At 29.8% G+C, this 57,671-nt stretch carries 56 protein-coding genes (1 of these 56 running past the window's edge); 53 read left to right on the top strand and 3 right to left on the bottom strand.

Annotation, left to right across the window (positions count from 1 at the left end; all coding sequences use genetic code 11):
• From smc to Q0F58_RS01520, 11 genes are all read left to right on the top strand, one after another.
• Positions 1-2,808 carry the 3' portion of a chromosome segregation protein SMC gene (gene smc, locus Q0F58_RS01570; protein ID WP_294371578.1) on the top strand. 756 nt of this gene lie to the left of the window's left edge, so only the last 2,808 of its 3,564 coding nucleotides appear in the window; the start codon falls outside the window, past its left edge; the stop codon is at positions 2,806-2,808.
• A 48-nt stretch (positions 2,809-2,856) separates the two neighbouring features.
• The gene (gene ftsY, locus Q0F58_RS01565) at positions 2,857-3,765 is read left to right on the top strand and encodes a signal recognition particle-docking protein FtsY (RefSeq protein WP_294371575.1); all 909 of its coding nucleotides are present in this window, start codon (positions 2,857-2,859) and stop codon (positions 3,763-3,765) included.
• Between the two features lie 203 nt (positions 3,766-3,968).
• Complete coding sequence (locus tag Q0F58_RS01560) at positions 3,969-4,298, top strand: putative DNA-binding protein (RefSeq protein WP_294371572.1); 330 nt, start codon at positions 3,969-3,971, stop codon at positions 4,296-4,298.
• A 12-nt stretch (positions 4,299-4,310) separates the two neighbouring features.
• A complete protein-coding gene (gene ffh / locus Q0F58_RS01555; protein ID WP_294371569.1) occupies positions 4,311-5,672 on the top strand; it encodes a signal recognition particle protein in 1,362 nt (453 codons plus the stop codon).
• A gap of 42 nt (positions 5,673-5,714) precedes the next feature.
• Positions 5,715-5,960 carry a 30S ribosomal protein S16 gene (rpsP, locus tag Q0F58_RS01550; protein WP_294371566.1) on the top strand — a complete coding sequence of 82 codons (246 nt, stop codon included), beginning with the start codon at positions 5,715-5,717 and terminating at the stop codon, positions 5,958-5,960.
• A 48-nt stretch (positions 5,961-6,008) separates the two neighbouring features.
• Complete coding sequence (locus Q0F58_RS01545) at positions 6,009-6,236, top strand: KH domain-containing protein (protein WP_294371564.1); 228 nt, start codon at positions 6,009-6,011, stop codon at positions 6,234-6,236.
• 382 nt (positions 6,237-6,618) lie between these two features.
• Positions 6,619-7,119, top strand: a complete 501-nt coding sequence (rimM, locus tag Q0F58_RS01540; protein ID WP_294371562.1) for a ribosome maturation factor RimM — start codon at positions 6,619-6,621, stop codon at positions 7,117-7,119.
• The gene (gene trmD, locus Q0F58_RS01535) at positions 7,109-7,828 is read left to right on the top strand and encodes a tRNA (guanosine(37)-N1)-methyltransferase TrmD (protein ID WP_294371561.1); all 720 of its coding nucleotides are present in this window, start codon (positions 7,109-7,111) and stop codon (positions 7,826-7,828) included. The genes rimM and trmD overlap by 11 nt, the downstream gene beginning before the upstream one ends.
• Positions 7,829-7,962: 134 nt before the next feature.
• Entirely contained in the window at positions 7,963-8,313 is a 351-nt protein-coding gene (rplS, locus tag Q0F58_RS01530) for a 50S ribosomal protein L19 (protein WP_294371558.1), read from the top strand.
• 410 nt (positions 8,314-8,723) lie between these two features.
• Positions 8,724-9,587, top strand: a complete 864-nt coding sequence (ylqF, locus tag Q0F58_RS01525; protein WP_294371555.1) for a ribosome biogenesis GTPase YlqF — start codon at positions 8,724-8,726, stop codon at positions 9,585-9,587.
• A 1-nt stretch (position 9,588) separates the two neighbouring features.
• Positions 9,589-10,410, top strand: a complete 822-nt coding sequence (locus Q0F58_RS01520; protein ID WP_294371553.1) for a ribonuclease HII — start codon at positions 9,589-9,591, stop codon at positions 10,408-10,410.
• 83 nt (positions 10,411-10,493) lie between these two features.
• On the opposite strand, the gene Q0F58_RS01515 is transcribed toward Q0F58_RS01520, so the two are convergent.
• Entirely contained in the window at positions 10,494-10,868 is a 375-nt protein-coding gene (locus Q0F58_RS01515; protein ID WP_294371551.1) for a YraN family protein, read from the bottom strand.
• A 202-nt stretch (positions 10,869-11,070) separates the two neighbouring features.
• Between Q0F58_RS01515 and Q0F58_RS01510 the strand changes: the two genes are divergently transcribed.
• The 41 genes from Q0F58_RS01510 (at position 11,071) to Q0F58_RS01310 (ending at position 54,091) form a co-directional block, all read left to right on the top strand.
• A complete protein-coding gene (locus Q0F58_RS01510; protein WP_294371548.1) occupies positions 11,071-12,594 on the top strand; it encodes a YifB family Mg chelatase-like AAA ATPase in 1,524 nt (507 codons plus the stop codon).
• A gap of 11 nt (positions 12,595-12,605) precedes the next feature.
• A complete protein-coding gene (gene dprA, locus Q0F58_RS01505; RefSeq protein WP_294371546.1) occupies positions 12,606-13,667 on the top strand; it encodes a DNA-processing protein DprA in 1,062 nt (353 codons plus the stop codon).
• Positions 13,668-13,714: 47 nt separating this feature from the next.
• A complete protein-coding gene (gene topA, locus Q0F58_RS01500; protein WP_294371544.1) occupies positions 13,715-15,808 on the top strand; it encodes a type I DNA topoisomerase in 2,094 nt (697 codons plus the stop codon).
• 197 nt (positions 15,809-16,005) lie between these two features.
• Positions 16,006-16,782, top strand: coding sequence for a GTP-sensing pleiotropic transcriptional regulator CodY (gene codY / locus Q0F58_RS01495; protein WP_294371541.1), 777 nt, complete (start codon positions 16,006-16,008; stop codon positions 16,780-16,782).
• 573 nt (positions 16,783-17,355) lie between these two features.
• Entirely contained in the window at positions 17,356-18,057 is a 702-nt protein-coding gene (rpsB, locus tag Q0F58_RS01490) for a 30S ribosomal protein S2 (RefSeq protein WP_294371538.1), read from the top strand.
• A 100-nt stretch (positions 18,058-18,157) separates the two neighbouring features.
• On the top strand, positions 18,158-19,075 hold the full coding sequence (tsf, locus tag Q0F58_RS01485; protein ID WP_294371536.1) for a translation elongation factor Ts: 918 nt from the start codon (positions 18,158-18,160) through the stop codon (positions 19,073-19,075).
• Positions 19,076-19,315: 240 nt separating this feature from the next.
• The gene (gene pyrH / locus Q0F58_RS01480) at positions 19,316-20,029 is read left to right on the top strand and encodes a UMP kinase (RefSeq protein WP_294371533.1); all 714 of its coding nucleotides are present in this window, start codon (positions 19,316-19,318) and stop codon (positions 20,027-20,029) included.
• A gap of 10 nt (positions 20,030-20,039) precedes the next feature.
• Entirely contained in the window at positions 20,040-20,597 is a 558-nt protein-coding gene (gene frr / locus Q0F58_RS01475) for a ribosome recycling factor (protein ID WP_294371531.1), read from the top strand.
• A gap of 113 nt (positions 20,598-20,710) precedes the next feature.
• Complete coding sequence (locus Q0F58_RS01470; RefSeq protein ID WP_294371529.1) at positions 20,711-21,472, top strand: isoprenyl transferase; 762 nt, start codon at positions 20,711-20,713, stop codon at positions 21,470-21,472.
• Between the two features lie 15 nt (positions 21,473-21,487).
• Positions 21,488-22,282 (top strand): phosphatidate cytidylyltransferase, encoded by a 795-nt coding sequence (locus Q0F58_RS01465; protein ID WP_294371527.1) that lies wholly within the window; start codon positions 21,488-21,490, stop codon positions 22,280-22,282.
• A 440-nt stretch (positions 22,283-22,722) separates the two neighbouring features.
• A complete protein-coding gene (locus tag Q0F58_RS01460) occupies positions 22,723-23,694 on the top strand; it encodes an AI-2E family transporter (RefSeq protein WP_294371524.1) in 972 nt (323 codons plus the stop codon).
• A 27-nt stretch (positions 23,695-23,721) separates the two neighbouring features.
• Positions 23,722-24,882, top strand: coding sequence for a 1-deoxy-D-xylulose-5-phosphate reductoisomerase (locus Q0F58_RS01455; RefSeq protein ID WP_294371521.1), 1,161 nt, complete (start codon positions 23,722-23,724; stop codon positions 24,880-24,882).
• Between the two features lie 17 nt (positions 24,883-24,899).
• The gene (gene rseP, locus Q0F58_RS01450; protein WP_294371518.1) at positions 24,900-25,913 is read left to right on the top strand and encodes an RIP metalloprotease RseP; all 1,014 of its coding nucleotides are present in this window, start codon (positions 24,900-24,902) and stop codon (positions 25,911-25,913) included.
• 406 nt (positions 25,914-26,319) lie between these two features.
• Positions 26,320-27,369, top strand: coding sequence for a flavodoxin-dependent (E)-4-hydroxy-3-methylbut-2-enyl-diphosphate synthase (gene ispG, locus Q0F58_RS01445; protein ID WP_294371515.1), 1,050 nt, complete (start codon positions 26,320-26,322; stop codon positions 27,367-27,369).
• Positions 27,370-27,611: 242 nt separating this feature from the next.
• Positions 27,612-28,073, top strand: a complete 462-nt coding sequence (rimP, locus tag Q0F58_RS01440) for a ribosome maturation factor RimP (protein ID WP_294371511.1) — start codon at positions 27,612-27,614, stop codon at positions 28,071-28,073.
• A gap of 17 nt (positions 28,074-28,090) precedes the next feature.
• Positions 28,091-29,245: a transcription termination factor NusA gene (gene nusA / locus Q0F58_RS01435; RefSeq protein ID WP_294371508.1), complete on the top strand. Its 1,155-nt coding sequence runs from the start codon at positions 28,091-28,093 to the stop codon at positions 29,243-29,245.
• 15 nt (positions 29,246-29,260) lie between these two features.
• Entirely contained in the window at positions 29,261-29,527 is a 267-nt protein-coding gene (locus tag Q0F58_RS01430) for an RNase P modulator RnpM (protein WP_294371506.1), read from the top strand.
• Positions 29,520-29,837, top strand: a complete 318-nt coding sequence (locus Q0F58_RS01425) for a ribosomal L7Ae/L30e/S12e/Gadd45 family protein (protein WP_294371503.1) — start codon at positions 29,520-29,522, stop codon at positions 29,835-29,837. Before Q0F58_RS01430 ends, Q0F58_RS01425 begins: the two co-directional genes overlap by 8 nt.
• Before the next feature lie 17 nt (positions 29,838-29,854).
• Positions 29,855-31,942 (top strand): translation initiation factor IF-2, encoded by a 2,088-nt coding sequence (gene infB, locus Q0F58_RS01420; RefSeq protein WP_294371501.1) that lies wholly within the window; start codon positions 29,855-29,857, stop codon positions 31,940-31,942.
• A gap of 12 nt (positions 31,943-31,954) precedes the next feature.
• On the top strand, positions 31,955-32,308 hold the full coding sequence (gene rbfA, locus Q0F58_RS01415; protein WP_294371499.1) for a 30S ribosome-binding factor RbfA: 354 nt from the start codon (positions 31,955-31,957) through the stop codon (positions 32,306-32,308).
• Positions 32,308-33,285: a bifunctional oligoribonuclease/PAP phosphatase NrnA gene (locus Q0F58_RS01410; protein WP_294371497.1), complete on the top strand. Its 978-nt coding sequence runs from the start codon at positions 32,308-32,310 to the stop codon at positions 33,283-33,285. Before rbfA ends, Q0F58_RS01410 begins: the two co-directional genes overlap by 1 nt.
• A gap of 17 nt (positions 33,286-33,302) precedes the next feature.
• The gene (truB, locus tag Q0F58_RS01405; RefSeq protein WP_294371495.1) at positions 33,303-34,178 is read left to right on the top strand and encodes a tRNA pseudouridine(55) synthase TruB; all 876 of its coding nucleotides are present in this window, start codon (positions 33,303-33,305) and stop codon (positions 34,176-34,178) included.
• A gap of 15 nt (positions 34,179-34,193) precedes the next feature.
• Positions 34,194-35,129, top strand: a complete 936-nt coding sequence (locus Q0F58_RS01400) for a bifunctional riboflavin kinase/FAD synthetase (protein WP_294371493.1) — start codon at positions 34,194-34,196, stop codon at positions 35,127-35,129.
• Positions 35,130-35,248: 119 nt separating this feature from the next.
• Entirely contained in the window at positions 35,249-35,512 is a 264-nt protein-coding gene (rpsO, locus tag Q0F58_RS01395; RefSeq protein ID WP_293977550.1) for a 30S ribosomal protein S15, read from the top strand.
• A gap of 99 nt (positions 35,513-35,611) precedes the next feature.
• The gene (locus Q0F58_RS01390) at positions 35,612-37,717 is read left to right on the top strand and encodes a polyribonucleotide nucleotidyltransferase (RefSeq protein ID WP_294371490.1); all 2,106 of its coding nucleotides are present in this window, start codon (positions 35,612-35,614) and stop codon (positions 37,715-37,717) included.
• 102 nt (positions 37,718-37,819) lie between these two features.
• Positions 37,820-39,127: a pitrilysin family protein gene (locus tag Q0F58_RS01385; protein WP_294371486.1), complete on the top strand. Its 1,308-nt coding sequence runs from the start codon at positions 37,820-37,822 to the stop codon at positions 39,125-39,127.
• A gap of 85 nt (positions 39,128-39,212) precedes the next feature.
• Positions 39,213-39,494, top strand: a complete 282-nt coding sequence (locus Q0F58_RS01380; protein WP_294371482.1) for a YlmC/YmxH family sporulation protein — start codon at positions 39,213-39,215, stop codon at positions 39,492-39,494.
• A 185-nt stretch (positions 39,495-39,679) separates the two neighbouring features.
• Complete coding sequence (gene dapG / locus Q0F58_RS01375; protein WP_294371479.1) at positions 39,680-40,888, top strand: aspartate kinase; 1,209 nt, start codon at positions 39,680-39,682, stop codon at positions 40,886-40,888.
• Positions 40,889-41,148: 260 nt separating this feature from the next.
• Positions 41,149-41,598 (top strand): GNAT family N-acetyltransferase, encoded by a 450-nt coding sequence (locus tag Q0F58_RS01370; protein WP_294371477.1) that lies wholly within the window; start codon positions 41,149-41,151, stop codon positions 41,596-41,598.
• Positions 41,599-41,636: 38 nt separating this feature from the next.
• A complete protein-coding gene (locus Q0F58_RS01365; RefSeq protein WP_294371475.1) occupies positions 41,637-42,164 on the top strand; it encodes a GNAT family N-acetyltransferase in 528 nt (175 codons plus the stop codon).
• A 291-nt stretch (positions 42,165-42,455) separates the two neighbouring features.
• Positions 42,456-43,352, top strand: a complete 897-nt coding sequence (locus Q0F58_RS01360) for a DMT family transporter (protein ID WP_294371472.1) — start codon at positions 42,456-42,458, stop codon at positions 43,350-43,352.
• Positions 43,353-43,413: 61 nt separating this feature from the next.
• Positions 43,414-43,959 carry a sugar O-acetyltransferase gene (locus Q0F58_RS01355; protein ID WP_294371468.1) on the top strand — a complete coding sequence of 182 codons (546 nt, stop codon included), beginning with the start codon at positions 43,414-43,416 and terminating at the stop codon, positions 43,957-43,959.
• 145 nt (positions 43,960-44,104) lie between these two features.
• Complete coding sequence (locus tag Q0F58_RS01350) at positions 44,105-44,416, top strand: ATP-binding cassette domain-containing protein (protein ID WP_367118141.1); 312 nt, start codon at positions 44,105-44,107, stop codon at positions 44,414-44,416.
• Between the two features lie 129 nt (positions 44,417-44,545).
• Positions 44,546-45,259: a ClpP family protease gene (locus Q0F58_RS01345; protein WP_294371465.1), complete on the top strand. Its 714-nt coding sequence runs from the start codon at positions 44,546-44,548 to the stop codon at positions 45,257-45,259.
• A 247-nt stretch (positions 45,260-45,506) separates the two neighbouring features.
• Positions 45,507-47,945, top strand: a complete 2,439-nt coding sequence (locus Q0F58_RS01340; RefSeq protein WP_294371462.1) for a DNA translocase FtsK — start codon at positions 45,507-45,509, stop codon at positions 47,943-47,945.
• A gap of 177 nt (positions 47,946-48,122) precedes the next feature.
• A complete protein-coding gene (gene rimO / locus Q0F58_RS01335) occupies positions 48,123-49,517 on the top strand; it encodes a 30S ribosomal protein S12 methylthiotransferase RimO (RefSeq protein ID WP_294371459.1) in 1,395 nt (464 codons plus the stop codon).
• Positions 49,501-50,094, top strand: a complete 594-nt coding sequence (gene pgsA, locus Q0F58_RS01330) for a CDP-diacylglycerol--glycerol-3-phosphate 3-phosphatidyltransferase (protein WP_294371456.1) — start codon at positions 49,501-49,503, stop codon at positions 50,092-50,094. Before rimO ends, pgsA begins: the two co-directional genes overlap by 17 nt.
• A gap of 171 nt (positions 50,095-50,265) precedes the next feature.
• Positions 50,266-51,342, top strand: coding sequence for a recombinase RecA (gene recA, locus Q0F58_RS01325; protein WP_294371453.1), 1,077 nt, complete (start codon positions 50,266-50,268; stop codon positions 51,340-51,342).
• Between the two features lie 311 nt (positions 51,343-51,653).
• Positions 51,654-53,195, top strand: coding sequence for a ribonuclease Y (rny, locus tag Q0F58_RS01320; protein WP_294371451.1), 1,542 nt, complete (start codon positions 51,654-51,656; stop codon positions 53,193-53,195).
• A 254-nt stretch (positions 53,196-53,449) separates the two neighbouring features.
• Complete coding sequence (locus Q0F58_RS01315; RefSeq protein WP_294371448.1) at positions 53,450-53,710, top strand: stage V sporulation protein S; 261 nt, start codon at positions 53,450-53,452, stop codon at positions 53,708-53,710.
• Positions 53,711-53,830: 120 nt separating this feature from the next.
• Positions 53,831-54,091: an HPr family phosphocarrier protein gene (locus Q0F58_RS01310; protein WP_294371445.1), complete on the top strand. Its 261-nt coding sequence runs from the start codon at positions 53,831-53,833 to the stop codon at positions 54,089-54,091.
• Positions 54,092-54,262: 171 nt separating this feature from the next.
• Here Q0F58_RS01310 and Q0F58_RS01305 read toward each other — a convergent pair whose 3' ends face one another.
• The gene (locus tag Q0F58_RS01305; protein WP_294371442.1) at positions 54,263-54,484 is read right to left on the bottom strand and encodes a DUF378 domain-containing protein; all 222 of its coding nucleotides are present in this window, start codon (positions 54,482-54,484) and stop codon (positions 54,263-54,265) included.
• A gap of 200 nt (positions 54,485-54,684) precedes the next feature.
• On the opposite strand from Q0F58_RS01305, the gene purB reads away from it, so the two are divergent.
• Entirely contained in the window at positions 54,685-56,115 is a 1,431-nt protein-coding gene (purB, locus tag Q0F58_RS01300) for an adenylosuccinate lyase (RefSeq protein WP_294371440.1), read from the top strand.
• 172 nt (positions 56,116-56,287) lie between these two features.
• On the opposite strand, the gene Q0F58_RS01295 is transcribed toward purB, so the two are convergent.
• Complete coding sequence (locus Q0F58_RS01295) at positions 56,288-57,268, bottom strand: amidase domain-containing protein (protein WP_294371439.1); 981 nt, start codon at positions 57,266-57,268, stop codon at positions 56,288-56,290.
• Positions 57,269-57,671: the final 403 nt, after the last annotated feature.

The following is a 57,671-nucleotide window of genomic DNA, read 5'->3' as shown; positions in this document are numbered from 1 at the left end:
GAAGAGATAAATAAAAAGAGAGATGGAATAGCAAAGGATAGGGAGATACTTGCAAACCTTGAAAAAAGAATTGAAGATATTGAAAAGAAGACTCTTGAAGAAAAAGAAGAATACTATACATTAAAAGATGTAATAAGTGAAGATGGAAAATCTATTGAACTTTATCATGAAAGAATAAGGAATTATGAAGATAGAATAAAAAGAAACAGTTATGAGATAGAAAGTATTGCTGAAAGAATAAATGAAATTTTGGATAATAAAAAAATTCTTGAAGAAGAACTTGTCAGAAAGTTTGAGGATCAAAAAGATAAAAAACAAGTAATTGAAAAGCTGGAGAATGAAAACAAACTGAATCATGAAGAACTGGAAAAAATGAAACAGAAACTTAAAGTGCTTCAGGAAAGTGAACTGGATTTCTTAAAGAATAACTCTGATATTAAGAATGAAATTAATATTTTGAACAGGGAATTAGAACTTAGGGAAGAAAAGAAAAGAAATTTCAATTCATCAATATCATACATGGAAAATAATATAGTGATAAATATGGCTACATATAAAGGTTTAAGCAAGGATATTGAAGAGAGAAAAGAAGAAATAAATAATATCAAAAATAATATTGTGGAATCCAAGAAAAAAATATCTCTATTAAAAGGAAACATAACCAAAAAAGAAAATGAAATAAAAGAATTAAACAGAGAGCTTACTAAATTGGATGCTAATAAAACTATGCTTGAAAATCTTGAAAAGCATTATGAAGGATATAATAGAAGTGTCAAATCATTAATGGAATCCATAAATAATGATAATATTGTAGAAGCTAAAGACACAAAAGTTCTGGGTGAAGTTTTTTATGTTGAAAAGGATTATGAGACAGCTATAGAGATAGCTCTTGGAGCAGCTATATCTAATGTTATTACAGAAACTGAACAGGTAGCAAAGAACTTGATAAGGTATTTGAAGAAAAATCATCTTGGAAGAGCTACTTTTCTTCCTCTAAACATAATAAAAGGGAAAAAGCTTATTTTAGATAAGTATATAACAAATATTGATGGATATATTGGTATAGGAAGTGACATAATTTCATATGATTCAATATATGATAATATAATGAATTATGTTTTAGGAAGAACTATAATATGCAGAGATATGGACTGTGCTTTGAAAATAGCAAAGGCTGGCCAGTATAAGTACAAAATAGTTACTGTTGAAGGAGAAGTTGTTAATCCAGGAGGAGCTCTTACTGGAGGAAGCATAAAAGGCAGAAGTACTAATGTTCTGGGTAGAAAAAGAGAAATTGAAGAAATAGTTGAAAAGATAGAAGAAAAGAAAAAAATGTATACTTCGGCTGCTGAAGAAGGAAGGCAGCTTTCAGCAGAATTAAAAAAAATAGATGAAGAGATTCTTAATGATACAGATTTAATACATTCAAAGAATATTGATCTTACAAGAAAACAAAGTGAAATAGAAGGACTTCAGAGCGATACTGATAAATTGAGAAAAAATCTTGAAAATTCTAAAAATGAGCTTGAAAAGATAGTGAAAGAGAAAGAAGAGATAAATGAAAAGCTTAATGAAAAGGCAAGTAAAATAGAAAGCCTTGAAAATGAAAATGCCTCAAATAAAAATTATAGTGCTGAGCTTGAACAAATGATTGAACTTAAAACAACTCAAATAAATAAAGACGAATCAAGAATTATGGAATTTAAGATAAATAAAGCTGCACTTGATGAAGGAATTGAAGGAAAGAAAAATGAATTTTCAAGAATTGAAAAGGAATCAGCAGAATTAACATATAAAAAGGGAAAACTTTTGGCTGAAAATAATGAAAATGAATGCAGCATTGAAGAATTGAACTTGCTAATTAAAGATAAACATAAAAATATAGAGATAAATAATACAAAAATAAATGGATTAGAGTTTAAATTTAAAGATGATGAGATATTGAAGGAAAAGCTTAAGGCAGAGTTTAAAGAAAAAGACAATTTAATAAGCGGGGTTCTTGATGAAATAAGCCGTGAAGAAATAGAAGTAAATAAAATGGAAGTAATCAAGGCTAAAAAAGAAAGTGAAGAAGAACATGTGTATAAAAAGCTTAATGAAGAATTGGAACTTACTTATGCAGAAGCTCTTGATATATGTGAACCAGTAGAAAATGAGGAAGAACTTAAGAGTGTAATTACATCAATAAAAACAAAGATAACTAAACTTGGAGTTGTAAATCTTGCAGCAATTGAAGAATATGAAGAACTTAAGGAAAAATTTGAATTTATGTCAGGCCAGGCTGAAGATTTGGAAAAGGCAAAAGAAGAGCTTATAAGAGTCATTGAAGAAATGACATCTGAAATGAGACTTCTATTCAAAGAGAATTTTAAAATATTAAATTATAATTTTAATGAGACCTTTAAAGATTTATTTCAAGGGGGAAGTGCTGAACTTATACTTGGCGAAGGTGATGAACTTAGTGCAAATATTGATATAAATGTTGAGCCGCCAGGAAAGAAACTTCAAAATATAAATCTTATGTCAGGTGGAGAGAAGGTTTTATCTGCAATAGCACTTCTTTTTGCAATATTAAAGATGAAGCCTACGCCATTCTGTATACTTGATGAGATTGAAGCAGCCCTTGATGATGCAAATGTATATAGATATGCTGAATTTCTTCTAAGATTTTCCCATAGAACTCAATTTATTGTTATTACCCATAGAAAAGGTACAATGGAAGCAAGTGATATAATATATGGAGTTACAATGGAAGAAAAAGGGGTATCTAAAGTTGTCTCAGTAGATTTATCTAAAGATCATGAATAATGAAAAACATAAATAAAATAAAAATACAGTTTATTGGAGGAATAAAAATTGTTTGGAAATTTATTTAACAAATTAAAAACAGGATTAACAAAAACAAGAGATGGACTTACAGATAAAATAAATGAAGTTCTTAAGATTGCAATTACAATTGATGAAGATCTTTATGAAGAATTGGAAGAAATTCTTATTACTTCAGATGTTGGAATGGATACTACAATAGACATTATTGAAAGACTTAGAAATAAAATACGTAAAGAAAAGATTAATGATCCTAAAGAGGTTAAACCTGCATTGAAGGAAGTTATAAGAGATATATTGTTAGAAGGTTCTTATGAAGATGATGAATATGAAAAAAAAGTTATGCTTGTTATTGGAGTTAATGGAGTTGGTAAGACTACATCTATAGGAAAAATAGCCGCTAAAAATAAAGCAGATGGTAAGAAGGTTCTTCTTGCAGCAGCAGATACATTCAGAGCAGCAGCCATAGATCAGCTTGAAGTATGGAGTAAGAGAGCTGATGTTGATATAGTAAAGCATCAGGAAGGATCAGATCCTGCAGCAGTTGTGTTTGATGCAATAGAAGCTACAAAGGCAAGAAATGTAGATCTTCTTATTTGTGATACTGCAGGAAGACTTCATAATAAGAAAAATCTTATGAATGAACTTGAAAAGATAAACAGAATAATAGACAGAGAACTTGGAAGTTATAAAAAAGAAACTTTATTGGTTCTGGATGCAACAACAGGACAAAATGCAGTTATTCAAGCAAAACAGTTTATGGAGGTATGTCCTATTGATGGAATAATATTGACTAAACTTGATGGAACTGCTAAAGGAGGAGTTGTTATATCAATAAAACAGAGTCTTAATATTCCAGTAAGATATATTGGAGTTGGTGAAGGTGTTGATGACCTTCAGGAATTTGATGCAGAAGCATTTGCAGAAGCACTTATATAATTAATATTTTTGTGTGAAGAACATTATGTTTTTTTGTGAATTGTAATTAAAAAATTATTAATATAAATAGAGGTTTACAAAATAAAAGTATACTAAAAAGCGAAAAATATTAAAAAATAAAAAATATTTGTAAGTGTTAAGTAAAAATACTTGACACCTATATAAAATCCTGTTAGAATCTCTTTTGTGGGTAAGGTGATTAGATGGTAGATAGAGTTGAAGTTTCGTTATTGATGGATTATTATGGTTCATTATTAACAGATAAACAGAGAGATATAATGGAATGGTATTATAATGATGATTTATCTTTAGCTGAAATTGCTGAAGTAAACAAAACAAGTCGTCAGGCTATTCACGATTTAATCAAAAGATGTTACAAACAACTTCTATCCTATGAAAGTAAGCTGAACTTACTTCAAAAGAGTATAAACAGAGAACATGAAATTATAAATTTTTTAGAAATCTTGAAAAATAAATATTCCATTGATGATGAGGATATTATAAAATATAAAGAAAAACTAGAAAATTTATAGGAGGAGGTAAACATGGCTTTTGAAGGTTTAGGAGAAAAATTGCAGGAGACTTTCAGAAAACTTAAAGGTAAAGGAAAGCTGACTGAAAAAGATATAAAAGAAGCCATGAGAGAAGTAAAGCTTGCATTATTAGAAGCAGATGTTAACTATAAAGTTGTTAAGACTTTTGTTTCAAATGTCAGTTCCAAATGTGTTGGAAGTGAAGTACTGGAAAGTCTGACACCAGGACAACAGGTTATAAAAATAGTTAATGAAGAACTTACTAATCTTATGGGTGGAAGTGAAAGCAAACTTAGCTACAACAGCAGTGGTCCTACAGTATTAATGCTTGTTGGTCTTCAAGGTGCTGGTAAAACTACAATGTGTGGAAAACTTGCATTAAACCTTAGGAAAGAAAACAAGAAACCTTTACTTGTAGCCTGTGATGTTTATAGACCAGCGGCTATAAAACAGTTAGAGGTTGTAGGTAAACAAATTGAAATTCCAGTATTCTCAATGGGAGATAAAGTGAGTCCTGTTGAAATTGCTAAAGCTGGTATAGCTCATGCAAAGGATAATGGAAATAACATTGTTATCATAGATACTGCAGGTAGACTTCACATAGATGAAGATTTAATGCAGGAATTAAAAGATATAAAAGAAAATGTAAAACCATCAGAAATACTTTTGGTAGTAGATTCTATGACAGGTCAGGATGCAGTTAATGTTGCAGAAACTTTTAATAATGATCTTGATCTTACAGGAGTTATTTTAACAAAACTTGATGGTGATACAAGAGGTGGAGCGGCTCTTTCAATAAAGAGCATAATAAACAAGCCGATTAAATATGTTGGTCTTGGTGAAAAAATGAATGATTTTGAGGTGTTCCATCCAGACAGAATGGCATCAAGAATTCTTGGCATGGGTGATGTATTATCACTTATAGAAAAAGCTCAGGAAGCAATTGATGAAAAAGAAGCAGCAGATTTAGGTAAAAGAATGTTAAATCAGGAATTTAACTTTGAAGATTATCTAATGGCTATGGATCAGATGAAGAAGCTTGGACCTCTTAATAAAATATTAGAGATGATTCCAGGTATGAATTCTAAGGAACTTCAAGGCGTGGATTTAGAAAAAGGCGAAACTGCAATGAATATGACTAAAGCGATTATTCAGTCGATGACAGTTAAAGAAAGACAAAATCCAGCATTGATTGCAAAATCTAATTCAAGAAAAATTAGAATAGCAAAAGGTTCTGGTACATCTGTACAGGAAGTAAATAAACTTATGAAAAGTTATGAAATGATGAAAAAACAGATGAAACAGATGAAATCATTCCAAAAGCAATTTAGCAAGAAGGGCGGCGGACTTTTCGGAGGCAGGTTACCTTTCTAGATTGAAAATAAATTATTAACCTTAAAAGGAGGTGAAATTAAAATGGCAGTAAAAATCAGATTAAGAAGAATGGGTGCTCACAAAGCTCCTTTCTATAGAGTAGTTGTTGCAGATTCAAGATCTCCAAGAGATGGTAAGTTCATCGAAGAAATTGGATACTACAACCCATTAACTGAACCAGTTGAATTCAAAGTTAACGAAGAAAAAGTTAATAAATGGTTAGCTAACGGTGCACAACCAACAGACGTAGTTAAGAGACTTTTCACTGAAGCAGGTCTTACTAAGTAATTTTTGGAGGTGAATTCTATAATCAGTATATTCTGATTATAGACGTTTATGAAGGAATTAGTTGAATATATAGCTAAATCTCTTGTAGATAATCCTGAAGCAGTTGCAGTTAATGAAGTGGATGGAGAGCAGTCTCTTATACTTGAATTAAAAGTAGCTCCTGAAGATATGGGTAAGGTTATCGGCAAGCAAGGAAGAATTGCAAAAGCTATACGTACAGTAGTAAAAGCAGCAGCAGTTAAACAACATAAACGCGTTATAGTAGAAATCATCTAAAGTAAGAGTCAGGTTTATTCCTGGCTCTTTTTAAATATATGTAAAAATATAAAAAAATAAAATATAAATCTTGTCAGCTGTATTAATATATGTTTTGACAAAAACTATATAATAAATTAAAGGAATTTCGAAAAAATTCTATATTCATTAACAATTGTTTATTGTACGTTGTTAATTGGAAAATATATAGTTAAATTTTAATATTTAAAATTGCTATACATTATAAGCAAATATGATGCAGTTGATTTGTTCTTTATAAATCCTTGTCAATTGTTAAACTATATTGCTATAATATTGTAGAAACAGTGATAATCTGTTTATTATTAAGAAAAGCTGAAAGGCTATTATGTATAAGTTTAATTGAAAATTAGAGGTGAATTTATTGGAAAAACAATTATTCAAAATAGGGCAGATAATAAATACTCATGGAATTAAGGGAGAAGTAAAAGTTTATCCTTTAACAGAAGATGTAAATAAATTCAAACGCTTAAAAACAGTTTTAGTGGGCGGCGTAAATATGAATATATTGGGCGTTAAATTTCAGAAAGACAGAGTGATTCTTAAACTTGAAGGTGTAGATACAATGAATGATGCAGAAACATATAAGCAGAAGTATATTGAAATACCTAGGGATGAGGAACCTGAACTTCCAGAAGACACATATTACGTATCAGATTTAAAGCTATGTACTGTATATGATACTAATGGTAAGGAATTGGGAAAAGTGTTTGATGTAATAAGTACTCGTAATAATGATGTTTATTGGATAAAACAGCCTAAAGAACTTTTGATTCCGGTTCTTAGGGATATAGTTCTGGATGTTGACATAGATGAAAAGAAAATACTTATAAGACCAGTAGGTGAGTGGCAGGATGAAGATTAATATTTTAACGCTTTTTCCAGAAATGTTTTCAATTTTTGAACATAGCATTATAGGAAGAGCGCGTGAAAATAAAATCATTGATATGGAAGTTTTTAATATAAGGGATTTTACATTAAATAAGCACAGAAAAGTAGATGATTACCCTTATGGAGGAGGAGCTGGAATGGTTATGGCTCCACAGCCTCTTGTAGATAGTATAAGACATGTCAAAGAAAATAATAATGGTAAAGTTATTTTTTTAGGACCAAGAGGAAAGACTTTTAATCAGGAAATGGCAAATGAGTTGTCAAAAGAAGAAAATCTTATATTTGTGTGTGGCCATTATGAAGGAATAGATGAAAGAGTATATAAGCATATTGATATGGAAATATCTCTTGGAGATTTTGTTCTTACAGGTGGAGAAATGGCAGCTATTCCTGTAATAGATTCTATTTTAAGACTCATACCAGGTGTTCTTGGAAAAGAAGAAAGTTTTATGGAAGAATCATTTTATAATGGTCTTTTAGAATACCCTCAATACACAAGACCTGAAGAATTTGAAGGAGACAGGGTTCCGGATATACTTTTATCAGGTCATCACGAAAATATAAGAAAGTGGAGAAGGCTTCAATCTCTTGAAATTACAAAGGAAAGAAGACCTGATATGTATGAGAAAATAGAACTGACAAAGGAAGACTTGAAGATTTTGAAAAAAGCTAATGAAAAGTAAAAAATATATAATTTATTTGTTGAAATAAAAAAAAATCTGTGGTATTATTAATTTTGTGCTAGTACGGGCGTTCCTCTGTCTACATGAAAAACTGTGTTATGAACGTCAAATTATCGTTAAGGAGGGAATGCACAATGAACGAAATAATAAAAGCTATTGAAGCTGAACAAATCAGAACTGACTTACCTGCTTTTGCAATTGGAGATACTATAAAGGTATATGTAAAGATTCAAGAAGGTAACAAAGAAAGAATCCAAATGTTCGAAGGAACAGTAATCAAAAAACAAAATGGTGGTTTAAGAGAAACTTTCACAGTAAGAAGAGTTGCTTACGGAACTGGTGTTGAAAGAACATTCCCAATAAATGCGCCAATCATCGATAAGATTGAAGTAGTAAGAAAAGGTAAAGTAAGAAGAGCTAAACTTTACTACTTAAGAGACAGAGTTGGTAAGGCTGCTAAAGTTAAAGAATTATTAACTAGATAATATAAAAAGGGGACTGGTTCAGTCCTTTTTTTATTGTATAACAAAATACAATTTTCAATAATAGTAATCATGGTCTGCAAGGCAGATTTTTTTATTATTTAAAAGATTTTGTATCAGGTTGGAACATTAAAGTTTATGTTTTATAGATAATACACAAACAATGACAGGACATAATAGAACATTAAATCCAGATTATATAGGAAATAATTTTTAAAATATATATTATGAAATGTATATTGTTTTTATAATATAAGGAAATAAATTTATAACATATTGCAATTGATAATGAATAATTGTTAGTGAAGAATGAAATCGCTGCAATATTTTTTTAATGTATTGAATGAATTTTAAATTTAATATTGCAACATATATATTATGTTTGTATTAAAATTAATAAAGGAGGAATTAAAATGGCTATAAACTGGTTTCCTGGGCATATGAGAAAAACTCAGAGGGAGATTAAGGAAAACTTAAAATTGGTTGATGCTGTTATCGAAATAAGAGATGCCAGAATACCTAGAAGTTCAGCAAACCCTGATATTGATAGATTATTAGAAGGCAAACCAAGAATTATACTTTTAAATAAAAGTGATCTTACAGACAGCAAAATCACAAAAGAATGGATAGATTATCTTACTACTGATAATGTAAAGGTTCTTGAAGTAAATTGCCTTAAGGGGGATGGATTAAAAGCAATAAAACCGGCATTGATGAATCTCTTGAAAGAAAAACATGACAGATTAAAGGCAAAAGGCATGGCAAAAATCATAACAAGAGTAATGGTTGTAGGAATACCTAATGTAGGTAAATCTACATTTATAAATAAAATGGCAAGAAACAATATTGCTAAAACTGGTGACAGACCAGGTGTTACAAAAAGCAAACAATGGATTAAAACTTCAATTGGAATTGAACTTTTAGACACTCCAGGGGTATTATGGCCTAAATTTGAAGATGATACGACTGCTTTAAATCTAGCATTTACAGGAGCTATAAAAGATGAAATAATGGATATAGAAGAATTAGCATTAAAACTTGTTGAAAGATTACAGAGCAGCTATGAAACTCAATTAAAGGAAAGATATAAGCTTCAGGAAATTTTTGAAAATCCTTTGGACACATTAGATGCAATTGGTAAAAAGAGAGGAACTCTTATTTCTGGTGGTCAGATTGATTATAACAGAATAGCTGTTATTCTGCTGGATGAATTTAGAGGTGGAAAAATTGGAAAACTATCTTTAGAACGTCCTACAGAAAATGAAAGTGAAGCCTAAAATGACAATAATTAATGAAGATATAAAATCTTTATCATTTGCACAAATCAAAGAAGAGATTTCAAAAATTTCAATAATTAATGAATATAAAAATAATAATTCAGAAAAAATAATTAACTGGCTTGAAAAAGATAAACGTAAAAATGTATTGTCTTTAAGTGTCAAATTAAGAAAAGAAATAGAAGCATATCTGAAAGAAGTTAAAAGAGTGAGAAAAATGTATGATTTTGACAAATCTTTTGGGAATTACAAATATATTGCAGGTGTAGATGAAGTGGGCCGAGGCCCTCTTGCTGGTCCTATAGTGGCCTGCAGTATAATGCTTGATTTAGACGTATTAGATGATGAACTTATATTATATATTAATGATTCGAAAAAGTTAAGAGAAAGCAAAAGAGAAGAGTTAGCACAAATAATAAAGGAAAAGGCCTTGTGCTATCATATAGCAGAATGTTCAAACTATGAAATAGATGAGATTGGCATAGGTGTAGCTAATAACAAAGTATTTTTGGAAAGCTGCAATTCTCTTGAGATTAAACCAGATCTTGTTTTGTCAGATGGATATCTTGTAAAAGGTATAGAAATAGAAAATAAGTCAGTTGTAAAAGGTGATACTAAAAGTGCGTGTATTGCTGCTGCATCTATAGTGGCAAAAGTATATAGGGATAATCTTATGAAAGAATATGCTAAAAAATATACTCATTATGATTTTGAAAATAATGCTGGATATGGAACTGCAAAACATATGAATGCTATTAGAAAATATGGAAAATGTGATATACATAGAAATAGTTTTCTTAAAAATTTACTAAATAATAATTAAGGTTATAGAAGGATAGTGATTTTTGTGAGTCGCTATCCTATTTTTAGCTTTATTATAAGTATAGAAAAAACTTATATTTTATATTAATAATATAATCTAAAAGCATCTTTAATATGATTGATTTTGTATAAAGAATTATTAGTATTAAGTAAAATTTCAATTACATCAAATCTAATATTTATATTAAAGAATTTTTTATATGAAATATAGCAATAGGCAGTTTTTATTATAGAATTTTGTTTTTTATAGTTTACAGATTCTTGAGGATATCCATAATTTAAATTATATCGTCCTTTCACTTCAACTATGACTAAAATATTTTCTTTTAAACAGATTATATCTATTTCACCAAGACGATTTCTAAAATTGAGCTCTAATATACTGTATCCCTTTTGAATCAAAAATTCTGCAGCAAGCTTTTCTGAAAAATTTCCAACAATTTTATTAAATTTTTTCACGATTCTAATCCTTTCTTTGTCAATATGAATAAATGTATATAGACTTTAATTGGCGGTGAAAATTATGTAAAGGTTCTATGTATAAACATTATCTTGTGGGTATTACAAATAGAATTATTAACAAGAAAAAGTTTTAATAATCATTTTTAGTTATTTGAATTAATATTAAAATCTATGTCTATAATTCTTAAGGGTGATGTAAATGGCAGTAAAAATAATAAGTGCAACGTATAATAATCTTGAAGGAATTCTTATAAATGTTGAAGTTGATATATGCAAGGGCCTTCCGCAGTTTTCTATAGTTGGTCTTCCTGATGCATCAGTAAAGGAAGCAAAAGAGAGGGTGCGTGCAGCAATTGTTAACTGTGGATATGAATTTCCTCTTGGAAGAATAACAATAAATTTAGCTCCAGCAGATGTAAGGAAGATAGGTTCCTTATTGGATCTTCCTATAGCATTAGGAATTCTTATGGAATCAGAACAAATAAAAACCTGTAATATTGAGGAGTATGTGATATTTGGTGAATTGTCTCTTCTAGGTGAGCTTAAATCAGTAAAAGGAAGCATTCCTATAATAATAGAAGGGAACAGTAGAAACAAACATAAATTTATATTTCCATATAAAAATCTTGAAGAAAGTTTTTATATTAAAGGAGAAGACTACTATCCATTTAAAAATTTAAAAGAAGTTATTTCATTTCTTACATATAAAGATGTTATGCCATATGAATGGAATGAAAATGAGAGCAAAGATAATGAACAAGATATTCTTTTTGATTTTGGAGAAATAATTGGTCAATATTCATCTAAAAGGGCAATGGAAATTGCAGCAGCAGGGAAGCATAATATTGTGCTTTATGGAGAACCTGGATGTGGAAAAACAATGCTTGCAAAAGCACTGATTTCTATACTTCCTAAACTTACACAGGAAGAATTGCTTGAAGTTGCTAAAATATATAGCACTTGTGGATTGATGAAAGAAAAATCATTGCTTAAGAGACCTTTTAGAGCGCCTCATCATACAAGTACAAAGGCGTCTTTAATAGGAGGAGGAAAAGAGGTAAAACCTGGAGAAATTACTCTTGCTCATAATGGTGTTTTATTTTTAGATGAAATTTTAGAGTTTAAGAAAGAGGTTCTAGAATGTTTAAGAGAACCACTAGAACAGAAAAATGTGAACATAACAAGACTGTGTGGAAGTTATACTATGCCAGCAGATTTCTTGCTTGTAGCGGCTTTTAATCCTGTAGAAAGAAGAGATATAAATACATATGAAGATGATTTTTATGAATTAAATGCTTATACAGACAAATACATAAAGAAATTTTCTAGTGCATTGCTGGACAGAATAGATATTCTTCAGTATGTACCAAGAATAAAGTATGAAGAAATAAGTGGAAAGTATGATTCGTATAACTCTAAAATTATGAGGGAAAATGTGATAAAAGCTAGAATTATGCAAGAAAAAAGATTAAAAGGGACTGAGTATAAATATAATTCTGACATTCAAGGAAAGGATATTTTCCAATTATGTAGAGTAAATAAGCAGTGTAAGAAAATACTTGAATACTATTACAAAAAATCGAACGTATCTTTAAGAGGATATGGAAAAGTACTTAAACTGGCAAGGACTATTGCAGACCTTGAAGGTAATAAGGATATTATTGAAGAAAATTTATTAGAAGCTTTTAGTTATAGAAAAAATATTAATGGAGAAGTTATATAGGAGAGAAATTTATGAATTATGATCTATGGTTAGCTCTTTTAGATATTGAATCAAGTCTTAAAATAAATCTTATAGATAGATATGGCAGTGCAGAAAATGTATATAATGATTTTGAATATATACAGTCACATGAAAAGATTAAGAGTAAAAATTTAAAAAAAATTGAAAAAAATTTTTTGTGGGATGAAGTTTGTAAAAATGAAGAAAAATTATATAAAAATGGGATAGGGTTTATAACATATGCAGATTCCTTGTATAAAGAGACTTTCCGCAGAATTTTAGACCCACCATATTTTTTGTTTTTTAAGGGTAATATTCAAGTGATTAATAATTATTCAATAGGAGTTATAGGGGCAAGAAAATGCTCAAATTATGGTTTATCTGCAACAAAAGTCTTGACAAAGGAGCTTATTACTAATAATATTACGCTTATAAGCGGAGGTGCAAGAGGTGTTGATTCTGTTGCACATAAAACTGCATTAGAAAATGGCGGAATAAATATATCTGTATTAGGATGTGGAATCGATGTTTCTTATCCTGCAGAAAATAAAAAGCTGTTTTCACAAATAGAAGAAAAGGGAGTAGTAATTTCTGAATTCTTACTGAATACTCCACCACTAAGATATAATTTTCCAAGGAGAAATAGAATAATAAGTGGACTTAGCAGTGGAATAATAGTAACTGAAGCATCAAAAAAGAGTGGATCTTTAATAACTGCAAGAATTGCATTAAAACAAAAAAAACCAGTTATAGTGGTTCCAGGATCGATATTCTATAATGGTGCTGAAGGATCCAATGAATTTATGAAAAAAGAAGGAGTAACAGTGTGTGTAGGAATAGAAGATTTGCAGTTGATATTATCATTAGATCATAATATACAAATAAAACCTATGATAAAATCACCAGAAAAGAAGAAAATATTGAAGTATATAAGTAATGTACCTATACATATTGATGAAATCTTTAAAAAAACAGGTTTTGAAAGAGGTGCCTTATATGCATTATTATTCGAAATGCAAATTAAAGATGAAATTATTTGTTTACCCGGAAATTACTATGTAAAAACAATTTGAAAAATATAGGGGGTGAATACTTCATAAGTATTTTATGAAGTTATACTATGGGTCAAAAACTTGTAATTGTAGAGTCGCCAGCAAAAGCAAAAACAATTGGCAAATATCTTGGAAAAAATTATATTGTAGAAGCATCAATGGGGCATGTTAGAGATTTGCCAAAAAGTAAATTAGGTGTAGATGTAGAAAATAATTATGAACCTAAATATATTACAATAAGAGGAAAAGGTGAATTAATAGATAAATTGAGAAAAGCTGCTAAAAAGGCAGATAAAGTATATTTGGCAACAGACCCTGACCGTGAGGGAGAAGCTATATCATGGCATCTTGCTAATATTTTAAAAATATCAGAAGATGAAACATGCAGAATAGTCTTTAATGAAGTAACAAAAACAGCTGTAAAAGCATCTATAAAAGAAGCTAGAAAGATAAATATTAATCTTGTAGATGCGCAACAGGCTAGAAGAGTATTAGACAGATTAGTTGGTTATGAGATAAGTCCTATATTATGGAAGAACGTTAAATGGGGGCTTAGTGCAGGTAGAGTTCAATCTGCAGCATTAAAGCTGATATGCGATAGAGAAAAAGAAATAAAAGATTTTATTCCTAAAGAATATTGGTCCATTGACTGTGTATTAAAAAAGGAAAGAAAGAAATTTCCTATAAGACTTTCAACATATAAAAATAAAAAAATAGAACTTACAAGTGAAGATGAATGTAATAAAGTTATAGAAGAACTTAATAATGGAGCGTTTATAGTTAAAAGTATAAAAAAAGGAAAGAAGGTAAGGAATCCGCTTCCACCATTTACAACTAGTACTCTTCAGCAGGATGCTAATAGAAAGTTAAATTTTAACACTAAAAGAACAATGTCTATTGCTCAGGTTTTATATGAAGGTGTTGAAATTAAAGGACATGGAACTATAGGTTTAATAACATATATGAGAACCGATTCTGTAAGAATATCAGAAGAAGCTCAAGAGAAGGCTAAAGGATTTATTGAAGAAAGTTATGGAAAACAATATCTTCCTGAAAATGTAAGAGTATATAAGAGTAAAAAAAATATTCAGGATGCTCATGAAGCTATAAGACCGACATATATGGATATTACACCAGAAGTTGCAAAAGAAAATTTAACTTCAGAACAATATAAATTATATTCATTAATATGGAAAAGATTTATTGCGAGTCAGATGGCTTCATGTATTTTGAATACAAATTCAATTGAAATTTTAAATGGAGATTACAAATTTAAAGCTTCTGGTTCAATTGTTGATTTTGATGGATTTATGAAAATTTATGAATATACCAATGAAGATGACGAAAATTCAGTAAATCTTCCAGCGTTAGAAGAAAATGAAGAACTTAAAACAGCAAGTCTTGAAGGAAGTCAACATTTTACACAACCAGCACCAAGATATTCAGAAGCTTCATTTGTAAAACTTTTAGAAGAAAAGGGAATAGGAAGACCAAGTACTTATGTTCCAACTATAACTACTCTGCTTGGAAGAGCTTATATTGTGCGTGAGAAAAAAACATTGATTCCAACAGAACTTGGTGAAATCGTAAATAATATAATGTGTGAATATTTTAAACAGATAGTTGATACGGATTTTACTGCGGATATGGAAAGAAAACTAGATGATGTTGAAATGGGAAATGAAAATTGGAGAGAGATTGTATCTGGATTCTTTACACCGCTTCAAGAAGCAATTGATAAAGCAGAAAGAGAAATTTCAAAGGTTGTTATTGAAGATAAAGTAAGTGATGTAAAATGCGAAAAATGTGGACGTATGATGGTTATAAAAAGAGGACGATATGGAGAGTTTTTAGCATGTCCTGGATACCCAGAATGTAAAAATGCAAAACAGATAATTGAAAAGTTAGATGTACCATGTCCTAAATGTGGCAAACCTATTGTTGCAAGAAAAAGTAAAAAAGGAAAAAGATTTTTTGGATGTTCTGGATATCCAGAATGTGATTTTGTAAGCTGGAATGAACCTGTTAAAGAAAAATGTCCTAAGTGCAATTCATATATGGTTTTAAAATATTCAAAAACAAAAGGGAATTATATACAATGCTCTAATACTGAATGTGATTATAAAGAGCCAGTTAAGGAAGAAAAGAAGGAAGAAGAGTAATTTAACAATATGTGATGGCATTCCTTTTGTTATTATATTTTGTCGAATTGTATAAAAATACTGTTGAAAACGGCAAATGTATATGTTAAACTAAAATCAATATTAAGTTGTAAAAAAATTCAATAAATTAAGAATTTTCAAACAATTATATTAAAATGTGTAATATGTGTTTATATAAAAATCTGAGGAGGATAAATATGTCATCACTATTGAATAAAACTAGAATGCTCAACAAGATTTTGCAGAAGTCAGGCAAAGATCCTGTTGCATTTGAAGATATATGTAGACTGTTAAGCGATGTGTTGGAGTGCAATGCTTATGTTATAAGTCAAAAGGGAAAAGTTTTGGGTTACGCTTTTGGACATGATTTTGAATGTGAAGCTATGAAAAAGAAAGTAATAGAGGATAAGAGATTTCCTGAAGATTATAATAAAACTTTACTTAACACTAATGATACTATTGCTAATGTTCCTAATGAAGGACGTTGTGTATTTGAGGAAATTGGAAAGTGTAAAAAGGTAGATAAATTATCTACTATTGTTCCTATAATGGGAAGCCGTGAAAGATTAGGAACTCTTATACTGGCTAGATTTGGACATAGTTTTACAGATGATGATTTAGTCCTTGTGGAATACAGTGCTACAATTGTTGGAATGGAAATGCTTAGAGCAATGCAGGATGAAATTGCAGAGGAAACAAGAAAGAAAGCAGTTGTTCAGCTTGCAATTGGAACATTATCTTATTCAGAATTAGAAGCTGTTGAACATATTTTTGATGAACTTAATGGAAACGAAGGTCTTTTAGTTGCTTCAAAAATAGCTGATAAGGTTGGGATAACAAGAAGTGTTATAGTAAATGCTTTAAGAAAATTTGAAAGTGCAGGAGTTATTGAATCAAGATCTCTTGGCATGAAGGGAACTTATATAAGAATATTAAATGAAAAGTTGGTTGAAGAATTAAGAAAAATAAAATAATAAATGTATAATATAAAGAATGCAGGATATAATATAGTCTATCCTGCATTCTTTATATTAAGTAAGTGTAACACAATTAGAAAAGTGGTAAATGTGGTAAGTATTAATTGAATTTTTTAAATTGATATAAATATCAAATACAAATAAAGATATAGTATACTGTAAATAAATATAGATATCTGGATTATATGATAATTTATAGAATTATAAATGTATATAATAAAAACAAACATTATATGATTAATGTTTCATGGAATTTCAATCAAACATAAATATGATATTTAAAAATTTTGGATATAATTAATCTTAAAATATTATAAGAATATGAATAGTGATTTTATATTATTTAATTTTTAAGGCCTATTTATAATTAACATTTATGTCTAAAATGCTGAGGTTATAAAAAAAATAAAGAAAATAAAAAATTTTTGTTGATAGGAAATATACCTTGTGATATACTATCTAAGGTAACAAAAAAATACACACATTATTGCGTTTGTAAAGACGGTGCCTTATATTAAGGGTATCTTTATAGGAAAACAATAATGGAGGTAAAAACCAGGAGGTAAGAAAATGTCAGTAATATCAATGAAACAATTATTAGAAGCTGGTGTACATTTTGGACACCAAACAAGAAGATGGAACCCTAAAATGGCTCCTTATATATTCACAGAAAGAAATGGAATATATATAATTGACTTACAAAAAACAGTAAAGAAAGCTGAAGAAGCTTACAACTTCATAAAAGAAGTTGCTGCTGAAGGTAAGGATATATTATTTGTAGGAACTAAAAAACAAGCTCAAGAAGCTATTGAAGAAGAAGCTATCAGAAGTAACATGCACTTTGTAAACAACAGATGGTTAGGTGGTATGTTAACAAACTTCACAACTATAAAGAGCAGAATCAAAAAGTTAGAAGATATTGAAACAATGCAAGAAGATGGAACTTTTGATGTTTTACCTAAGAAAGAAGTTATAAAATTAAAAGGTGAATTAGAAAAGTTACAAAAAAATCTTGGTGGTATCAGAAACTTAGATGCCTCAAATGTTGGGGCTATGTTTGTAGTTGATCCAAGAAAAGAAAAGAATGCTATATCAGAAGCTAAGATTTTAGGAATTCCAGTAGTTGCTATCGTAGATACAAACTGTGATCCAGAAGAAGTTGATTATGTAATTCCAGGTAATGATGATGCTATAAGAGCTGTTAAATTAATAACTGCTAAAATGGCTGATGCTATTATCGAAGGAAGACAAGGTGAACAATTAGCTGAATAATTTAGATATAAAAGGGTGAGTGGAGTGTAATTCAGTTACCCTTTTCCTAAATTACCAAAATGGTAAGGATTACTTTTTATGATTTAAGGAGGATTTAATAATGGCAAATATAAGTGCACAATTAGTTAAAGAACTAAGAGAAATGACTGGAGCTAAAATGATGGATTGTAAAAAAGCTCTAGTACAAACTGAAGGAAATATAGAAAAGGCTATCGAATTCTTAAGAGAAAAAGGACTTGCAGATGCAGCTAAAAAATCAGGAAGAGTTGCAGCTGAAGGTATTGTTAAGACTTTCATCTCTGCTGATAAGAAAAAAGGTTCAGTTGTTGAATTCAACTGTGAAACTGACTTCGTTGCTGCAAATGAAGAATTTGTTGCTTTTGCTGACAGATTAGCAGAAATGGCTGTTGAAACTGGAGCTGAAAATGTTGAAGCTTTATTAAATGAAAAATTTGATGGTGAAACTACAGTTTCTGACGCTTTAAAAGCATTAATAGCTAAATTAGGTGAAAACATGACTGTAAGAAGATTCACTACATTTGCTGTTGAAAATGGAGTTGTTAAGAGCTACATCCATGGTGGCGGAAGAATTGGAGTTTTAGTTGAAGTTGCATGTGATACTGCAAGCGATGTTCTTGATGAAGTTGCTAAAGAAGTATGTATGCAAATCGCAGCTGCAAACCCATTATTCTTAAGTGAAAATGATGTAGATGCTGCTTCTATAGAAAAAGAAAAAGAAATATACAGAGTTCAAGCTTTAAATGAAGGTAAACCAGAAAATATCGTTGAAAAAATGGTTGAAGGTAGAATTAAGAAATATTATAAAGAAGTTTGCTTATTAGACCAATTATGGGTTAAAGATAGTGATAAGACAATAGCTAAGTATTTAGCTGAAAAATCTAAAGAGGTTGGTTCTCCAATAACTGTAACTAGATTCGTAAGATACGAAAGAGGAGAAGGAATCGAAGTTGAAAAGGTAGACTTTGCTGCAGAAGTTGCTGCTCAAATGGGCAAATAGTTTTAACCTTTAGGAGAGAACACTTTGTGTTCTCTTTTTTTAAAGATACAAGTAGAATAATTTAGAAAATTAATACTTGATAGGTACATATGTTTTAGTAAAAAGTAAGCTTAAAATTATAGTCTGGAAATATAGTTATTTAGATCAGAAAAGCTATACATTTTCAAAGGCTTCTGATAATATAATAATGACTAGACAAGTGATAAAATCAGCCTATTAATATTCAGGAGGTAATTTAATATGTCAGGAAGTAAATACAAGAGAGTAATATTGAAGCTTTCAGGAGAAGCTTTAGCTGGAGCAAATGGATTTGGTCTTGATTTCAATGTGGCTAAGAGAATAGCATTAGAAATTAAGGAATTAGTAGATATGGGTGTTGAAGTAGGTGCCGTTGTTGGAGGTGGAAACATCTGGAGAGGAAGAAGCGGTGAAGGTATGGATAGAACTACTGCTGATTATATGGGAATGATGGCAACAACAATAAATGCATTAGCACTTCAGGATTCATTAGAACAAGTTGGAGTAATGACAAGAGTTCAGACTGCAATAGAAATGAAAGAAGTTGCTGAACCATTCATAAGAAGAAGAGCAATGAGACATCTTGAAAAAGGAAGAGTTGTTATTTTTGCAGCAGGAACAGGAAATCCATATTTTTCAACTGATACAACAGCTGCACTTAGAGCTGCTGAAATTGAAGCTGATGTAATTCTTTTAGCTAAAAAAGTTGACGGTGTTTATGATAAAGATCCTCATAAATATTCTGATGCTAAAAAATATGAAACACTATCATATCTTGAAGTTTTAGATCAAGGATTACAAGTCATGGATTCAACAGCAACTTCATTATGTATGGATAACAATATTCCAATTCTTGTATTTGGTTTAGATGAACCTGGAAATATTAAAAGGGCTGCTTGCGGAGACAATATAGGTACATTGGTATCAAAAAAATAGGAGGTTTATTATGATTAAGGATATAATTAAAAATGCAGAAGAAAAAATGCAAAAAACAATATCTGTATTAGAGTCAGATTTATCAACAATGAAAGCTGGTAGAGCTAACCCAACAATGCTTGATAGAATTCAAGTAGAATACTATGGAAGCATGTGCCCTCTTAATCAAGTGGCAAATGTATCAGCTCCAGAACCAAGAGTTTTAATGATAACTCCATGGGAAAAACCAGTACTTAAAGATATTGAAAGAGCAATATTAAAATCAGACTTAGGTTTAAATCCTTCAAATGATGGATCTGTTATAAGATTAGTTGTACCAGAACTAACAGAAGAAACAAGAAAAGCTCTTGTTAAAAATGTAAAGAAAACTGGTGAAGAAGCAAAAGTTGCTATCAGATCTATAAGAAAATCTGCCAATGATAAGATAAAAGCCTTAAAGAAAGATGGCGACATTTCAGAAGACCAAATTAAAAAAGGTGAAGATGACGTTCAAAAGAAGACAGATGCAGTTGTTAAACAGATAGATGTTATAATTGCTGCAAAAGAAAAAGAGGTTTTATCAGTTTAGTATAAAAAAACCTGCTAAAAGCAGGTTTTTTTATTAATATCCATTAATAAAATCTTTAGACAATGGGTAATTTAACGAAGAAGAGATTTTCCTGAATATAGGGGGAGAAAATAATGTTAGATATATTTAAGACAAAAAATGAAGAAAATATTAACAAAATAGAATTAGATATGAATAATATACCTAACCATATTGCTATAATTATGGATGGAAATGGACGTTGGGCTAAAGCTAGAAAACTTCCAAGAACTATGGGGCATAAAGCTGGTGTAGAAACAATAAGAAGAATATTGAAAGAGGCAACAAGACTAGGTGTTAAAAACTTAACATTATATGCATTCTCAACTGAAAACTGGGGAAGACCTAAAGACGAAGTAAGTTCACTTATGAAACTTTTAGTAACTTATTTAAGAAAAGAATTAGATGAATGTAATAAAAATGGTGTTAGAATGAATTTGTTTGGGGATATGACACGTCTTCCACAGGAATGTCAAAATGCACTTAATGATGCATTAGAAGTAACAAAAAATAATACTAGAATAAATTTGAATTTTGCTATTAATTATGGTGGAAGAGATGAAATTGTAAGAGCAATAAAACTTATTAGTTCAGATGTGAAAAATAATATTATAAAAGAAGAAGATATAAATCAAGAATTGATAGAAAAGTACTTATACACCAAAGGAATTCCTGATCCAGATCTTATAATAAGACCATCAGGGGAGCAAAGATTGAGTAATTTTTTGTTATGGCAGTGTGCTTATTCAGAATTTTGGTATTCAGATATAAATTGGCCTGATTTTAAAGAAGAAGATTTAAGACATGCAATATTTGATTATCAGAATAGAGACCGTAGATTTGGTAAAGTAAAGTAAAGGAGGTGTTATTTTTTGAAATCTAACAATAGATATTTAGGTGCTGCAATGATTGCTCCATTTATAATATTTGTTTTTCTTGGTGGAGTATACTTGAAAAGTTTTGTGTTTATATTATCATTGATGGCCTTATGGGAATTTTATAATGCATTGAGACAAAATAAATTAAAGCCTATAGATTTAGCAGGATATATCCTTCTAGCTGTTTATTATTTAACTGGAAATAATTTTGAAACTATGATGTATATATTGGTTGCTGCTACATTTTTACTTCTTATAGTTCCAGTAGTAAATTTGGAATATACATTTATAGATGTAGCATTAACATTGCTAGGTTTTGTATATGCAGGAATATTGTTTGGTACTGTATATTTGGTCAATGCAAAAGAAAATGGAAATTATCTTGTGTGGTTAATTTTTATAAGCTCATGGCTTTCAGATACAGCAGCATACTATAGTGGCAAATTTTTTGGAAAACATAAACTTTGTCCAAAAGTTTCTCCTAAAAAAACAGTAGAAGGATCAATAGGAGGACTTTTAGGTGCAACTATATTTAGTGGGATTTTTGGAATAATAGTTAATAGATATGCAAATATAATGCCTATATATAATTACTTTATAATAGGAGCATTGTGCGGAGTATTTGGACAGTTTGGAGATTTGGTGGCTTCATCAATTAAAAGATATGTTGGAATTAAAGACTATAGTAATCTTATTCCAGGGCATGGAGGAATATTAGACAGATTTGATAGTATTATTTTTTCGGCAACTGTCATATTTTATTACTTAACATTTATAATTAAGATATAATTTAAGCTCAGATACCTGAAGAAAATTCAAGTGTCTGAGTTTTATTTATATATAATTAATCTTAATAGTGTTAATAATTTGTATTGAAAGATTTTTGATAAATATATGCTTTAAGATTAAAAACACATTTGAAATTGATCTGATACATATAAAATATCAAAAAAATATTGAAAGAATTTCATCATATATTGCAAATTGTTAATTACAATATATATATATATATATTTAAAGAGCTTAAATTGGATAATGTACATTGTGAAATTTTTAAATTAGTGTAGATATTAAAAGTAAACTTATAATATGATTGATACAAATTATCTATGTCTATATCTAACAAATGAGTTACAAGTCATAATTATTTATGTAATTTATTGTGCAAATATGAGCATATAATATATTAGATAAATATCTAAATAATATTGATAGCAATTTGCAAAGGTGTGAATATTATTTTTGGGAAATATACGAAAATTTTTTATCTTATAATATCATTATTCATAACAGTTGTATTTACTTTTTTTGTAAAATATTATTTTAAGCCTTTTATGGTTGTGTTAATTATGTCTATAATATGTATGCCTGTTTATAAATTCATGATAAAACTAAATATTTATGATAAAATAGCAGGAGCATTAACGCTTATAATAGTCAATGTTATAATTATATTGATTTTAGTATATATGGGAGGAGAAATTTATGGATTATTAAAAAAAGTATATATATCAAATATAGAAATGGTAAATAGAATTATTCAAAATATATCAAAAGCAGCAGGTTTTGATTTAAATAATTTGAAAATAGGAAAGAGTGTTTTTTCAATAATAAATGATTCTAAAATAAGGCAGGGAGCTATGAATACAGGAGAAAGCATACTGGCATATTTTATAGCAAATGTATGTACTTTTTTTGTTCTTATAGATAGACAGAATATTGCGGATGTTGTGTATAGGTTATTTCCTGATAACATTATTAAGAAAATAATAAAACAAAAAGATAATTTTGTTAATATGATCAGTATACAAGGAATGCTTATATTTATATCTATGATTGAAACAATTACTGGTTTCATGATACTTGGAATCCCAAAATTCATTATGCTTGGTTTCATATGTGGAATATTAGACTTTCTTCCTTATGTAGGAACTATAATTGTATTTATTCCTATTATAATATACAATATTATAATGAAGAATTATCTTGTATCAGTTGGACTAATATGTTTATATATACTGATTCAGATTATACGAGAAATATTAGAAGCGAAGTTTTTAGGAAATAAACTTGATGTACATCCATTGGTGATATTTATTTCTATATATATGGGGGCTAAAATTTTTGGTATGCTAGGAATACTGATAGGACCAATGTATAGTATTATAGCTAAAGAAATAATATATGACGAAATACAATGAGGTACAGTTTTTAGGAGGAAATAGAAAATGAAGAAACTTTCTATATTAGGTGCAACAGGTTCTATAGGAACACAAACACTTGATGTTATAAGAAAATCTGGGAACAATTTAAAGCTTGTAGGTATTACTGCTAATACATCAGTCAATAAAGTTATAGAGATAATAGAAGAATTTAAGCCTTCTTATGTTGGCATGATGGATACTTTAAGTGCAGATAAAATAAGAACATATTGCAATGAACATAACAAAAAAATAAAAGTTCTTGAAGGAATAGAAGGATTAAATGAAATAGCATCTTTAGACGAGATTGACATAGTAGTGACATCTGTTGTTGGTATGATAGGATTAGAACCTACATTAAAAGCTATAGAAGCGAAGAAAGATATAGCACTTGCAAATAAGGAAACACTTGTCGTTGCAGGAGAGCTTGTTATGAAGGCTGCAAAAGAAAATAATGTAAGAATTCTTCCAGTAGATTCAGAACATAGTGCAATTGATCAAAGTCTCAGAGGAAATGATAGAAAAACATTAAGAAAAATAATACTTACGGCATCAGGAGGACCATTTAGAGGAAAGGTTACAAGTGATTTGAAGGATGTAAAGGTTGAAGAAGCTTTAAAACATCCAAAATGGAATATGGGAAGAAAGATATCTATAGATTCTGCTACACTTATGAATAAAGGACTTGAAGTTATAGAAGCACACTGGCTTTTTGATTGTGATTATGATAATATACAGGTATTAGTTCATCCTCAAAGTATAATACATTCTATGGTTGAATATACTGATGGAAGTATAATAGCGCAGCTTGGTGCACAAGATATGAGGCTTCCAATACAATATGCTCTTAATTATGAAGAACGTAAAAATTTGATTGCAGATACTATTGATTTCTATGAAATAAATAAGCTTACATTTGAAAAACCTGATATGGATACATTCAAGGCATTGAGATTGGCATTTAAAGCAGGAAAAATGGGAAAATTAATGCCTGCTGTTTTAAATGGAGCGAATGAAGCAGCAGTTGAATTGTTCTTAAATAAAAAGATAGGATTTTTAGATATTGCAGATTTGATAGAAAAGGCAATGGACGCATTTGAAGAGGAGGGGAAAGAAGAAGTAAGTCTTGAAAAAGTAATAGATATAGACAAAAGAGTTAAAAGATTTATAAGAGAAAGTTCGATTTAAGGAGGACATTTGAATATATGTATATAATTTTAGCTATTTTAGCTTTTGCGGTGCTTATATTTGTTCATGAACTTGGACATTTTACACTGGCTAAAATAAATGGTGTAAAGGTTGAAGAATTTTCAATAGGCATGGGGCCTAAAATATTTTCAAAGCAAGGGAAAGAAACAAAATATTCATTAGGATTATTTCCTATTGGTGGCTATGTAAGTATGATGGGAGAAGATGAAGCTGTTGATGATGAAAGAAGTTTTTCAATGAAATCTCCTTTAAGAAGAATTACTATAATAGTTGCAGGAGTATTTATGAATTATGTTCTTGCAATATGTATTTTTACTGGATATATAAACAATTTTGGATATACAAACACTTATGCAAATGTTATAAGAGAGGGATCTCCTGCATATGAAGCTGGACTTCAACAAGGAGATACATTTTTAAAAGTAAATGGATTTAAAGTATTTACATATGAAGATATATCTGCTGGAGTTCTAATGTCTTATGGAAATCCTATTGATGTAGTTATTGAGAGGAATGGAGAAGAAAAAGAATTTACAATAACACCTGGAATTGAAGACGAAACTGGAAGATATGTTATAGGTGTAGAATTTACAAGAGTAGCCGATCCAGGTCTATTTAAGAGTTTTACGCAGAGTTTTAAACAGACTGCATCACTTGTATCCCAGACGTTTAAAGGACTTGGAATGATATTTACAGGAAAGGCAAATTTAAAAACTGATGTGGGAGGTCCAGTTACAATAGTAAAAATGTCTGCAGCAACTGCTAAAGCGGGTATATGGCCGTTGTTATATTTTACAGCCTTTTTAAGTGTAAATCTTGCTGTGTTTAATCTTCTTCCATTTCCAGCATTAGATGGAGGATGGACTGTAATATTGTTAATTGAACTTATAACAAGAAGAAAAGTTCCTAATAAAATTGTAGAAGGTTTAAATTATGTTGGATTTATGATTTTGATTGGGCTTATGGTTCTTGTAACAGCTAAGGATATAATATTTCCAACCAATTTTTAAAGTTTAAATGAATTAATTAAAAGAAACTGTTTCATAATAATTTATTTTATGGAGCAGTTTTTATTTATAATAGATGTGTGTCGTTATTTTGGATATATTTATAATTGCATAAAAGATGCGATTAAAGAGTTAGATAGAAAATTATAGCGGCTATTTTTAAGAAAATTGAAATATTGTATTAATGAATATTATTATGTATATTGTTTACAAGTTTATATTTAAAGATATATAATATCTAAAGTAATATTAAAGCGATAAACAGAATGACCAGAGTTAATATATGTGTTCTAATAATATTAAAGTACATAATAAGTAAGGAAATCTTGTAAAGATTTTATTACTTGTTATAAGTTGTACGTTGTGTTAATGAGAGCATATATATGAAATATAAAACAGGTGGTGCAATATGAAAAGAAGAATTTCAAGAAAAGTCAAAGTTGGAAATGTATATGTTGGAGGAGATGCTCCTATTTCTATTCAATCTATGACTACAGCTCATACAAAAGATACTGAAGCAGTGCTTGCACAGATAAATGAATTGTATTTAGCAGGATGCCAGATAATAAGATGTGCAGTTCTTGATATGGAAGATGCAGAAAAACTTAAGGAAATTACAGAAAAATCACCAATTCCTGTAGTTGCAGATATACATTTTGATTATAGATTAGCTCTTAGAGCAATTGAAAATGGAGTTTCGGCTTTGAGAATAAATCCAGGCAATATTGGCAGCATAGATAGAATAAAAGCTGTTGTTGAAAGCTGTAAGAAGAAGAATATTCCTATAAGAATAGGTGTAAACTCCGGATCTCTTGAGAAAGATATATTAAAGAAACATGGAAAAGTAAATGCAGAAGGTTTAGTTGAAAGTGCATTGAGGCATGTAAAGATTTTGGAGGATTTAGATTTTTATGATATGGTAATATCAATAAAATCATCAAATGTTCCAATGATGATAGAATGCTATAAGCTTGTGGCAGAAAAATGTGATTATCCTCTTCATTTAGGTGTTACAGAAGCTGGAACAGTCCAAAGAGGAACTATAAAATCAAGTATAGGTATAGGCGCTCTTTTAGCAGAAGGTATAGGAGATACAATAAGAGTGTCATTAACAAGCAATCCAGTAAAAGAAATAAAGGTTGCAAAGGAAATACTGAAATCACTTGATCTTATAAAAGGAGGAGTGGAATTTGTTTCATGCCCTACATGCGGAAGAACTCAGATTAATCTTATAAAAATTGCAGAAGAAGTTGAGAAAAAGCTTGAAAACTGCAATAAAGATATTAAAGTTGCGGTAATGGGATGTGTAGTGAATGGACCAGGAGAGGCAAGAGAATCAGATATTGGAATTGCTGGAGGAAAAGGTGAAGGCATTATCTTTAAAAAGGGAAAAGTAATTAAAAAAGTTAAAGAAGAAGAACTTATAGATGCACTTATGGAAGAAGTAAATAAATTATAATGTGAAAATACATGTGAATATAAATTTGAGAATAGTCTTGTATTCGTGAAAAAAATATGATAAGATATAAATAGAATTTAATTCTGATAGTAAAAAAGGAGTGGGAAAAATTTTACCCGCTCTTTCTGTTTGTAACGCAACTACTACACATAGTTGCGTTTTTGATTACAAATTTTAAAACTGCATAAGATATAAATATGTCTATAAGGTTTTATAAGGATGAAAGTGAGGGTAAGAAAAATATGAATAAAAATGCATTGATTGAAAAAATTGAAGCTATGGTTAAACCTATAACTGATGAACTGTCATATAAACTTTATTATATTGAATATGTAAAAGAAAATGGGGATTTTTATTTAAGAATATATATAGATAAAGAAGAAGGCAGAATTTCTTTAAATGACTGTGAAGCAGTTTCAAGAAGAGTGAGTGAAGTAATGGATGCAGAAGATCCAATAGAAGGGGCATATTATTTAGAAGTTTCTTCTCCAGGTCTTAATAGAAGTCTTCACACTAAAGAACACTTTAAAAGTGTTTTAGGAAAAGAAGTTCTGGTTAAATTTAATGGAACAATTGAAGGTGTTAAAAACATTAAAGGAATATTAAAAGAAGTAGGCGAAGATTATATTATAGTTGAAGGTGATAAAACTATTAAAATTCCAGATGACAAAATAAAAAATGCAAATCTTGAAGGGGAAATATAGTAAGGAGGGTTTTTAAGATGAATGAAGAGTTTGTAGGTGCTCTTAAAGAATTAGTTAAAGAGAAAGGTATCTGTGAAGATTTAATTTTCACAACAATACAGGATGCATTAGTTGCTGCATATAAAAAGAACTATGCAAATGTAAATACAAATGCACAAAACGTAAAAGTGAACATTGACAGAGAAACTGGAGAAATAAAAGTATATGCTCAAAAAGTTGTTGTTGATGAAGTATATGATGATGTAACAGAAATATCTGTTGAAGAAGCTAAGGCTATAAGTCCTAAGTATGAAGTTGATGATGTTGTAGATTTAGAAGTAACACCAAAGAATTTTGGAAGAGTTGCTGCTCAGTTAGCAAAACAGGTTGTTACACAAAGAATAAAAGAAGCTGAAAGAAATATCATTTATGATGAATATAAAGAAAAAGAATTTGATATAATAACAGGAACTATATTAAGAAAAGATAAAGGTATGGTGTTTGTAAACCTTGGAAAGTTGGAAGGTGTTATAGGTCCTAATGAACAGATTCCAGGTGAAGAATATAAATTTAATGAAAAGTTAAAACTATATATAGTAGAAGTTAAAAACGGAAGCAAAGGACCTCAAATTCATGTTTCAAGAACTCATCCAGGATTAGTTAAGAGATTATTTGAACTTGAAGTTCCAGAAATATTTGATGGAGTTGTTGAAGTTAAAAGTATTTCAAGAGAAGCTGGTTCAAGAAGCAAAATAGCAGTTTATTCAAATGATGAAGAAGTAGATGCAATGGGTGCATGTGTTGGACCTAAGGGTGTAAGAGTTCAGAATATAGTAAATGAACTTAAAAATGAAAAAATTGACATAATTAAATGGAGCAAAGATCCTACTGAATTTATAGCAAATTCTTTAAGCCCTGCTAAAGTTTTATCTGTAGAAGTAGATGAAAATAATAAGACTGCTAAAGTTGTAGTTGATGATAACCAACTTTCACTTGCAATTGGTAAAGAAGGACAGAATGTAAGACTTGCTGCAAAACTTACAAATTGGAAAATTGATATAAAGAGCAAGTCACAAAAAGAAGCTTTAGATGCAGAAGAAGAAAAGTTAGTTAATATTGAAGTAGAAATTGACAATGAAGAAACTACTGATTTAAATGATTTAGAGGTTTCTAATGTTGATGTAGAAGAATAGAGAGGTGCTTTTTCTATGAAAGTCAAGAAAATTCCGTTAAGAATGTGCACAGGCTGCATGGAAATGAAACCAAAGAAAGAATTAATCAGAATTGTTAAGACTCCTGAAGGAGAAGTGTGTGTTGATTTAACTGGCAAAAAATCAGGAAGAGGTGCTTATGTATGTAAAAGCATAGATTGCCTTGAAAAGTCTTTTAAGGCAAAAAGATTGAGCAGAAATCTTGATACACCTATAAGCGAAGAAATTTATGATAAACTAAAGGAAGAAATCAGCAATGAATAGGTTTTTTAATTTTCTAAGCATTGCAAAGAAATCAAAAAATTTATTAGAAGGATATAGTAAGTGTGATGATTATAGAAACACTACTGATATATATCTTTTTGTGATGTCTAGAGATTTATCAGATAAGTCAAAGAGCAAATTTAAAAAGCATTGTGAAAATAAGAATATACCATATATTGAAGATTTCTCCAAAGAAGAATTGGGAAATCCTCTAGGTCGTAAGGAAGTTATGCTTCTTGGGGTACTGGACTCTGGGATAGCAGAAAAATTAATTAAGATATATGAGGAGGAAAAATATATGGGTAGATAAATTACGGGGGTGACTGTATGTCAAAAATAAGAGTACATGAATTAGCAAAAGAACTTAATATAAGTTCAAAGGAATTGATAACTTTATTAATGGACGAATTCAACGTAGAAGTCAAGAATCATATGAGTACTATTGAAGATGAAGATGCAGCATTAATAAAAGAATTATTAGCTGGAAATTCAGATGGAGAAGCTGAAGTAAGTGCTGAAAAAACAGGTAAGAAGAGTCTGGTTGATGAATATGAAGATCAGTTAGCAGATGAACTAAACAAGGGAAAAAAGAAAAAGAAAAAGAATAACAAACACAAAGAAGAAGCTGTGAAGGATGAGGTTAATAATAATATGGAAGAAACTCAATTAATTGAAATCGGTGAAAGCATAACAGTAAAGGAATTGGCTGAAAAGCTTAATAAACCTTCAAATGATGTTATAAGAACATTAATTTTTTCAGGGGTTATGGCAGCTATAAATCAGGAAATAGATTTTGCTACAGCTGAAAAAGTATGTACAGAATATGGTGTATTAGTTGAAAAGAAAGAAGAAAGTCAGGAATTAGAGGTCCTTGAAATAGAAGAAGATGATGAAGAAAATCTTGAAAAGAGACCACCAATAGTTACAGTAATGGGGCATGTTGACCATGGTAAAACTTCACTTCTTGATTGTATAAGAAAGACTAAAGTTACAGACACAGAAGCTGGTGGTATTACTCAGCATATAGGTGCTTATACTATAACTGTAAATGGTGAAAAAATAACATTCTTAGATACACCTGGACATGAAGCTTTCACAGCTATGAGAGCAAGAGGTGCTCAAGTTACAGATGTTGTTATATTAGTTGTTGCCGCTGATGATGGAATAATGCCTCAAACAAAAGAAGCTATTGACCACTGTAAAGCAGCAGGAGTTCCTATAGTTGTTGCTATAAATAAAATTGATAAACCAGGTGCAAATCCAGACAGAGTTAAGCAAGAACTTGCTGAACAGGGATTACTTGTTGAAGCATGGGGTGGAGATGTTATTGCAGAAGAAGTATCTGCAAAACAAAATATAAACATTGATAAATTACTTGAAATGGTGCTTTTAAGTGCTGAAATGCTTGAACTTAAAGCTAATCCTAATAGAAGAGCAGTTGGTACTGTAATAGAAGCTAAACTTGATAAAGGAAGAGGATCTGTAGCAAGTTTATTGGTTCAAAACGGAACTTTACATGTTGGTGATTCAATTTTAGTAGGTTCAACATATGGTAGAATAAGAGCAATGTTTGATGATACTGGCAAGAAAATAAAATCTGCAGGTCCTTCAATTCCAGTAGAAGTTTTAGGACTTTCAGAAGTACCTGAAGCCGGAGATAGATTTAATCAAGTTAAAGATGAAAAGACAGCAAGAAATATGGCTGAAAGCAGAAAAGAAAAATTAAAAGCTGAAAGCTTAATGGCAAATCATAGAGTTTCATTAGAAGATTTATATAATCAAATACAAGAAGGTAAGGTAAAGGAACTTGCAATAATAGTTAAAGCTGATGTTCAAGGTTCAGTTGAAGCTATAAAGCAGTCTCTTGAAAAACTTTCTACTGATGATGTAAAAGTAAGAGTTATTCATGGTGGTGTTGGAGCTATAACAGAAACTGATGTAACACTTGCAACAGCATCAAATGCTATAGTTATTGGATTTAATGTAAGACCTGATAATAATGCATCTGCTCAAGCTGATAAAGAAGGAGTAGACATTAAAACTTATAGAATCATATACGATGCTATAGAAGATATTAAATCAGCAATGATAGGTATGCTTGAACCAGAATACAGAGAAGTTGTATTAGGTACTGCAGAAGTAAGAGAAACTTACAAAATATCAAATGTTGGTACAATAGCTGGATGTTATGTAAAAGATGGAAAGCTTAAGAGAAATTCAGAAGTAAGAGTTATAAGAGATGGAATAGTTATATTTGAATCAATGTTGTCATCATTAAAGAGATTTAAAGATGATGCTAAAGAAGTTGCAGCAGGATATGAATGTGGTTTAAGCATTGATAAATTTAATGATGTTAAAGAAGGCGACATTATTGAATGTTTCATGATGGAGGCTATTGAAAGAAAAGAACTTTAAGAGGTGATAGATTTGGCAAACTACAGAGGTGGAAGAATCAACGAAGAATTCAAAAGAGAAATAAGCAGCTTGATTCAAAATGAGATAAAAGACCCAAGACTTACAGCCATGATATCTGTTACAGATGTTAAGGTTACTAAGGATTTAAGATATGCAAAAGTATATGTTAGCATTTTCTGCAATGATGAAGAAGAAAAGCAAACAAATCTTGCAGCATTAAAGGGTGCTAGTGGATTTATAAGAAAGACTGTAGGACAGAAGATAAACTTAAGACATTGTCCTGAAATAATTATTGAATTGGATGATTCTATAAATTATGGTATGCATATGGATGAATTAATTCAAAAGATAAGTAGTAAGAAATAATGAGTTTGAGTTTAATAAAAGAAGCAATATTAAAAGCAAGTAGAATTGGATTATCATTTCACACATCACCTGATGGTGATGCTATAGGAAGCACATTGGCTCTGTTGAATGCCTTAAGATATATGGGAAAGGACTCATATGTAATTTCAAGAGACGTTATCTCTGATAACTTCTCTTACATTTTATATAGTGAAGAAATTAATGGAGAAATAACAGAACCTGATAAAAGAACTGATTTGGTTATTGTTTTGGATTGTGGGAATGTAGAAAGAATAAGTGCTGATTTAAGCAATTATAAAGGAACTATAATTAACATGGATCATCATATATCAAATGAAAATTATGGCCATATCAATTTTGTTGATTCAAAAGCAGCAGCAGCATGTGAAATTGTATATATGCTTATAAAAGAGTTTAATATAGATTTACAACAAGAAAATGACAATATAAAAGCTATAGGAAATGGAATTTATACAGGTCTTGTTACAGATACAGGTTCATTTAGGCATTCCAATGTTACAAAAAGAACCCATTTAATAGCAGCAGAACTTATAGAGTGTGGAGTAAAAAATAGTGAAATACACAGCAGTTTGTTTGATAACAAGCCATTTGAAAAAATCAAGCTAATGGGAACAGTATTATCCAATATGGAACTTGTTTTAGATAATAAAGTGGCAGTTCTTTCCATACCAAAAGGATTGCTTGAAAGTTTTAATCTTCCAAATGTAGATACTTCAGATATTATTTCTATGGGTCTTGGCATAAAAGGTGTTGAAGTATCACTTCTTTTAAAAGAAGTTGAAGAAGGCACAAAGAGCAGTTTAAGATCAAAAAATGATGTTGATGTCAGAAAAGTAGCAGAAATTTTTGGCGGTGGCGGTCATGTTAAGGCAGCAGGTCTTATGCAGAAAAATATTGATATTGAAAAAGCAAAGGAAAATTTATTGAAAGCACTAAAAGAAGAAATGGAATTATAAAATTAGGAAGTGCATATATGAATGGAATATTGAATGTGTATAAAAATAAGGGTATGTCTTCCTTTGATGTAGTACGAAAAATTAAATTTCTGGCACACGAAAAAAAAGTTGGACATACGGGTACTTTAGATCCTGAAGCAACAGGAGTTCTTCCAGTAGCTTTAGGAAAAGCAACTAAAATAATAGATTATATAATGAATGCTTCAAAGTCATATGAGGTGAGACTTCTTCTTGGGAAAAAGACAACTACATATGACCTTGAAGGTGAAGTTATAGAAGAAAAAGATGCTTCGCATATAACAGAAGAAGAAGCTATGAATGTAGTTTTAAGTTTTGTGGGTGAATATGATCAAGTGCCTCCAATGTATTCTGCACTCAAGAAGAATGGAGTAAGACTTTATGATCTTGCAAGACAGGGAATAGAAGTTGAAAGAGAAGCAAGAAGGATTACGATACATAACATAACAGACATAAAGATGGAACTTCCATATATAACCATGACTGTAACATGTTCCAAAGGTACATATATAAGAAGTTTGTGTTATGATATTGGTGAAAAACTTAATACGGGTGCAGTAATGACTATGCTTAATAGATGTTCGACTTCTATTTTTAATGAAGCAGATAGTATTAATATTGATGAACTTACAGAAGAAAATATAGAAAATCATCTTATAACAATGGAAAAAGCTTTGGACAATTTTCCGAAGCTTATTGTAAATAGTTCTTTTACAAAGCTGTTAAGAAATGGTGTAAATGTATTTGATAGAAGACTTACTAATGAAAAGAGAGAACAGGGAGTATTATACAGGGTTTATGATACTGATGGTTTGTTTATAGGTCTCGGAAAACAGGAAGACAGAGGCTTCAAAATTGAAAAATTATTGCTTTGATTTAGGAGTAAGAAAATGATTGTTACAGATAAAGATTTAAAGGATATACAGACTTCTGACAATTATATAGCTCTTGGAAGTTTTGACGGATTACATCTTGGCCATCTTTCACTAATACGTAAGGTCCGTAATGAAGCTGAGAAAAATGGAGGGAAAAGTATAGTTTATACTTTTAAAAATCATCCTAGGGCAGTTCTTAATAAGAACGATGCTCCAAAACTTCTTATGAGTAATGAAGAAAAAGCAAGGATTCTGGAAGAGTGTAATATAGATATGCTGTATTTTCAGGAATTTGATGATGAGTTTATGAAAATGACTCCAGAGGAATTCATAAAATTCTTAATAGAGAAATTTAATGCAAAAGGTATTGTTGTTGGATTTAATTATAAATTTGGATATAGAAATATGGGAGATATAAATCTTTTGAAAAAGTTTCAAAAAAATTATGGGTTTCAACTTTTCATAATGGAACCATGTAATTATGAAAATGAAACAATAAGCAGTACAAGAATCAGAGAAGCAATAGAATATGGTGATATAGATAAAGCATATAAAATGCTTGGTCGTCCTTTTATGCTTTCTGGAGAAGTAATGCATGGAAGGAAGATTGGAAGAACTATTGGATTTCCTACAGCAAATTTGAATTATGATAAAAAATCTATTTTGCCAGCAGTAGGTGTATATTATACTAATGTTAGGGTAAATAATATTATATATAAGGGAATAACATCAGTAGGAAATAATCCTACAGTTGCAGGAAAAAAACTTACAATAGAAACTTATATATTAGATTTTAATGAAAACATATATGGTGACAATATAGAAGTATTTTTTATGAAAAAAATCCGCAATGAGAAAAAATTCAATGGTATAGAACAATTGAAGTCTCAGCTTCAGAAGGATGAAAATTTTGCATATAATGAGAATTATATGTCAACTTTAAGAATTTAGTTTACAATAAGCATTACTTTTGATATAATACTCGTGAACCTAATCCTAAGTTTAAAGGTGCCGTCTTTTTACTTGGAACTAGGGGATAATAAAAAAAGTTACACGGAGGTGCGCTTATAATGGATAAGGCAACAAAATTAGAAATAATCAAAAAGTATGGTAGAAGTGAAGGAGATACTGGTTCTCCAGAAGTTCAAGTAGCTTTACTTACTGAAAGAATAAAATCTTTAACTGAACACTTAAAAGTTCACAAAAAAGATCACCATTCAAGAAGAGGTTTATTAATGATGGTTGGTCAAAGAAGAGGTCTTTTAAACTATTTAGCTGAGCAAGATATTGAAAGATACAGAACTTTAATCAAAGAATTAGGTTTAAGAAGATAATTTTTAGAGCGGAGTTTTCCGCTCTATTATTTTAAAAAATCTTAAAAATAAACTAAAAATGAAATATTTTGATGAACCTGAAGGGAGGTCGTACAATTTATGAATAACGTTTTAAGTACTGAAATCGCTGGAAGAGAACTTAAAGTTGAATTCGGGAAAATAGGTATGTTATCCAATGCAGCAACATTAACAAGTTATGGCGATACAGTTATAATGACAAATGTTAATGCATCAGAAGAACCAAGAGAAGGAATTGATTTCTTCCCATTAAGTGTTGAATATGAAGAAAGACTATATGCAGTTGGTAAGATTCCAGGTGGATTTATAAAAAGAGAAGGAAGACCATCTGAAAAAGCTATTTTAAATGGAAGAGCTGTTGATAGAACAATAAGACCTTTATTTCCAAAAGGATATAGAAATGATGTGCAGGTTGTTTCTACAGTAGTTTCTGTAGAAAAGGATGTTCTTCCTGAAATATTAGCAATAAATGCAGCATCATTAGCTTTATGCTTATCAAGTATTCCTTATACAATTCCTGCAGCAGCAGTTCAAGTTGGATTAATTGATGGTAAATTAGTTACTAATCCAGATAGTGAAGGAAGAGAAAAGAGCATACTTCATTTAACAGTATGTGCTACAAAAGAAAAAGTAATGATGATTGAAGCTGGTGGTAATGAAATACCAGAAGATACAATGATTGATGCCATAAAATATGGTTTTAATGAATGTCAGAAAATAATATCTTTCCAAGAAGAAGCTGTAGCTAAATTTGGAAAGAAAAAAGATGAACCAGTATTATATAAAGTAGATCCTGAACTTGAAAAAGAAGTAAAAGATTTTTCTTTTGATATGGTTAAGGAAGCAATGTATATCATGGATAAAGATGAAAGAAATGCAGCAATAGATGCAGTAAACGAGAAAGTTAATGAAGAATTTGCTGAAAAATATCCAGATAATATGGCTGACATAAAAGAAGTTCTTTATACAACTCAAAAGAAGATTGTAAGAAATATGCTTTTAAACGAAAAGAGAAGACCAGATGGAAGAGCATTTGATGAAATAAGACCTTTAGGATGTGAAGTTGGAATACTTCCAAGAACTCATGGTACAGGTTTATTTACAAGAGGATTAACTCAGGTAATGACTGTAGCTACTTTAGGTTCTATTAGTGAAATTCAAATTTTAGATGGTATTGATGAAACACAATCTAAAAGATATATGCATCACTATAATTTCCCAGGATATAGTGTTGGAGAAGTAAAACCTTTAAGAGGTCCAGGAAGAAGAGAAATTGGACATGGAGCTTTAGCTGAAAGAGCACTTGAACCATTGATTCCATCAGAAGAAGAATTCCCTTATACAATAAGATTAGTATCAGAAGTTTTAAGTTCTAATGGATCAACATCACAGGCATCTGTATGTGGTTCTACATTAGCATTATTAGATGCAGGAGTTCCAATAAAGAGACCAGCAGCAGGTATTGCAATGGGATTGATAACTTCTGACGATTTAACTAAAGAACAAGTAATAACAGATATTCAAGGCATCGAAGATTTCTTTGGAGATATGGATTTCAAAGTTGCAGGTACAACTGAAGGTATAACATCTATTCAAGTTGATACAAAACTTCAAGGATTCAGCTTTAATGTTGTTGAAAATGCAATAAGAGATGCAAGAAAAGCAAGACTTAAAATTATAGATAAAATTAATGAGTGTATGCCTGGACCAAGAAAAGATGTATCTATATATGCACCAAAAACTGAAGTGATGACTATAAATCCTGATAAGATAAGAGATGTAATCGGAACAGGCGGTAAGGTTATCAATAAGATAATAGCTGATACTGGTGTTAAGATTGATATAAAAGAAGATGGAACAGTATTTATAAGTTCAAGTGATCATGAAGGTGTAAATGCTGCTAAAAAGATAATTGAAGGATTAACAAAAGAAGTTGAAGTAGGTGAAGTTTACTTAGGTAAAGTTACAAAAACAACTACATTTGGAGCCTTTGTTGAAATTCTTCCAAATAAAGAAGGATTAGTTCATATTTCAAAACTTGCTAAAGAAAGAGTTGAAAAAGTAGAAGATGTTGTTTCTGTTGGAGATGAAATTTTAGTCAAGGTTACTGAAATAGATAATCAAGGAAGAATAAATCTTTCAAGAAAAGATGCGATTGATAATCAGGAAAAGAAGGAAGAAAAATAAAGGGCAATTTTAATTGCCTTTTTTTTATCTAATATGTGATTATAAAATTGGGAATAATGTAATTAGATATTAGATAATATGTGATAGAGGAGGAAGGATGCAATGTTTAATATGTACACCCTTGAAAATGGATTGAGAGTTGTAACAGAGAAAATAGAACATTTAAATTCCATAAGTGTTGGTGTTATGGTACAGAATGGTTCAAGAAACGAAAAAAATGATATTAATGGAATTTCTCATTTTATTGAGCATATGTTTTTTAAAGGAACAAAAAAAAGAACTTCAAAAGAGATAATGGAAGAGATTGAAAATGTAGGTGGGCAGATAAATGCATTTACAAGCAAAGAAGCCACTTGCTATTATGTTAAAGCACTTAATACACATTTAGATTTATCATTGGATATACTTTCTGATATACTTCTTAATTCAAAATTTGATCCTGAAGAGATTGAAAAAGAAAAAGGCGTTGTTATTGAAGAAATAAATATGAGCCAGGATTCTCCAGAAGATGTTCTTGATGATGCTCATTCAGAAGCATGTTTTGGAAACAGTTCACTTGGGAATCCTATATTGGGGACAGCTGATTTGGTAAGATCATTTACACAAGAGAAAATAATTAAATTTATAAAGGAAAAATATACTCCTTATAATTCAGTTATTTCAGTATGTGGAAAATTTGATGACAAGGAATTAAGAGAACTTATAGAAAAGAATTTTGGAGAGTGGAAAAGTGAAACTGTATATAAACCTAAATACGAAGAAATTCAAATACAAAGCGGTTCAAAATATGCTAAAAAGGAAATAGAACAGCTTCATATATCACTTGGACTTAAAGGGCTTCCATATGGAGATGAATATAATTATCCTCTTGTTATATTGAATAATGTATTTGGAGGAGGGGCATCATCTATATTATTCCAGAAAGTGAGAGAAGAACTTGGATTATGTTATTCTATAGGTTCGTATTTACAGCCTTTTCAAGGTGTTGGAACAGTTAATATTTATGCAGGATTGAATAAAAATTATGGAGAAAAGGCTTTGGAGGTTATAGATAGAGAATTATCTCTGTTTGTTAAGAATGGAATAACCGACAGACAGCTTGAAATCAATAAAGAAAAGATTAAAGCAAACTATATTCTAGGTCTTGAGAGCACAAGCTCAAGAATGTTTGCAAATGCAAAGAGTTATCTTTTTAGAAATAAGGTAAAAACACAGGAATTTGTTATTGAAACTATTGATAAAATAAATAAGGATGATATTCAATATGTTCTTGATAAATGTTTTGGAAAAGGTCTTTTGAATGCTGCTTATGTAGGTCAGGATGTGGATTATGAAAGACTTGATTCAATTATATTGAAAAATACAATGGCTTATGACAATTCAGATAGTCAGGGGAAAATAGAAATATAAATTAAAAAATTGCATTATCTGTGCAATAGTAATAAAATACCTTCTTATTTCATATTATGTATATGAGATAAAGGAGGTATTTTTTATGAAAGAAGAAAGTAACATAAAATATCTTAGTGATATAGAAAAATATGAAATGATAAATATTAATGATGGTGAGAAATATGATTATCTTATAAATAATGATTTAATAATCGATGATGAAGGAACTTTTAAATACCTTATAGTGAATTTGAATGGAGGAAAGTTTAATTTTTTCAGTAGTAAGGATTTTTTAGAAATACCATGGGATTGTGTGAAAAAAATTGGTTCAAAGACTATAATTTTAGATGCTGATGATGAAAATATAAAAAGAGTTAAATTGTAAATTGAAATTTTGATAATTTATCTAAATATAATTAAAAATTTTTAAAAGTATTTAGCAAAATATAAAAGAATTTTAAAATATATAGTGAAAAATTAAAAAAACAGAGAATAAGTATTATAATATTTATTGGAACTACCGAAAATAAAAATTAGTATTTGAACATCAATATTTTGGGAGGAACAATAATGAAAATAATTGTACAAAAATTTGGGGGGACTTCAGTTTCTACTGAAGAAAACAGAGCTAAAGTAATTGAAAAGGTAAAGGGAGCTTTAAAAGACGGGTACAGTCCTGTTGTAGTTGTATCTGCAATGGGAAGAAAAGGAGCACCTTATGCTACTGATACTTTATTATCACTTGTAAATGAAGATTTTAAAAATGCAAACAGATTAGCTCAGGATCTGCTCATGTGTTGTGGTGAGACTATAAGCTCAGTAGTAATGAGCAATGATTTATATAATAAAGGAATAAATGCAGTTCCACTTACAGGATGGCAGGCTGGAATTACAACGGATAGTAATTTTACAGATGCTAGATGCATGAAAGTAAATCCTAAGAGAATACTAGAAATTGTAAATCAAGGAATGGTTCCTGTAATAACTGGATTTCAGGGAGCCACTGAAGATGGATATCTTACTACTCTTGGAAGAGGTGGAAGTGACACATCAGCATCATTATTGGGAGTTGCACTAAACGCTTCTATGATAGAAATATATACAGATGTTGATGGAATTATGACAGCAGATCCTAGAATAGTAAAAGATGCTGATTTAATAGATGTAATAAGTTATAATGAAGTATTTCAGCTTGCAGATCAAGGTGCAAAAGTAATTCATCCTAAAGCTGTTGAAATTGCTATGGAAGGTAATATTCCGCTTATGATAAAAAATACTATGAATGATTGCAGAGGAACATTGATAAATAATTTTGGTGACAGAAAAAATAAGAGAATAATGTCAGGAATAACAAGTCAGGGAGATCGAATACAGGTTTCTATTAATAGAAATGATAATTCTGGAAATGATAAATACAATAGCATACTTGAAGTTCTTGCAGCTAATAAGATAAGTCTAGATCTCATAAACATATTTCCGGATAATCAGATATTTACAATAAATAAAGCAGACAAAGAAATTGTAGAAACATTATTAAAAAAGGATAATTTTAAATACAGCCTGATTGAAGAATGTAGCAAAGTTGCAGTTATAGGTGCTGGAATGAAAGGAACACCAGGAGTTATGGCAAGAATAATAAAATCACTTAATGAAAATAATATTGAAGTTCTCCAGACAGCAGATTCTCATATGACTATATGGTGTCTTGTTCATGCTAAAGATGCTGTAAGTGCTATAAATATATTGCATAAAGCATTTTCAGTAGGTTGTATTTCATAACAGATTGAAAAATTTATTTTTATACAATGCGTGGTTTTTTCGAAAGAAATTTCTACGCATTTTTTATTTATCCATGTTTTACTAAAAATACAGATTGATTTAAAAAAATTTTTAAGCAAATGATTTTGAATGAATTGTTGAAGTTAACAAAATAAATGGTATAATAAGTATTAATTGTAAAAGTATTTCATATTAATGTATAAAAATTTATAGAGACAATTTAATATTTAGATACAAGAAAGAGGGTAAGTGGGATAAGAATGAAAATAATTGAAAAGGGAATAAATGATATTAGATTGATAAAACCTTTGTGGGAACAGCTTAATTTACTTCACTTAGAAAAGTCAGTTAACTTTAAAAAAAGATTTGAAACATATAAATTTGAAAAGCGAATGGAGGGGGTAGTTAAAAAATCAAAAACGGGAGAAATAAAATTGTACATACTATATGATGATGAAAATAACAGATATGCAGGATATTGTTTGAGTTCTATTGAAAATGGTAGTGGTGAAATTGAATCTCTTTTTATAGAAGAAGATTATAGAAAGTATGGTTTTGGTGGAAAGTTTATGAAAAATACATTAAAGTGGTTTGAAGATAGTAAAGTAACAGATATAAAGATAAATGTTGTTTATAATAACAATGATGTTTTAGCTTTTTATGAGAGATATGGGTTTAAAATAGGAAATTATATTTTAAAGAAAAATTAGGAATTCACTATAATAATAAAAAAATTGAGGAGGTAAAAATGAGCAATATATTGATAAGAAATGGACAACAAAAAGATGCAGAAATTTTGAGTAAAATATATGCGTCAAGCTGGAAACATGCTTATAGAGGAATTGTTCCAGATGAATATCTTAAAAATTTGAAAGATGATTTTTGGGTGGAAAAGTTCAAAAAATGGATTGGAGAAAGAATATTAAAAGTGAAACTCATATATTTAGATGATGAACCAGCAGGAGCGATTTCATATGGAAAGTCACGTGATGATAAGTTTCCTGATTATGGAGAAATATGGTCTTTTTATATGAAACCTGAATATTTTAGAAAAGGTTTAGGAAGAAAACTCATAAATTCTGCTATAAGTGATATGGTAGATAAAGGCTTTAAAAATTGTTATTTGTGGGTTTTAGATAAAAATAAAAATGCACGTAGATTTTATGAAAAATCTGGCTTTAAATATAATAAAGATAAATATCGTTCTAAAATTATGGATACAGAATTATTTGAATTGAGATATGTATTAGATTTAAATTCAGATAATGATTTTTAATTATCTTTAATATTTTTTAAGAATTGAAAAAAATGTTTTTGATTAATTTGAAAGAGAAAAAATGTGTTTATTGCAATTATAAACATTTATTAGCATTGAAAATGTAGCTGAATAGCAGTCAAATAATTTAGTAATAGAAGATTATAAGCAGTTTGAAAAATTTAGCAATGAATCAAGTGTTTTAAAGAGATGATTTTACAAATTTAAATTATCTCTTTATTTATTTTAAAGAAAAATATTTAAAATGATGTTATAATAAGTTGTATATAGTTATTACTTTAGGAGGAAAAAATGGATAAGAATAACTTAAAGGGAAATATAATGCTTATGATTACAGCACTTATATGGGGAACGGCTTTTGTTGCACAAAGTGTTGGCATGGATTATGTGGAGCCATTTACATTTATTACATCTAGATATATTATTGGAGGATTATTTCTAATTCCATGCATCTATATACTGGATAAAGTTAATAAAAATGAAAAGTCAAAGATAAAAAATGTTGATAGAAAAACTTTAATTACTGGAGGATGTTTATGTGGAATAGCTTTATTTGCAGCAAGTAGTTTTCAACAAATTGGAATAAAATATACTACTGTTGGAAAATCAGGATTTATTACGGCATTATATATAGTTATAGTACCTTTGATAGGATTATTCTTTAAGAGAAAAGTATCAAAAAAAGTATGGATAAGTGTAATAATTTCTCTTGTGGGTCTTTATTTATTGTGTATAACTGAAAGTCTTTCAATAAGCAAAGGAGATTTTCTTGTCCTAATATGTGCATTTCTTTTTTCGATACATATACTCATAATAGACAAGTACTCATCTTTTGTAGATGGAGTGAGGATGTCATGTATACAATTTTTTGTTGCAGGTATTTTAGGAATTATTCCAATGATTATTTTTGAACATCCACAAGTGGCAGATGTATTAAATGCATATAGTCCTATTTTGTATGCTGGGGTAATGTCATCTGGAGTTGCATATACTCTTCAAATAATAGGGCAGAAATATACAAGTCCTGTTCTTGCCACATTAATAATGAGTCTGGAATCTGTTTTTGCAGCATTGTCTGGATGGCTTATACTTGGGGAAATTTTATCTGTTAAAGAATTTATAGGATGTTGTCTTGTTTTCGGAGCAATAATCTTAGCACAGTTGCCAGATAAAAATGCAGGACAATAAATTTTGATAAAATACTAAAATTTATTGGAAATTAGTAATTTGTATAATATTATTAATAAAAATGATTTTGATTAAAGAAGAATGTTTAGATATATTATATGATTTCAATAATACACGTCCTTCTCAAATGAAAAAAAGAAATGAAATATTAAAAAAGCTTCTGGCTGAAGTTGGAAAAGATTGTTATGTGGAACCACCATTACATGCAAATTGGGGAAGGAATACTCATTTTGGAAATAATGTTTATGCTAATTTCAATTTGACACTTGTAGATGATACAGATATTTTTATTGGGGATAACGTTATGATTGGACCTAATGTAACAATTGCAACAGCAGGACATCCAATTAATCCAGAGCTTCGTTTAAAAGCGGCACAGTTTAATATACCGGTTTATATTGGAAATAATGTATGGATTGGTGCAGGTGCTATTATTCTCCCAGGTATAAAAATTGGGGAAAATTCTGTTATCGGGGCAGGTAGTGTTGTAACAAAAAATATTCCAGATAATGTTGTAGCATTAGGAAATCCTTGCAAAGTTCTTAGAAAAATAAGTGAAAGAGATAAAATGTATTATTATAAAGATAGAATGATTGATATAAAATAAATCAGTAAATTGTAGTCATAATTTTCAATTTGACAGTATGTCTTTCTTTAATAATACCTTATTACAAAATAGTGAAAAAATGTTATAATGTGTAATATGACTTTATTTATAGTTAAAAGGTATTTATAGCGAGGAGAAAGAAAATATGAATAGACAAGAATTTGATTCAGAATATTGTAATGTAAAATATATAAAAAAAGTAGTAACAGGTCTTGGAATTGATGCCCTTGGATATGACAATAAGTTAAATGAATTAAGTGGAGGCCAGAGGGCAAAAGTTATTCTGGCAAAACTTTTGTTACAGAATCCTGATATATTATTACTTGATGAACCAACTAACTTTTTAGATAAAGAACATGTACAATGGCTTTCAGAATATTTAAGGGGATTTAAAGGAGCATTTATGATTATATCTCATGATTTAGATTTTTTGGAGGCTGTTGAAGCTGTAAAGTAATTATATTATATGTGTGTTTGGAAAATTAAAATTTGAACATACTTTGATAAAATATAATAGGCAAATTTGTATAAAAATTTAATCATATGTGCAGAATAAAAAAAACAGGGTACATAGGAGGAAATTTTTATGGAAAAGGACTTTTTGGAAAGTAATTTGAAAAATGAAGATAAAGAAAAAAATTCTGAAGCTGAAGATAAAATTAAAGAGATAAAAGAATTGGGAAATACAGCAGTAACAAATACTAATAAGGATATTGTGGTATTGTCAATAATAGGTCAGATAGAAGGTCATTCGGTCCTTCCGCCTCAGACAAAAGCAACTAAATATGAACATATAATTCCACAGCTTATTGATATAGAACAAAATGACAATATTAAGGGAGTGCTTATTGTTTTAAATACTGTAGGTGGTGATGTTGAAGCTGGCCTTGCAATTGCAGAAATGATAAATAGTATGTCAAAATCTACTGTATCCATAGTTATAGGAGGAGGCCATTCAATAGGAGTACCTCTTGCAACTTCATCAGATTTTTCTTTCATAACTCCATCAGCAACAATGATTGTACATCCGGTTAGGATGAATGGATTTGTAATAGGAATTGCACAAACATTTGAGTACTTTAAAAAGATGCAGGAGAGAATAAATGATTTTATTGTGAGGACTTCAAATATAAAAGAAGAAACTTTAGAAAAGTTTATGCTGCAGACTAATGATTTATTAAATGATGTTGGAACAATGCTTATTGGAAAACAGGCTGTTGAATGTGGACTTATTGATTCTGTTGGTGGAATAAGTGAAGCAATGAAAAAGTTAAAAGAGCTTATAAAAAAGAATAGATAATTAAATATAATTGCATGGAAATTTTGTTTTAAGAATTTTTAATATTATTTAAGAGATTGATTAGCGGAACACCAATAGCGAAGAGATGCTAAAGAATTAATGACTGTTTATAAAGATACATTAATATAATAATTAAAATTGTACGACTATAGAAAAAAACTATAGTCGTATTTTACTTTTAGTGTTATCTTATTAAAGGGAATAATTATGTTTTATAGAATAGTAACAAAGAAAGAGGTGATTAAAGTTGGCGAAAACGAAAACCAGAGGAAAGGGAAGTAAAAGTAGAAAGGCTTCTGCCAAAAATGAAAGCAATCCAGATATTACAGGAATAATATATATGGCTACAGGAGTTATACTTGCTATAGCTATATATACAGATCTTGCTGGTGCTCTTTCTAAAGTTGCTCAAACAATAGTATGTGGAGCAATAGGAGTTGGAAAATATGCATTGCCTGTTTATTTAATATATTTTGGATTTGAGTATATAAAGACAAGGGGAAATATTCAATTAAATAAGTGCTTTCTAGGTCTTACAATGATGGTATTTATTATTATGCTTGTATGTGGAACATTAAATATACAAGGATCATATACTCCAGATGATTTTATAGAAAATTTTAAGGGAATAATATATGAAGAAACAGAATTTATTCATGGAGGAATTCTATCATATCTTATATGCTATCCATTATATAGATTATTGGGTTTTTTAGGCACATATGTACTTTTATTTACTTTTTCAGTAATTTCGATTACGTTAATTTTTGATATAACTTTATATGACCTTGGAATAAAGGCGTATAACACTAAAGAAAAAATTAAAACCAGCAGAAGAGAAAGGATAGAGCGTATTCCTAAGTTAGAAAAAGAGAGAAATAAAGATAAAGGAAGCTTTATTAATATTGTTGACAAGACGGGAAATGATGAAGCGGACAGAAGCAGCAGAGAACTTCTTTCTAAAGTTGACAAGAAGATAAAAATTTTAGATTTTATGAAAAATCTTAGTGAGGATGATACAAATGAAGAAAGTGTAAATCCTGAAGTTTCATCGGATATTCATATTGATAGCTTTCTTGACAAGTCTGAAAGAAATAAAAATCAACCAGAAATGTCAAATGAGAAAGAAGATATCCACAGAAAGAAAAAAGAGAAACTTGATGAGGATGTAAAGGATGTTGTAAATAAAGAAATTCAAAATGTTATGGAAGAACAAAAAGAAGAGAGAGAATATGTTTATCCAAGTCTTGAATTGTTAAAGACGAATTCTAATACAAAGTTGAATAGCAGCGATAAAAAGGAACTGATAGAAAATGCAGGAAAACTTGTAGAGATATTATCTAATTTTGGAGTAGATGCAAAAGTCAACCAGGTTACAAAAGGGCCTTCTGTAACCAGATTTGAACTGCAGCCAAGTCCTGGAGTAAAGGTAAGCAAGATAGTAAACTTAGCAGATGATATTGCATTAGGCCTTGCAGCATCAGGAATAAGAATAGAAGCTCCTATACCAGGAAAAGCAGCAGTAGGAATAGAAGTCCCAAATCAGAAGCAGACAGCAGTATTTTTAAGAGAAGTTCTTGAAAATGATGAGTTTATTGAATCTAAGAAGAAACTTGCATTTGCCCTTGGAAAAGATATATCAGGGAAATGTGTTGTGGGAGATTTGAGTAAAATGCCTCATACCCTTATTGCAGGGGCCACAGGTTCTGGTAAGAGTGTATGTATAAATTCACTTATAATAAGTCTTCTTTATAAATATGATCCAAATGAAGTTAAACTTCTTATGGTTGATCCAAAGGTTGTTGAGCTTAATGTTTATAATGGTATTCCACATCTTTTGATACCTGTTGTTACAGATCCTAAAAAAGCGGCAGCAGCATTAAACTGGGCTGTTAATGAAATGACCAATAGATATAAGCTTTTTGCTGATATGGGTGTAAGAAATATGGAATCTTATAATGAATTATATAATAAGGGAATAATAGAACAGAAACTGCCTTATATAGTTATAATTGTAGATGAACTTGCAGATTTGATGATGGTATGTCCTAATGATGTTGAAGATTATATTGGAAGACTTGCACAGATGGCAAGAGCAGCAGGAATGCATCTTGTAATAGCAACTCAAAGGCCATCAGTAGATGTAATTACAGGTGTTATTAAGGCTAATATACCTTCAAGAATATCATTTGCAGTTTCTTCTCAGATAGATTCAAGGACTATACTTGATAGCTCTGGTGCTGAAAAACTTCTTGGAAAAGGAGATATGCTTTATTATCCTGTTGGTGAAAGCAAACCTTTAAGAGTACAGGGATGTTTTATTTCAGAAGAAGAGGTTGAGCAGGTTGTATCATTTATAAAAAGTGAACAAGGAGAAAATTCTTCATATGAAGAAGATATAATAGAACATATAAATTCTACAGCTGATTCTGGAAATTCAAGTAATAATTCTGGCAATGATGATGTTGATGAACTTTTAAATGAAGCTATAAATATTGTCGTAGAATTCCAACAGGCATCAACTTCATTTATACAAAGAAAACTGAGAGTAGGATTTAATAGAGCTTCCAGAATAATGGAACAGCTTGAGGAAAGACATATAATATCTGAAAAAGATGGAAGCAGACCTAGACAGGTGTTGATTACCAAAGAACAGCTTATGAATGAAAAAAATCAGAAAGAATAGATAATAATTAATGCCAATTAAATTTTAAAATCAAGAAATGATTTTTGCTTAATTGGCAAGTTTTAATAATAATTTAACTTTTAATTATAAAATTAATTGTATAATAAATAGTGTCTTGTAAAAAAGAGTTTTAATTTGTTATAATTAATTTTATTAAAACATAGGAGGACTTAAGGTTTGAGTGATAATAATTTGAAGATTGTTAAAGATCCAGTTAAGATAAAAGAGAAAAACAATAAATATAAAGTCGGTATAGTAAGTTTAGGCTGTGATAAAAACAGAGTTGATTCTGAAATAATATTAGGGAATATGAGCAGAGACTATTCAATAACAAATAATCCTAAAGAAGCGGATATAATAATAGTAAATACATGTGGATTTATTGAAAGTGCAAAGCAGGAATCAATAGATACAATACTTGAAATGGCAGATTATAAATTAAATTATAAATGTAAACTTCTTATAGCTACTGGATGTCTTATCCAAAGATATAGTGAAGAACTTGGAAGTCTTATTCCTGAATTGGATCTTATGCTTGGAGTAAATGATTATGACAGGATAAATTCTGTAATAACAGATTTTATAAATGGAAGTGAAAAATCGGAGAATCTTGTTAATTATACAGATGAAGGTGTAAATGAAGGAAAAAGAATTCTCACGACTGAAAAAGGAAGTGCCTATATAAGAATTGCTGAGGGATGTAATAATTTCTGTACATATTGTATAATTCCTAAAATAAGAGGAAAATTTAGAAGCAGAAAGATGGAGAATATAATAAAAGAAGCTGAAGATCTTGCAGCTCATGGCATTAAAGAGATTATATTGATAGCTCAAGATACTACAATGTATGGAAGCGATATATATGGAAAGAAAAATCTTCATGAATTATTAAAAGAATTATCTAAAATTAAAGGTATAGAATGGATAAGAATTTTATATTGTTATCCAGAAGAAATATATGATGAACTCATTGATGAAATAGCTCAAAATAATAAAGTTGTAAATTATTTGGATCTTCCAATACAGCATATAAGCAATCATATTTTAAAGCTTATGGGAAGAAAGACTACTAAGGAAGACATAATTAAAAAAATTGATACATTAAGAGATAGAATTCCTGGAATTATAATAAGGACTACATTTATTGTAGGATTTCCTCAGGAAACAGAAGAAGATTTTAATGAAATAAAAGAGTTCTTAACAGAATATAAACTCGAAAAAGTAGGAGTGTTCACATATTCTCAAGAAGAAAATACTCCAGCTGCAAAGATGAATGGACAGATAGATGAAGAGGTGAAAAAAGAAAGAGAAAAAGAATTGATGCTTTTACAAAAAGATATTTCAGAACAAATAAATGAATTGAAAATTGGTAAAATATATGATATTCTTGTTGAAGGATATGATGGAGAAGATTACCGTGGAAGAAGCTATGAAATGGCTCCTGAAATAGATGCAGATGTATTTTTTAAATGTGACGATAGTCTTGAAAAAGGTACCTTTGTTAAGGTAAAGATAACAAAGAGTATGGATTATGATTTACTAGGAGTTGTGGCAGATGAATCTTGCAAATAAACTGACTTTAATCAGAATAATATTAGTTCCTGTATTTTTAATATTTATTGCTGGAAAGGATATAATACCATATAGTAGTACAATAGCTACAGCAATATTTATTATTGCATCAATAACGGATAAACTAGATGGTTATATTGCAAGGAGCAGAAATCAGATAACTAATTTTGGAAAATTTATGGATCCTCTAGCTGACAAATTGCTTGTGACTGCAGCACTTATATCTTTAGTTGAGTTGCATATAGTTCCTGCATGGGCTGCTGTTATAATAATTGCACGTGAATTTGCAGTTTCTGGTCTTAGATCTATAGCAGCAGCACAAGGAAAAGTAATTGCTGCCAGCTGGTGGGGGAAAATAAAAACAGTTATACAGATAATAGCGATAAGTTTATTACTGCTAAAGGTTAATATTGGAGATTTTGCTTATTTAACTAAGCTTGTAAGTACTAATAATATGTGGAGGCAGTTTTTTGACGTTGTTCCATCAATAATGCTTATGGCAGCTGTAATAATAACAATAATTTCTGGATATGAGTATTTTAAGCATAATAAAGAAGCTTTATCTACAGAAAAATAAAATTAAAATACTTGTTTAAAACAGGACATAATTGGATAGACTTAAAATAATTCCTTCTTTAAATATAAAATAAAGAAGGAATTTTTATTGGAATAATTATTGACTATGTATAATAATTATTCTATAATTAATACATACAGAACATTAGTTCGATGAGAGGATGGTAATATTATGGCAAAGATAGATGCAGAAAAGCTGAAAGCAATTGAAAGTGCTATGAGTAACATAGAAAAGCAGTTCGGTAAAGGTTCAGTTATGAAATTAGGTGATCATAACGTAAATCATATGGATGCTATATCAACTGGATGTCTTGATTTAGATATAGCTCTTGGCATAGGCGGAGTACCAAAGGGAAGAATAATTGAAATATATGGACCTGAAAGTTCAGGTAAAACAACAGTAGCACTAAGCATAGCAGCACAAGCACAGAAAAAAGGCGGAGCAGTAGGATATATTGATGCTGAACATGCTCTTGATCCAAGTTATGCACAAAAGATAGGAGTAGATGTTGAAAGCCTTATAATATCTCAGCCAGATACAGGAGAACAAGGTCTTGAAATAGCAGAAGCATTAGTTCGTTCAGGAGCTATAGATGTTTTAGTTGTGGATTCAGTTGCAGCGTTGGTTCCTAAAGCTGAAATTGAAGGGGAAATGGGAGATTCCCATATAGGTCTTCAAGCAAGATTAATGTCACAGGCATTAAGAAAACTTGCTGGAACAATAAATAAGACTAATTGTGTTGCAATATTCATCAATCAGTTAAGGGAAAAGGTTGGTGTAATGTTTGGATCACCAGAAACAACTACAGGTGGAAGAGCTTTGAAATTCTATGCATCTGTAAGAATGGATATACGTAGAATAGATTCTATTAAACAAGGAGATTCTATAATAGGTAACAGAACAAGAGTAAAGATAATGAAAAATAAGGTGGCACCACCATTTAAACAAGCAGAATTTGATATCATGTATAATGAAGGAATATCAAGAACTGGTAATATAGTAGATGTAGGTGTTAAAGAAGAAATAGTTCAAAAGAGCGGTGCATGGTTCTCATATGGAGATATAAGATTAGGACAGGGAAGAGAAAATGCTAAAGTATATTTAAGAGATAATCCAGAAATAGCTTTAGATATAGAAAATCAGATAAGAGCAAAATATGAGCTTCCACCAGCAGAAGCAATGCCAACTGCTGAAGCGGCAAGTGAAGAAGCTGTAGATACAGCAGAAGAAAGTGCAAATGAAAAGTAAATAATTTTTAAAAATATAGGAGCAGAATTGTTACATAAAGCTAATGATTGAATATCTAGTTGAATTGAAAAGTAATACTAGATATAGCAGTAATTAGGATTAATGTAATGATTCTGCTTTTTACAGAAAAGTACAAAAAAGGATTATGAAGTAAATAAGTATTATATGGGCAAACTTGACATATTTTTATTTTTCATATAGAATAAGAAGGAATACTGGTTTATCATATTCCAAATGCAGTGAGAAGAGTATGACACCTACTTACTTTCTTATTAAGATAAATGAGAAATATTAAATTAGGAGGTGTTTAAGTGCAACTAGCGTTAATGATACTCGCTGATATCGTTATATTAGCAGTATTAGGAATAGTGGTTTATAAGTCGGTTCAAAATACTTCAAAAAGTAAAGTAGAGTCGCTTGAAAGAGAAGCAGAAGAAGTTGTAAAGAGAGCGGAAAGAGATGCTGAAGCTAAAAAGAAAGAAGCAATACTTGAAGCTAAGGAAGAACTTCACAAATTAAGAAATGATTTTGATAAAGAATCTCGTGACAGAAGAAATGAGATTCAAAGGCTTGAGAGAAGAGTAATTCAAAGAGAAGAAGCCCTTGATAAAAAAGGTGAACTTCTAGAAAGCAAAGAACAAACAATTAATGACAAAATGCTTGAAGTAGATCAAGTAGAAGCAAAGGTACAGGAACTTTATAATGAAAGAAGAGCAGAGCTTGAAAGAGTTTCAGCCCTTTCTAGTGAAGAAGCTCGTGAAATTCTTTTAGATGAAATTAGAAAAGAAATCACACATGATGCTGCTTTGATGATTAAAGATGTTGAAAGCAAAGCAAAGGAAGAGGCAGACAAGAGAGCTAGAGAGATAATAACTACTGCAATCCAAAGGTGTGCTGCGGATCATGTGTCAGAGACAACTGTACACGTTGTTGCCCTACCGAATGATGAGATGAAAGGTAGAATTATAGGTAGAGAAGGAAGAAACATTAGAACCCTAGAAACGTTAACAGGAGTTGATTTAATTATAGATGATACTCCGGAAGCAGTCATTTTATCAAGCTTCGATCCAATAAGAAGAGAAGTTGCTAGAATGGCACTAGAAAAGTTAATAGTGGATGGCAGAATACATCCAGCAAGAATCGAAGAGATGGTTGAAAGAGCAACTAAGGACGTTGAAAGCAGTATAAAGGAAGAAGGGGAACAAGCGGCCCTTGAAACCAGTGTACATGGATTACATCCTGAAATTATCAGACTTCTTGGTAGATTAAAGTATAGAACTAGTTATGGTCAGAATGTTTTAAAACATTCCATAGAAGTTTCATATTTAGCTGGCTTAATGGCTTCAGAATTAGGTTTAGATGTTGCTCTAGCTAAAAGAGCGGGATTGCTGCATGATATAGGTAAAGCCGTAGATCAGGAACAGGAAGGTCCTCACGCATTAATCGGAGGAGATCTTGCTAAGAAGTATCACGAATCACCTTTAGTAATCAATGCAATAGCAGCCCATCATTCAGATGTAGAAATGCAGTCTCTAGAAGCTGTTTTAGTTCAGGCGGCAGATGCAATATCAGCAGCCAGACCAGGAGCTAGAAGAGAAACATTAGAAGCATACATTAAGAGGTTGGAAAAATTAGAAGAAATTGCAAATTCTTATGAAGGTGTAGAAAAGTCATATGCCATTCAAGCTGGTAGAGAGATTAGAATTATGGTTAAACCAGAAAAAGTTGATGACATTGGTACAATTGAATTAGCACATAATTTAGTTAAGAGTGTCGAAGAACAACTTGAATATCCAGGACAAATAAAAATCAATGTTATTAGGGAAACTAGAGCAGTGGATTTTGCAAAGTAAAAGAGAATAGAAGTAAAGTATATTTTGAATTTCAGGATGTGCTTTACTTTTTTTATTGTTTTGACATGCTTTTGAATTTTATTTATATATGTTTCAATAATAAAACTACATAGTATTAAAGAAATCTTGAAAAGATTTCACCAGTCAGTAGCTATTGTTAATTGGAATATATATTTATAGAAAAAAAGGATTTTTTCTATAAATATAGAATATAATTAATGTAAACGATTAATAAAGTTCTAGGAGGAATAACAATGGAAGTATTAAAAGTATCAACAAAATCAAACCCAAACTCAGTAGCAGGAGCTTTGGCAGCAATAATAAAAGAACAAAATGTTGCAGAAATTCAAGCTGTTGGAGCAGGAGCAATAAATCAGGCGGTAAAAGCAATAGCAATAGCACGAGGTTTCGTTGCGCCAAGTGGAAAAGATATAGTATGTATTCCAGCGTTTACCGATATTAAGATAGATGGAGAGGAAAGGACAGCCATAAAATTAATAGTACAGCCTAGATAAGTATAAGAGCCAATAAAATTGAAAATACGTAAATTTTAAGTTGAAATTATTCATAAAAACGTTTATACTATAAGAGTTAAATGCTATATTTATTAATTTTTTTGTAAAGAGGTGTATATAATGATAGAAAAAGAAGTTGTTGTTAAAAACGGTTCAGGTCTTCATGCTAGACCAGCTACATTATTAGTTAAAAAGGCTTCTGGATTTAAGTCTGACATTAGCATAGAATACAATGGTAAGAAAGCAAACGTTAAGAGCTTAATCGGAGTTTTATCTTTAGCTGTAACTAAAGATGCTACTATTAAAGTTGTTGCTTCAGGTGATGATGAAGCTTTAGCAGTAGAAGAAATCGTAAAATTAGTTGAAAATTTAGAAGACTAATATTTTTAGTTTTAAAGGTTCCATATTATAAATATGGAACCTTTTATTATGGAATCTAGTATGTTGAGCAAATGCACAGCATGAAAAAATCTGTTGTTCAAGTGGTTTTGATATTGCAATTAGATGGCTTGAAGATTTAAGAAATACAGGTTTGAAATTTGTTTATATAAATTAGTCATTGCTAAAGTTAATTATATTACACCTGAAAAGAAGAGAGATAAGATTTAGAGCACTTATGCAGACAATAATATAAATAATGCGTTCCAAAACAGGAATACCCATACATATGAAATTTACTATGTTAAAATTAAGAAGACCAATAGAACCCCAGTTAATTGATCCTATCAAGACAAGTAAAAAAGACAATTTATCAAATATGTTCAGTTTGCACATTATATAACATCCTTTCTGTAAATTGATATTTATATATTATATGCTGAAAAAAATCAATAATAACAAAAATAAAATTATAAGGATTTTATATATAATTCTGCAAAGAAATTAATAAAATACTACACAAAACTTTGTAAAGTATGTTATAATACGAATGATGAAAAGAAAACGATAAAATATATTCGTGTGGAGGTTTTTTAATGAGAAATTTATATAGTACACCTTTAAACTCAAGATATGCATCTAAAGAAATGAGTTATATTTTTTCAGATGACATGAAATTCTCAACTTGGAGAAAGTTATGGATTGCTTTAGCAGAAGGTGAAAAAGAGCTTGGATTAAATATAACTGATGAGCAGATTAATGAATTAAAAGCTCATGTGAATGATATAAACTATGATGATGCTGCTAAGAGGGAAAAAGAAGTAAGACATGATGTTATGAGTCATGTATATGCTTATGGTCTTCAATGCCCAAATGCAAAAGGAATAATTCACCTTGGAGCTACATCATGTTATGTTGGAGATAATACAGATGTAATAATTATGAGAGATGCCTTGAATTTAATCAAGAACAAGATAGTTACTGTATTAAATCATTTAAAGAATTTTGCAATAGAATATAAAGATATGCCTACATTAGGATTTACACACTTCCAGCCTGCACAGCTTACTACAGTTGGTAAGAGAGCAACTCTTTGGATGCAGGATTTAGTTATGGATGTTGAAAATATAGATTTTGTATTATCAAAATTAAAGCTTAGAGGTGTTAAAGGAACAACTGGTACTCAGGCAAGTTTCATGGAATTATTTGATGGCGATGAAAGCAAAGTAAAAGCTTTGGATAAAATTGTTGCAGAAAAAATGGGATTTGAAAAGAGTTTTGGAGTTACTGGACAGACATATCCTAGAAAACTTGATTCTATAGTTTTAAATACATTATCAGAAGTAGCACAAAGTGCTTATAAATTCAGTAATGATTTAAGACTTCTTCAAAATATGAAGGAAATGGAAGAACCATTTGAAAAGAATCAGATAGGATCTTCAGCAATGGCTTATAAGAGAAATCCTATGAGAAGTGAAAGAATAAGTGCATTATCAAGATATGTAATAGTTGATTCATTAAATCCAGCTATAACAGCAGGTACACAATGGTTTGAAAGAACATTAGATGATTCTGCAAACAAGAGATTATCAGTAGCAGAAGGATTCCTTGCTTTAGATGGAGTTTTAAATCTATACATAAATATTGCTGAAAACATGGTTGTATATGATAAAGTAATAGCTTCTCATGTACAAAGAGAATTACCATTCATGGCAACTGAAAATATAATGATGGAAGCTGTTAAGAGAGGAAAAGACAGACAGGAATTACATGAAAAAATCAGAGTTCATTCAATGGCAGCAGCTCAGAGAGTTAAAGGTGAAGGCTTAGATAATGACTTAATAGATAGAATTATAAATGATGATTCATTTGGACTTACAAAAGAAGAAATATTAGGAATAATTGATCCTGCTAAATTTGTAGGAAGAGCACCAAGCCAGGTTGTAGAATTTATAGATGAATATGTTAACCCAATAATTGATGCAAATCAGGAAGCATTAAAAATAAAGAGTGAGATAACAGTTTAATTTAACTTCATATTTAATAAAAAAGAATTTTGATTAATACGGATATATTATGGATTCATAATATATCCGTATTTTTGTAATTATATATTGTATTTGTAATGTACAAAACGATTAAGGATGAAATCTTTTCAAAATTTCCAGTATAGTAGTTTGTTTAATAAAAAGTCAATTTTTAATAAAAATTAAGTCCTCGTAAATCAGGATATAATATTGGATATATATAACTCAAAGGATAATTGAGTTTGTTATATGTGTGACAGCAGTATAGGCATTCTCCGTTGGAAAGCTTATGAGTGATAAATCCTGTATGAGAATAACGTCCTGTTTGTGGTATATTAAACTGTATAAGTGTACCTCTTTTAAGATCTGAAGACTTATCATTAACTCTGTAAGCAAGTTTGTTATATAACAGATATGAGTACAGTTCTTCAACACGAAGCCAAGCGTTTGAATATGGAGTCCATGTATAGGTCTTTTTTAATCCGCCTGCTAAAAGTATTTGTGATGCAAAATTGGTACAGTCTCCGCCGTTTTTTTCATAAGAAATATACTCTGGATTTGGAGTGAGTGCAAATTTTTCAGCATAGCTGCAAGCGTTGTCCACATTAAAATTAGAAAATCTTAAAGATTCTTTTGCATCATATTTCTTTAAAATGTTTTCTTTTTTAAAAATATTGTTTATTAAATCAATGTTTAGAATATTGCTTGTATTTAATGGGAGAATATTCTCAATTGTATCTAAATTTTTTTCTAATATGGAATTAAATATAATGGGATTTTCTTCTTTTGAAATGAGAGCATATATTTTTAGATTGGATTTTAGAGTATATTCAGCGATTACTACATAATCATTATTAGAGCATGAGTGAATATCACTTATGGATGGATTAAAAATGAAAGAATTTTTGATGGTTAGATGAACTTTTATTAGATTTGAATTTTGCTCTAATATTTTGTATTTAAAAGAGAATTTAAAATGTTCAATGGGAAAATTATTTTTTTTATTCAAGGCTATTTTAAAATTTAATCTTTCATTTATTGAATCATAGATGTCCTTACATAGAAAATGAGATATATCTGATGTATCAGAAGTAGAATGTAAATATGGAGAATTTATAAAACTGCATAGATTATATAGAATAGAACATAACAAAATAAAATCACTTCACACAATTAATATATTTATATATATTTGATAAATACAGAACATATTCTGAAAAATTTGCGTTTAATTGTGTATTTAGATATTGGCTGGAAGAATAATTTTTGAAATTAAATATGTAATAAAAATAACGAAGAGGTAGATATAAACATAAATAATATGTTATAATTGCAAGGTGGTAAAAAATCGTATAAATTATAATATATATTACATTAATTAATAATAGACAGTTTCTGTCTTTTACAGTTATTTTTAAAGAGTAATTGAAATTAATGCTGAATTTTTTAAAGTTTTTTCAAATTATAATTTAAATGCATTATATATGTTTCAATAATGAAGCTACATAATAATTAAAGAAATATTGAAAAAATTTCATATTCCATTGTCAATTGTT

The organism is uncultured Clostridium sp. (assembly GCF_934754915.1).
GTDB lineage: Bacteria > Bacillota > Clostridia > Clostridiales > Clostridiaceae > Clostridium.
The sequence above is the reverse complement of the archived record's forward strand: the minus strand, read 5'-3'. Positions and strand labels throughout refer to the sequence as shown.

Coding starts and splice junctions, on each gene's coding strand:
- Q0F58_RS01520 (WP_294371553.1), top strand. CDS start 9,589: ATGACAATAATTAATGAAGATATAAAATCTTTATCATTTGCACAAATC.
- codY (WP_294371541.1), top strand. CDS start 16,006: ATGTCATCACTATTGAATAAAACTAGAATGCTCAACAAGATTTTGCAG.
- pgsA (WP_294371456.1), top strand. CDS start 49,501: ATGAATCTTGCAAATAAACTGACTTTAATCAGAATAATATTAGTTCCT.
- ylqF (WP_294371555.1), top strand. CDS start 8,724: ATGGCTATAAACTGGTTTCCTGGGCATATGAGAAAAACTCAGAGGGAG.
- Q0F58_RS01385 (WP_294371486.1), top strand. CDS start 37,820: ATGTTTAATATGTACACCCTTGAAAATGGATTGAGAGTTGTAACAGAG.
- ffh (WP_294371569.1), top strand. CDS start 4,311: ATGGCTTTTGAAGGTTTAGGAGAAAAATTGCAGGAGACTTTCAGAAAA.
- dprA (WP_294371546.1), top strand. CDS start 12,606: ATGAATTATGATCTATGGTTAGCTCTTTTAGATATTGAATCAAGTCTT.
- Q0F58_RS01425 (WP_294371503.1), top strand. CDS start 29,520: ATGAATAGGTTTTTTAATTTTCTAAGCATTGCAAAGAAATCAAAAAAT.
- recA (WP_294371453.1), top strand. CDS start 50,266: ATGGCAAAGATAGATGCAGAAAAGCTGAAAGCAATTGAAAGTGCTATG.
- rplS (WP_294371558.1), top strand. CDS start 7,963: ATGAACGAAATAATAAAAGCTATTGAAGCTGAACAAATCAGAACTGAC.
- tsf (WP_294371536.1), top strand. CDS start 18,158: ATGGCAAATATAAGTGCACAATTAGTTAAAGAACTAAGAGAAATGACT.
- Q0F58_RS01510 (WP_294371548.1), top strand. CDS start 11,071: ATGGCAGTAAAAATAATAAGTGCAACGTATAATAATCTTGAAGGAATT.
- rpsO (WP_293977550.1), top strand. CDS start 35,249: ATGGATAAGGCAACAAAATTAGAAATAATCAAAAAGTATGGTAGAAGT.
- Q0F58_RS01560 (WP_294371572.1), top strand. CDS start 3,969: ATGGTAGATAGAGTTGAAGTTTCGTTATTGATGGATTATTATGGTTCA.
- purB (WP_294371440.1), top strand. CDS start 54,685: ATGAGAAATTTATATAGTACACCTTTAAACTCAAGATATGCATCTAAA.
- rpsP (WP_294371566.1), top strand. CDS start 5,715: ATGGCAGTAAAAATCAGATTAAGAAGAATGGGTGCTCACAAAGCTCCT.
- nusA (WP_294371508.1), top strand. CDS start 28,091: ATGAATGAAGAGTTTGTAGGTGCTCTTAAAGAATTAGTTAAAGAGAAA.
- truB (WP_294371495.1), top strand. CDS start 33,303: ATGAATGGAATATTGAATGTGTATAAAAATAAGGGTATGTCTTCCTTT.
- trmD (WP_294371561.1), top strand. CDS start 7,109: ATGAAGATTAATATTTTAACGCTTTTTCCAGAAATGTTTTCAATTTTT.
- Q0F58_RS01365 (WP_294371475.1), top strand. CDS start 41,637: ATGAGCAATATATTGATAAGAAATGGACAACAAAAAGATGCAGAAATT.
- Q0F58_RS01355 (WP_294371468.1), top strand. CDS start 43,414: ATGATTTTGATTAAAGAAGAATGTTTAGATATATTATATGATTTCAAT.
- Q0F58_RS01545 (WP_294371564.1), top strand. CDS start 6,009: ATGAAGGAATTAGTTGAATATATAGCTAAATCTCTTGTAGATAATCCT.
- Q0F58_RS01400 (WP_294371493.1), top strand. CDS start 34,194: ATGATTGTTACAGATAAAGATTTAAAGGATATACAGACTTCTGACAAT.
- Q0F58_RS01380 (WP_294371482.1), top strand. CDS start 39,213: ATGAAAGAAGAAAGTAACATAAAATATCTTAGTGATATAGAAAAATAT.
- Q0F58_RS01350 (WP_367118141.1), top strand. CDS start 44,105: ATGAATAGACAAGAATTTGATTCAGAATATTGTAATGTAAAATATATA.
- rseP (WP_294371518.1), top strand. CDS start 24,900: ATGTATATAATTTTAGCTATTTTAGCTTTTGCGGTGCTTATATTTGTT.
- dapG (WP_294371479.1), top strand. CDS start 39,680: ATGAAAATAATTGTACAAAAATTTGGGGGGACTTCAGTTTCTACTGAA.
- topA (WP_294371544.1), top strand. CDS start 13,715: ATGGGTCAAAAACTTGTAATTGTAGAGTCGCCAGCAAAAGCAAAAACA.
- Q0F58_RS01360 (WP_294371472.1), top strand. CDS start 42,456: ATGGATAAGAATAACTTAAAGGGAAATATAATGCTTATGATTACAGCA.
- Q0F58_RS01410 (WP_294371497.1), top strand. CDS start 32,308: ATGAGTTTGAGTTTAATAAAAGAAGCAATATTAAAAGCAAGTAGAATT.
- rpsB (WP_294371538.1), top strand. CDS start 17,356: ATGTCAGTAATATCAATGAAACAATTATTAGAAGCTGGTGTACATTTT.
- Q0F58_RS01345 (WP_294371465.1), top strand. CDS start 44,546: ATGGAAAAGGACTTTTTGGAAAGTAATTTGAAAAATGAAGATAAAGAA.
- Q0F58_RS01455 (WP_294371521.1), top strand. CDS start 23,722: ATGAAGAAACTTTCTATATTAGGTGCAACAGGTTCTATAGGAACACAA.
- Q0F58_RS01430 (WP_294371506.1), top strand. CDS start 29,261: ATGAAAGTCAAGAAAATTCCGTTAAGAATGTGCACAGGCTGCATGGAA.
- frr (WP_294371531.1), top strand. CDS start 20,040: ATGATTAAGGATATAATTAAAAATGCAGAAGAAAAAATGCAAAAAACA.
- ispG (WP_294371515.1), top strand. CDS start 26,320: ATGAAAAGAAGAATTTCAAGAAAAGTCAAAGTTGGAAATGTATATGTT.
- Q0F58_RS01305 (WP_294371442.1), bottom strand. CDS start 54,484: ATGTGCAAACTGAACATATTTGATAAATTGTCTTTTTTACTTGTCTTG.
- rimP (WP_294371511.1), top strand. CDS start 27,612: ATGAATAAAAATGCATTGATTGAAAAAATTGAAGCTATGGTTAAACCT.
- Q0F58_RS01470 (WP_294371529.1), top strand. CDS start 20,711: ATGTTAGATATATTTAAGACAAAAAATGAAGAAAATATTAACAAAATA.
- Q0F58_RS01310 (WP_294371445.1), top strand. CDS start 53,831: ATGATAGAAAAAGAAGTTGTTGTTAAAAACGGTTCAGGTCTTCATGCT.
- Q0F58_RS01315 (WP_294371448.1), top strand. CDS start 53,450: ATGGAAGTATTAAAAGTATCAACAAAATCAAACCCAAACTCAGTAGCA.
- Q0F58_RS01390 (WP_294371490.1), top strand. CDS start 35,612: ATGAATAACGTTTTAAGTACTGAAATCGCTGGAAGAGAACTTAAAGTT.
- Q0F58_RS01370 (WP_294371477.1), top strand. CDS start 41,149: ATGAAAATAATTGAAAAGGGAATAAATGATATTAGATTGATAAAACCT.
- infB (WP_294371501.1), top strand. CDS start 29,855: ATGTCAAAAATAAGAGTACATGAATTAGCAAAAGAACTTAATATAAGT.
- pyrH (WP_294371533.1), top strand. CDS start 19,316: ATGTCAGGAAGTAAATACAAGAGAGTAATATTGAAGCTTTCAGGAGAA.